This is a genomic window from Vagococcus vulneris, assembly GCF_003950515.1.
Lineage (GTDB): Bacteria > Bacillota > Bacilli > Lactobacillales > Vagococcaceae > Vagococcus > Vagococcus vulneris.
In genome coordinates this window covers 1-57,671 of record NZ_NGJS01000002.1, presented here as the reverse complement: position 1 = coordinate 57,671, position 57,671 = coordinate 1, and the positions used below count along the sequence as shown (strand labels likewise).

Annotated in this window: 61 protein-coding genes, 4 pseudogenes and 1 other annotated feature (1 of these 66 running past the window's edge); of the genes and pseudogenes, 50 read left to right on the top strand and 15 right to left on the bottom strand. The window is 33.9% G+C overall.

What is annotated here, in order from left to right:
- Both CBF37_RS01840 and ccpA read left to right on the top strand, forming a co-directional pair.
- Window positions 1-325, top strand: partial view of a YtxH domain-containing protein gene (locus tag CBF37_RS01840; RefSeq protein WP_125983020.1) — the 3' portion only. 104 nt of this gene lie to the left of the window's left edge; 325 of the gene's 429 nt are visible here — the last part of the coding sequence; its start codon lies off the left edge, out of view; its stop codon occupies window positions 323-325.
- A gap of 231 nt (window positions 326-556) precedes the next feature.
- Window positions 557-1,558, top strand: a complete 1,002-nt coding sequence (gene ccpA / locus CBF37_RS01835; RefSeq protein ID WP_125983019.1) for a catabolite control protein A — start codon at window positions 557-559, stop codon at window positions 1,556-1,558.
- Window positions 1,559-1,614: 56 nt separating this feature from the next.
- Here the strand turns inward: ccpA and CBF37_RS01830 are convergent, their stop codons facing one another.
- On the bottom strand, window positions 1,615-1,992 hold the full coding sequence (locus CBF37_RS01830) for a PH domain-containing protein (RefSeq protein WP_125983018.1): 378 nt from the start codon (window positions 1,990-1,992) through the stop codon (window positions 1,615-1,617).
- A 231-nt stretch (window positions 1,993-2,223) separates the two neighbouring features.
- Here CBF37_RS01830 and CBF37_RS01825 point away from each other — a divergent pair, with 231 nt between their 5' ends.
- The 8 genes from CBF37_RS01825 to CBF37_RS01795 all read left to right on the top strand — a co-directional run bounded on the left by CBF37_RS01825 (window position 2,224) and on the right by CBF37_RS01795 (window position 9,013).
- Window positions 2,224-4,389 (top strand): amidase family protein, encoded by a 2,166-nt coding sequence (locus CBF37_RS01825; RefSeq protein WP_125983017.1) that lies wholly within the window; start codon window positions 2,224-2,226, stop codon window positions 4,387-4,389.
- A 72-nt stretch (window positions 4,390-4,461) separates the two neighbouring features.
- Window positions 4,462-5,232, top strand: coding sequence for a hypothetical protein (locus CBF37_RS01820; protein WP_125983016.1), 771 nt, complete (start codon window positions 4,462-4,464; stop codon window positions 5,230-5,232).
- Between the two features lie 73 nt (window positions 5,233-5,305).
- A complete protein-coding gene (locus CBF37_RS01815; protein ID WP_125983015.1) occupies window positions 5,306-5,938 on the top strand; it encodes a YfbR-like 5'-deoxynucleotidase in 633 nt (210 codons plus the stop codon).
- 102 nt (window positions 5,939-6,040) lie between these two features.
- Entirely contained in the window at window positions 6,041-6,217 is a 177-nt protein-coding gene (locus tag CBF37_RS11575) for a hypothetical protein (protein ID WP_165866601.1), read from the top strand.
- Window positions 6,218-6,265: 48 nt separating this feature from the next.
- Window positions 6,266-6,487 carry a DUF2829 domain-containing protein gene (locus CBF37_RS01810; RefSeq protein ID WP_125983014.1) on the top strand — a complete coding sequence of 74 codons (222 nt, stop codon included), beginning with the start codon at window positions 6,266-6,268 and terminating at the stop codon, window positions 6,485-6,487.
- Window positions 6,487-7,254: a 3-oxoacyl-ACP reductase gene (locus CBF37_RS01805; RefSeq protein WP_125983013.1), complete on the top strand. Its 768-nt coding sequence runs from the start codon at window positions 6,487-6,489 to the stop codon at window positions 7,252-7,254. Before CBF37_RS01810 ends, CBF37_RS01805 begins: the two co-directional genes overlap by 1 nt.
- Before the next feature lie 137 nt (window positions 7,255-7,391).
- Window positions 7,392-7,904 carry a QueT transporter family protein gene (locus CBF37_RS01800; RefSeq protein ID WP_125983012.1) on the top strand — a complete coding sequence of 171 codons (513 nt, stop codon included), beginning with the start codon at window positions 7,392-7,394 and terminating at the stop codon, window positions 7,902-7,904.
- Between the two features lie 137 nt (window positions 7,905-8,041).
- On the top strand, window positions 8,042-9,013 hold the full coding sequence (locus tag CBF37_RS01795; protein WP_125983011.1) for a LacI family DNA-binding transcriptional regulator: 972 nt from the start codon (window positions 8,042-8,044) through the stop codon (window positions 9,011-9,013).
- A gap of 19 nt (window positions 9,014-9,032) precedes the next feature.
- Here the strand turns inward: CBF37_RS01795 and CBF37_RS01790 are convergent, their stop codons facing one another.
- On the bottom strand, window positions 9,033-9,794 hold the full coding sequence (locus CBF37_RS01790) for a MerR family transcriptional regulator (protein ID WP_165866600.1): 762 nt from the start codon (window positions 9,792-9,794) through the stop codon (window positions 9,033-9,035).
- Window positions 9,795-9,987: 193 nt separating this feature from the next.
- On the opposite strand from CBF37_RS01790, the gene CBF37_RS01785 reads away from it, so the two are divergent.
- From CBF37_RS01785 to CBF37_RS01740, 10 genes are all read left to right on the top strand, one after another.
- Complete coding sequence (locus CBF37_RS01785; protein ID WP_165866599.1) at window positions 9,988-11,655, top strand: alpha-glucosidase; 1,668 nt, start codon at window positions 9,988-9,990, stop codon at window positions 11,653-11,655.
- Between the two features lie 23 nt (window positions 11,656-11,678).
- Window positions 11,679-13,466: a glycoside hydrolase family 13 protein gene (locus CBF37_RS01780; protein ID WP_125983008.1), complete on the top strand. Its 1,788-nt coding sequence runs from the start codon at window positions 11,679-11,681 to the stop codon at window positions 13,464-13,466.
- A 75-nt stretch (window positions 13,467-13,541) separates the two neighbouring features.
- Window positions 13,542-14,804: an extracellular solute-binding protein gene (locus CBF37_RS01775; RefSeq protein ID WP_125983007.1), complete on the top strand. Its 1,263-nt coding sequence runs from the start codon at window positions 13,542-13,544 to the stop codon at window positions 14,802-14,804.
- A 68-nt stretch (window positions 14,805-14,872) separates the two neighbouring features.
- On the top strand, window positions 14,873-16,174 hold the full coding sequence (locus CBF37_RS01770; protein ID WP_125983006.1) for a sugar ABC transporter permease: 1,302 nt from the start codon (window positions 14,873-14,875) through the stop codon (window positions 16,172-16,174).
- 1 nt (window position 16,175) lies between these two features.
- Entirely contained in the window at window positions 16,176-17,024 is an 849-nt protein-coding gene (locus tag CBF37_RS01765; RefSeq protein ID WP_125983005.1) for a sugar ABC transporter permease, read from the top strand.
- A gap of 11 nt (window positions 17,025-17,035) precedes the next feature.
- Window positions 17,036-17,869, top strand: a complete 834-nt coding sequence (locus tag CBF37_RS01760; RefSeq protein WP_125983004.1) for a hypothetical protein — start codon at window positions 17,036-17,038, stop codon at window positions 17,867-17,869.
- An 86-nt stretch (window positions 17,870-17,955) separates the two neighbouring features.
- Window positions 17,956-18,174: a hypothetical protein gene (locus CBF37_RS01755; protein WP_125983003.1), complete on the top strand. Its 219-nt coding sequence runs from the start codon at window positions 17,956-17,958 to the stop codon at window positions 18,172-18,174.
- A 183-nt stretch (window positions 18,175-18,357) separates the two neighbouring features.
- A complete protein-coding gene (rpsN, locus tag CBF37_RS01750) occupies window positions 18,358-18,627 on the top strand; it encodes a 30S ribosomal protein S14 (RefSeq protein WP_125983002.1) in 270 nt (89 codons plus the stop codon).
- Between the two features lie 17 nt (window positions 18,628-18,644).
- Window positions 18,645-18,758 carry a putative metal homeostasis protein gene (locus tag CBF37_RS01745; protein WP_125983001.1) on the top strand — a complete coding sequence of 38 codons (114 nt, stop codon included), beginning with the start codon at window positions 18,645-18,647 and terminating at the stop codon, window positions 18,756-18,758.
- A gap of 18 nt (window positions 18,759-18,776) precedes the next feature.
- On the top strand, window positions 18,777-20,372 hold the full coding sequence (locus tag CBF37_RS01740; RefSeq protein ID WP_125983000.1) for a metal ABC transporter solute-binding protein, Zn/Mn family: 1,596 nt from the start codon (window positions 18,777-18,779) through the stop codon (window positions 20,370-20,372).
- Window positions 20,373-20,461: 89 nt separating this feature from the next.
- Here CBF37_RS01740 and CBF37_RS12020 read toward each other — a convergent pair whose 3' ends face one another.
- The 3 genes from CBF37_RS12020 to CBF37_RS01725 all read right to left on the bottom strand — a co-directional run bounded on the left by CBF37_RS12020 (window position 20,462) and on the right by CBF37_RS01725 (window position 21,622).
- Window positions 20,462-20,566: a DUF2196 domain-containing protein gene (locus CBF37_RS12020; RefSeq protein ID WP_338067338.1), complete on the bottom strand. Its 105-nt coding sequence runs from the start codon at window positions 20,564-20,566 to the stop codon at window positions 20,462-20,464.
- Window positions 20,567-20,750: 184 nt separating this feature from the next.
- Window positions 20,751-20,969 (bottom strand): hypothetical protein, encoded by a 219-nt coding sequence (locus CBF37_RS01730; protein ID WP_125982999.1) that lies wholly within the window; start codon window positions 20,967-20,969, stop codon window positions 20,751-20,753.
- A gap of 116 nt (window positions 20,970-21,085) precedes the next feature.
- Window positions 21,086-21,622, bottom strand: coding sequence for a DUF2179 domain-containing protein (locus CBF37_RS01725; protein ID WP_125982998.1), 537 nt, complete (start codon window positions 21,620-21,622; stop codon window positions 21,086-21,088).
- Window positions 21,623-21,775: 153 nt separating this feature from the next.
- Here CBF37_RS01725 and CBF37_RS01720 point away from each other — a divergent pair, with 153 nt between their 5' ends.
- Window positions 21,776-23,431, top strand: coding sequence for a glycerol-3-phosphate dehydrogenase/oxidase (locus CBF37_RS01720; protein WP_125982997.1), 1,656 nt, complete (start codon window positions 21,776-21,778; stop codon window positions 23,429-23,431).
- A 58-nt stretch (window positions 23,432-23,489) separates the two neighbouring features.
- Here the strand turns inward: CBF37_RS01720 and CBF37_RS01715 are convergent, their stop codons facing one another.
- The 3 genes from CBF37_RS01715 to deoC all read right to left on the bottom strand — a co-directional run bounded on the left by CBF37_RS01715 (window position 23,490) and on the right by deoC (window position 25,805).
- Window positions 23,490-24,188, bottom strand: a complete 699-nt coding sequence (locus tag CBF37_RS01715; RefSeq protein ID WP_125982996.1) for an alpha/beta fold hydrolase — start codon at window positions 24,186-24,188, stop codon at window positions 23,490-23,492.
- A gap of 12 nt (window positions 24,189-24,200) precedes the next feature.
- Window positions 24,201-25,019: an NUDIX hydrolase gene (locus CBF37_RS01710; protein ID WP_125982995.1), complete on the bottom strand. Its 819-nt coding sequence runs from the start codon at window positions 25,017-25,019 to the stop codon at window positions 24,201-24,203.
- A 132-nt stretch (window positions 25,020-25,151) separates the two neighbouring features.
- Window positions 25,152-25,805 carry a deoxyribose-phosphate aldolase gene (gene deoC, locus CBF37_RS01705; RefSeq protein ID WP_125982994.1) on the bottom strand — a complete coding sequence of 218 codons (654 nt, stop codon included), beginning with the start codon at window positions 25,803-25,805 and terminating at the stop codon, window positions 25,152-25,154.
- A 178-nt stretch (window positions 25,806-25,983) separates the two neighbouring features.
- Window positions 25,984-26,242 (top strand) — a binding site (T-box leader).
- A gap of 76 nt (window positions 26,243-26,318) precedes the next feature.
- Here deoC and CBF37_RS01700 point away from each other — a divergent pair.
- The 7 genes and pseudogenes from CBF37_RS01700 (at window position 26,319) to CBF37_RS01675 (ending at window position 30,698) form a co-directional block, all read left to right on the top strand.
- A complete protein-coding gene (locus tag CBF37_RS01700) occupies window positions 26,319-27,356 on the top strand; it encodes a methionine ABC transporter ATP-binding protein (RefSeq protein WP_125982993.1) in 1,038 nt (345 codons plus the stop codon).
- Window positions 27,349-28,035, top strand: coding sequence for a methionine ABC transporter permease (locus CBF37_RS01695; protein ID WP_125982992.1), 687 nt, complete (start codon window positions 27,349-27,351; stop codon window positions 28,033-28,035). Before CBF37_RS01700 ends, CBF37_RS01695 begins: the two co-directional genes overlap by 8 nt.
- A 20-nt stretch (window positions 28,036-28,055) precedes the next feature.
- Entirely contained in the window at window positions 28,056-28,901 is an 846-nt protein-coding gene (locus tag CBF37_RS01690; protein WP_125982991.1) for a MetQ/NlpA family ABC transporter substrate-binding protein, read from the top strand.
- Window positions 28,902-29,156: 255 nt separating this feature from the next.
- A pseudogene (locus CBF37_RS11930) lies at window positions 29,157-29,210 on the top strand (hypothetical protein); the annotation flags it as partial.
- A 78-nt stretch (window positions 29,211-29,288) separates the two neighbouring features.
- The gene (locus tag CBF37_RS11900) at window positions 29,289-29,573 is read left to right on the top strand and encodes a hypothetical protein (RefSeq protein WP_338067335.1); all 285 of its coding nucleotides are present in this window, start codon (window positions 29,289-29,291) and stop codon (window positions 29,571-29,573) included.
- A 232-nt stretch (window positions 29,574-29,805) separates the two neighbouring features.
- Entirely contained in the window at window positions 29,806-30,069 is a 264-nt protein-coding gene (locus CBF37_RS01680) for a hypothetical protein (RefSeq protein ID WP_125982990.1), read from the top strand.
- A gap of 26 nt (window positions 30,070-30,095) precedes the next feature.
- Entirely contained in the window at window positions 30,096-30,698 is a 603-nt protein-coding gene (locus CBF37_RS01675) for an NUDIX hydrolase (protein WP_125982989.1), read from the top strand.
- Window positions 30,699-30,773: 75 nt separating this feature from the next.
- On the opposite strand, the gene lrgB is transcribed toward CBF37_RS01675, so the two are convergent.
- The 4 genes from lrgB to CBF37_RS01655 all read right to left on the bottom strand — a co-directional run bounded on the left by lrgB (window position 30,774) and on the right by CBF37_RS01655 (window position 34,630).
- Window positions 30,774-31,460 carry an antiholin-like protein LrgB gene (gene lrgB, locus CBF37_RS01670; protein ID WP_125982988.1) on the bottom strand — a complete coding sequence of 229 codons (687 nt, stop codon included), beginning with the start codon at window positions 31,458-31,460 and terminating at the stop codon, window positions 30,774-30,776.
- A gap of 19 nt (window positions 31,461-31,479) precedes the next feature.
- Window positions 31,480-31,950 (bottom strand): antiholin-like murein hydrolase modulator LrgA, encoded by a 471-nt coding sequence (gene lrgA, locus CBF37_RS01665; RefSeq protein WP_125982987.1) that lies wholly within the window; start codon window positions 31,948-31,950, stop codon window positions 31,480-31,482.
- Between the two features lie 165 nt (window positions 31,951-32,115).
- Window positions 32,116-32,853 carry a LytR/AlgR family response regulator transcription factor gene (locus CBF37_RS01660; protein ID WP_125982986.1) on the bottom strand — a complete coding sequence of 246 codons (738 nt, stop codon included), beginning with the start codon at window positions 32,851-32,853 and terminating at the stop codon, window positions 32,116-32,118.
- A 22-nt stretch (window positions 32,854-32,875) separates the two neighbouring features.
- Window positions 32,876-34,630, bottom strand: coding sequence for a sensor histidine kinase (locus tag CBF37_RS01655; RefSeq protein WP_125982985.1), 1,755 nt, complete (start codon window positions 34,628-34,630; stop codon window positions 32,876-32,878).
- A gap of 233 nt (window positions 34,631-34,863) precedes the next feature.
- Between CBF37_RS01655 and sufC the strand changes: the two genes are divergently transcribed.
- The 19 genes and pseudogenes from sufC (at window position 34,864) to CBF37_RS01555 (ending at window position 53,867) form a co-directional block, all read left to right on the top strand.
- Complete coding sequence (gene sufC, locus CBF37_RS01650) at window positions 34,864-35,637, top strand: Fe-S cluster assembly ATPase SufC (protein ID WP_125982984.1); 774 nt, start codon at window positions 34,864-34,866, stop codon at window positions 35,635-35,637.
- A 20-nt stretch (window positions 35,638-35,657) separates the two neighbouring features.
- On the top strand, window positions 35,658-36,947 hold the full coding sequence (gene sufD / locus CBF37_RS01645; RefSeq protein ID WP_125982983.1) for a Fe-S cluster assembly protein SufD: 1,290 nt from the start codon (window positions 35,658-35,660) through the stop codon (window positions 36,945-36,947).
- On the top strand, window positions 36,948-38,180 hold the full coding sequence (locus CBF37_RS01640; protein WP_125982982.1) for a cysteine desulfurase: 1,233 nt from the start codon (window positions 36,948-36,950) through the stop codon (window positions 38,178-38,180). It abuts the gene before it with no gap.
- On the top strand, window positions 38,167-38,643 hold the full coding sequence (gene sufU, locus CBF37_RS01635) for a Fe-S cluster assembly sulfur transfer protein SufU (RefSeq protein WP_125982981.1): 477 nt from the start codon (window positions 38,167-38,169) through the stop codon (window positions 38,641-38,643). The genes CBF37_RS01640 and sufU overlap by 14 nt, the downstream gene beginning before the upstream one ends.
- A 13-nt stretch (window positions 38,644-38,656) precedes the next feature.
- A complete protein-coding gene (gene sufB, locus CBF37_RS01630; RefSeq protein WP_125982980.1) occupies window positions 38,657-40,051 on the top strand; it encodes a Fe-S cluster assembly protein SufB in 1,395 nt (464 codons plus the stop codon).
- Between the two features lie 376 nt (window positions 40,052-40,427).
- Entirely contained in the window at window positions 40,428-41,540 is a 1,113-nt protein-coding gene (locus CBF37_RS11830; RefSeq protein ID WP_125982979.1) for a DNA/RNA helicase domain-containing protein, read from the top strand.
- The gene (locus CBF37_RS11825) at window positions 41,525-41,908 is read left to right on the top strand and encodes a DNA/RNA helicase domain-containing protein (protein ID WP_125982978.1); all 384 of its coding nucleotides are present in this window, start codon (window positions 41,525-41,527) and stop codon (window positions 41,906-41,908) included. Before CBF37_RS11830 ends, CBF37_RS11825 begins: the two co-directional genes overlap by 16 nt.
- A gap of 343 nt (window positions 41,909-42,251) precedes the next feature.
- Entirely contained in the window at window positions 42,252-42,491 is a 240-nt protein-coding gene (locus tag CBF37_RS01610; RefSeq protein ID WP_125982976.1) for a type II toxin-antitoxin system HicB family antitoxin, read from the top strand.
- Between the two features lie 280 nt (window positions 42,492-42,771).
- Window positions 42,772-44,766 carry a BglG family transcription antiterminator gene (locus CBF37_RS01605; RefSeq protein ID WP_125982975.1) on the top strand — a complete coding sequence of 665 codons (1,995 nt, stop codon included), beginning with the start codon at window positions 42,772-42,774 and terminating at the stop codon, window positions 44,764-44,766.
- Between the two features lie 8 nt (window positions 44,767-44,774).
- Window positions 44,775-45,098, top strand: coding sequence for a PTS lactose/cellobiose transporter subunit IIA (locus CBF37_RS01600; protein ID WP_125982974.1), 324 nt, complete (start codon window positions 44,775-44,777; stop codon window positions 45,096-45,098).
- A gap of 1 nt (window position 45,099) precedes the next feature.
- On the top strand, window positions 45,100-45,447 hold the full coding sequence (locus CBF37_RS01595; RefSeq protein ID WP_125982973.1) for a PTS sugar transporter subunit IIB: 348 nt from the start codon (window positions 45,100-45,102) through the stop codon (window positions 45,445-45,447).
- Between the two features lie 5 nt (window positions 45,448-45,452).
- The gene (locus tag CBF37_RS01590) at window positions 45,453-46,751 is read left to right on the top strand and encodes a PTS sugar transporter subunit IIC (protein WP_125982972.1); all 1,299 of its coding nucleotides are present in this window, start codon (window positions 45,453-45,455) and stop codon (window positions 46,749-46,751) included.
- A 21-nt stretch (window positions 46,752-46,772) separates the two neighbouring features.
- Window positions 46,773-47,492 carry a 6-phosphogluconolactonase gene (locus CBF37_RS01585; protein WP_125982971.1) on the top strand — a complete coding sequence of 240 codons (720 nt, stop codon included), beginning with the start codon at window positions 46,773-46,775 and terminating at the stop codon, window positions 47,490-47,492.
- Between the two features lie 15 nt (window positions 47,493-47,507).
- Entirely contained in the window at window positions 47,508-48,449 is a 942-nt protein-coding gene (locus CBF37_RS01580; RefSeq protein WP_165866597.1) for an aldo/keto reductase, read from the top strand.
- Window positions 48,450-48,461: 12 nt separating this feature from the next.
- Entirely contained in the window at window positions 48,462-49,232 is a 771-nt protein-coding gene (locus CBF37_RS01575) for a sugar phosphate isomerase/epimerase family protein (RefSeq protein ID WP_125982970.1), read from the top strand.
- 24 nt (window positions 49,233-49,256) lie between these two features.
- Window positions 49,257-49,735: pseudogene (locus CBF37_RS01570) on the top strand (aldehyde dehydrogenase family protein); the annotation flags it as partial.
- 598 nt (window positions 49,736-50,333) lie between these two features.
- Window positions 50,334-50,591: a hypothetical protein gene (locus CBF37_RS01565; protein ID WP_125982969.1), complete on the top strand. Its 258-nt coding sequence runs from the start codon at window positions 50,334-50,336 to the stop codon at window positions 50,589-50,591.
- Complete coding sequence (locus CBF37_RS01560; RefSeq protein ID WP_125982968.1) at window positions 50,566-52,539, top strand: AAA family ATPase; 1,974 nt, start codon at window positions 50,566-50,568, stop codon at window positions 52,537-52,539. Before CBF37_RS01565 ends, CBF37_RS01560 begins: the two co-directional genes overlap by 26 nt.
- 14 nt (window positions 52,540-52,553) lie before the next feature.
- The gene (locus CBF37_RS01555; RefSeq protein WP_125982967.1) at window positions 52,554-53,867 is read left to right on the top strand and encodes an McrC family protein; all 1,314 of its coding nucleotides are present in this window, start codon (window positions 52,554-52,556) and stop codon (window positions 53,865-53,867) included.
- A gap of 336 nt (window positions 53,868-54,203) precedes the next feature.
- Here CBF37_RS01555 and CBF37_RS01550 read toward each other — a convergent pair.
- Window positions 54,204-54,387: pseudogene (locus tag CBF37_RS01550) on the bottom strand (transposase); the annotation flags it as partial.
- A 152-nt stretch (window positions 54,388-54,539) separates the two neighbouring features.
- Between CBF37_RS01550 and tnpA the strand changes: the two are divergent.
- Window positions 54,540-55,013 (top strand): annotated as a pseudogene (tnpA, locus tag CBF37_RS01545) (IS200/IS605 family transposase).
- A gap of 388 nt (window positions 55,014-55,401) precedes the next feature.
- Here tnpA and CBF37_RS01540 read toward each other — a convergent pair.
- Both CBF37_RS01540 and CBF37_RS01535 read right to left on the bottom strand, forming a co-directional pair.
- The gene (locus tag CBF37_RS01540; RefSeq protein ID WP_125982966.1) at window positions 55,402-55,722 is read right to left on the bottom strand and encodes a hypothetical protein; all 321 of its coding nucleotides are present in this window, start codon (window positions 55,720-55,722) and stop codon (window positions 55,402-55,404) included.
- A 165-nt stretch (window positions 55,723-55,887) separates the two neighbouring features.
- Window positions 55,888-56,091, bottom strand: a complete 204-nt coding sequence (locus tag CBF37_RS01535; protein ID WP_125982965.1) for a hypothetical protein — start codon at window positions 56,089-56,091, stop codon at window positions 55,888-55,890.
- Window positions 56,092-56,359: 268 nt separating this feature from the next.
- Between CBF37_RS01535 and CBF37_RS01530 the strand changes: the two genes are divergently transcribed.
- Window positions 56,360-57,244, top strand: a complete 885-nt coding sequence (locus tag CBF37_RS01530) for a hypothetical protein (RefSeq protein WP_125982964.1) — start codon at window positions 56,360-56,362, stop codon at window positions 57,242-57,244.
- Window positions 57,245-57,249: 5 nt separating this feature from the next.
- The gene (locus CBF37_RS01525) at window positions 57,250-57,435 is read left to right on the top strand and encodes a hypothetical protein (RefSeq protein WP_125982963.1); all 186 of its coding nucleotides are present in this window, start codon (window positions 57,250-57,252) and stop codon (window positions 57,433-57,435) included.
- The last annotated feature ends 236 nt before the right edge of the window (window positions 57,436-57,671 follow it).

Here is a 57,671-nt window from a genome sequence, read left to right as displayed (position 1 = left end):
AAAAGATATGATAATACAACTGGATGACATATCTGATGGTCGAGCAACAGAATATTTAGATATCGCTAAAAATATGGCTGGCGAATACTCATGGTTAGGTGAAACGATTAGCCAGCGTGTCGATCAAGCAAAATTAACATCTAAGGAAGCGTTTAACCAGTTTAAGGAAACGGCAGATAATGATGAGATGACTTTTGCTGCGATGGAAATTCAAGATGACGAAGACTATTTTGAAGTGACTCCAATATCTGAAACAGAAGAAGTTATTCTACTACGTACAGATGATGTGTCTGATGAATTGTCAGACATTGTTGTAACAAAATAATCAATAAATAAAGTAGCTGAGAACAAAGTCTCAGCTTTTTTTATGTTGATTATTATTTTCATTAAATAATCGTTATTATAAAAATAGTTGAAAACGAATAAAAATTTTCATGAAAATCAATTAAAACGCTTGCATTAGGATAAAACATTTGCTATTATCAAGGCAGTATCAGGCATCTTGAATAAGTATTTGTTATTCTTGTGAATTATGATAATTAGAAGGAGAAACATCATGGAAAAACAAACAATTACGATTTATGATGTTGCCCGTGAAGCAGCCGTATCGATGGCGACTGTTTCTCGCGTTGTGAATGGCAACCCTAACGTAAAACCAGCGACACGAAAAAAAGTATTAGAGGTTATTGATCGTTTGGATTATCGGCCAAATGCGGTAGCTAGAGGCTTAGCAAGCAAGCGAACTACAACAGTCGGTGTAATTATACCTGACGTATCAAATGCATATTTTGCTTCATTAGCAAGAGGGATTGACGATGTCGCAACAATGTACAAATACAACATTATTTTAGCTAACTCTGACGGTGATGACAAAAAAGAAATTAATGTACTGAATACATTATTAGCTAAACAAGTTGATGGTGTTATTTTTATGGGACATCATTTGACAGAAGAAGTACGTGGCGAATTTTCGCGTTCTAAAACACCAGTTGTTTTAGCGGGGTCTATTGATCCAGACAATCAAGTAGGTTCAGTAAATATTGATTATCGTGAAGCAATGAAAGATGCAACCAATGCACTGATTGCTTCTGGAAACAAAAAAGTAGCATTCATTTCAGGCTCATTGTTGGATCCAATTAATGGAGTAAGCCGGTTGAACGGTTACAAAGAGGCGCTAACTGAAAATAACATTACTTTTACTGAAGGTTTAGTGTTTGAATCAGATTACAGCTATAAGGCTGGTTTGGCTTTAAAAGATCGAGTTTTAAATAGCGGTGCAACAGCTGCTGTTGCGGCTGATGATGAATTGTCAGTAGGTTTATTAAATAGTTTAACTGATTCTGGGGTTAAAGTTCCCGATAATTTTGAAATTATTACAAGCAATAATTCGTTATACACTGATATGGCTAGACCGAGTGTCACAAGTATTACACAACCATTATATGATATTGGTGCTGTATCAATGCGTCTGTTGACTAAGTTGATGAATAAAGAAGATATTGAAGAAAAATCAATAATCTTACCTTATGGTTTGGTAAAACGTGGTTCAACAAAATAAAAAGTAAGAAGAACTATGATTGATTAAATTCAAGCACAGTTCTTTTTATTTTGATTTTATAAAATTGCAATCGCTAAAGCTTGTTGAATATCAGTGATACTTTTATCTTTTTTGAATTGCAATGTTTCCGTGGGAATTTCAGCACTTGAGATAAAAATATGAAGTTCAGCATCTAAATCAAAATGTCCCGCAGTTTCTACACTGAAGCGTGAAATACTTTTAAAAGGAATTGTCTTGTAAGATACCTTTTTTCCTGAAAGACTTTGTTTATCCACAATAATCAAGCGTTTATCTGTAAACACAATTAAATCACGTACTAGTTTGTACGCTAAATCAATAGGTTCGTTTGGTAATAAGACACCATTTAGTGTCTTTTTTACTTCATCGTGATTAATTTCAGTCCCATTTCCTAACAATCCATCAAATAATCCCATAAGAGACCTCCATTCGTAATATATAGTCAGTATATCTTAATTTTTATTGAAAGACATCTTTAATGTAAACGATTTTGTTTTTTTTATTTTGTGACTTAATAGACAAAGCTATAATAACGGGATGTTCAAAAATTGATTGATATATTTTTTAGAATAAATTAGCGATTCCCCACTCCTTAATCATTTTCTATCATATGATATAGCCGGTATAAAAATAAAGGAGCTAATTATATGAAGAAACAACGTTTTAGAACAACAATCTATCTATTTCTGACTTTGATAACGGGTTTAGGGATAACGGGACCGGTCGTTGCATCGGATTCGACGATATCTTCATCCGAAACACAAATGACACTTTCGTCAGAAATATCTGATACTGGTGAATTAAGTGATAGGGGTACAGCAGTACAGCATTTATCTTTAAGCGACTATAGTAAATTAAGTGCAAATGATTTAGCCGAAAAAGTTCGTTCAAAGGAAGTAACAAGTGAAGAATTGGTTAGATTAGCCTTTTTACAGATTAAACAGGAAAATCCGAAATTGAATGCTGTTATTTCTACTAGGAAAGAACAGGCTTTGAAAGAAGCAAAGGAACTGCAAGATTCGGGTCAACCATTTTTAGGTGTACCGATTTTAATGAAAGGGTTGGGACATACTGTTGCGGGAATGTCTAATTCTAACGGTTTCAAATTTGCGCAGCATGAAATGGCTAGAAGTGATGGAAGTGTGACGCGGGTACTAAAAGAACTTGGTTTCATCGTCATTGGTCAAACAAATTATCCAGAGTTAGGCTTTAAAAATATAACTGATTCAAAATTATACGGTAATACCGGAAGCCCTTGGAATCCAGCCTTTCAAGCAGGTGGTTCATCCGGAGGTTCAGGTGCAGCTGTTGCTTCTGGAATGACCCCTGTCGCTTCCGGCAGTGATGCGGGTGGTTCAATCAGAATACCAGCATCGTGGAACGGCATCGTTGGATTAAAACCATCACGTGGTATGATAAAAGGCTCGGGAACATCAGCAAAAAATCAAGTTGTTCACTTTCCTTTAACTAAAAATATGTTAGATACTTCGAAACTTTTTGAAGCTTTAAAAAATCCAAATGCAGTCGAACTATCTGACGATACTGCGGGTAAAAAAATCGGGTATACACTTGAGTCTCCTGTCGGTACACCAGTTAGTGCTGATGCAAAAACTGCAGTTTTGGAAGCTGTTGAGTTTTTAAAAGAGCAAGGATTTGAAGTATCAGAAGTAAAAATGCCGGTTGATGGTAAGAAATTGATGGAAAGTTATTATACAATTGGAGCGGGATCAGCAGGAATGGCTGCTTATCAATTAAGTCGTCTTGAAAAACGCCCGCTTGAAATTGATGATGTCGATATTCTAACATGGGCACTGTACCATACAAGTAAATTGATACCTAAAGAAGATGTAGCAAAGGCTTGGGAATTTAGTGCTGATGCAGCTAAAAAGATGGCTGAATTACATCAAACATATCCACTGATCTTATCACCAACAACAGCTGCGACTGCACCAGTTGTAGATGATGATTTGTTGACACCAGAGCTGCGGTCACAGATGGCTGAAATTGAGAACTTGCCAACAAAAGAAGAGCGCCTGAAATTAATCTATGATCAATGGCTACCAGCCTTAACGTTGACACCATTTACACAACTCGCCAATTTAACAGGCGAACCAGCAATAAGTTTGCCAACATATGTATCTGATAGAGGGTTGCCTTTAGGTATTCAAATAAACGGCGCTGTCGGATCGGATTCACTATTAATTAAAATGGGATCATTATTTGAAGAACATGGAAAATTTAAGCAATTAACAGTCGATGAAACAGAGACAACAAAACCAACCGATACGACTATTTCTTCAATTACTCGACCGTCGATTACGACAACTGATATAACTAATGCCGAAATATCAGAATCAAGCTTGTCTACACAGATACCTGAAACATCTGATAAAATGAACACGAAATCAACTGGCACAACGACAGAGTCAAATGATTCGGCAAATAATTCTGAGTCGCCCGTTGTATCGTCAATGGATGGTAAAATAAACTCGGATGCAAATTTAGGAACTACTAAAACAATCAACGAGGAAACAAGTACGTCTGCACATCATCAGATTAGCACAGATGATGATGAAAAGTCTGAAAAATATGATCGAAATGCAGCAAATCAAAGTATAAACTCATCATCCTCTGAAAAAGAAGAGACAACAAATACAAAGATGAGAAATACTTCAGAAAAATCATCACCTAATGTAAAATCAGACAACCGCATTCTGCCTAAAACAAACGAAAAACTTCCAGTTATTAGTTATTTATTTGTTGGGTTGCCATTAGTTGGTGCTGCAATTTATGGGATAAAACGAAAATTTTAAGTTGCCGACATGAAATCTCTTTAATATTTGGGTATAATTATCTTATACATCAACTATTAAGGAGGTTTTTTATTGAAAAAAATAGCGGTATTATATACTAGTATGATTCTTTTGTTAAGCGGATGCAGCACAAAAGAAGTAAAAGAAACAGGTCATTCTGAAAATTATCAAAATCAATCGTCAAGTGTTGTAACAACCTCAACGTCTCTTAAAAAAGTAAATCAGCTAACAACTGAGACTGTTAATTCAGAGACTAATAAGACAGCATCATTAAATACGAAATTAGATAATCAAGCGAAAGTCAGTCTATCATTACCCAAAACTCAGTATACACTGAGTATTCGTCAAGACATTTCAGATGCATTTTATCAATGGGCCGGCGGCAGAGCAAAAATAGGAGGCATGGCTGTATCGAAAGAGTTTTTCGACCATGGTGCGGCCGGAGTGGGAGATTGGTTTGCTGTAACACCAGATGGTCTCGCAATGGCGCAAACATTTGATCATCCAGGATATGATGGTTTTCCGTTACATATTGTGGGAGGTGTAACGTTTTATTATTCAAAAGATGGTGTGTTGGGTATGACTGATGAAATAAAAGGTAGTTCATTTGCTGAAGGTTTCAGTGGTGTTGCACGAACAGACAAACCAATTATTAAGTATATTTTAGTTGATAATGGCAATATATATGAACTGGACAGCGATTCGTCATTAACCACTGGTTTTTACGAAGCTGATGAAGATGGCACAATCAAGCGTAGTCAAATAAATGAAGTGGCGTTCAAGCAATCTGAGGACAAAGATGCGATTGAGGAATATCAGCGATTATTAGGTCGATTGAACTAATTGTTTTATCTGTTAGTGTTGCGTTTTTAAGGTTTCATGGTAAGATAGTAAAAAAACATAGGAGGATGATGTTATGGGATTAAACGAATTTATTTTAGGATTAAGCAGTTTAGAAAAAATTACACGAGCACCAGGATTTTTTAAATTTACGGAACATACTGTTGCAGCTCACTCTTATCGCGTAGCATCAATTGCTCAAGTTTTAGGAGACATTGAGGAGTATAATGATGTCGAAATTAATTGGAAAGTTTTGTATGAAAAATCTTTAAACCATGACTATACAGAACGTTTTATTGGTGATATTAAAACACCTGTAAAGTATGCAAACCGTGAATTAAGGGGCATGCTTCAAACGGTTGAAGAAAAAATGACAGATCAATTTATCCGTGAAGAAATACCGGAAGAGTTTCAAAAAATATACCGTCGTCGTCTTGATGAGGGGAAGGATTTATCAATTGAAGGAAAAATTCTAGCAGTTGCAGACAAAGTTGACTTGTTATATGAATCTTTCGAGGAAATCGTAAAGAATAATCCAGAACCAGTATATAAAGATATGTTTATCGAGTCGGTAAAAACAATTAAATCTTTTGATGACTTATATTGCGTACCATATTTCTTTAATAACATCTATCCTGAGTTAGTTAATCGAGATTTTTATGGACGTGAAGCGTTTATTAAGCAAGTGATGCATGTCATCGGTGAATAAAAATATGGTTATTTTCATTTGCTAAGCTATCCGTGGCTTTTATTCGGTTAAATTCTTCAGTCACTCATTAAGTTAAAGAAAATAACTATTAAGGAGGAAAAGATGTTTAGACAGATGGAATATTTTTTACTGTTAATTTTCTTATTCTTTGCTATCGGCTATAATATCGCAAAAATAGATAGTCTAACATTAAGTATCACATTTTTTATTATTTTGACGTGCTTAATGCTGATTCACATTTATTTCATGGATAAGAAGAATCGTAAAAAAAGTGGCTAAGTACTATTTTTAATTAAGTTTGATAATTTTTGGGAACGAGGTAATAAAATGACATTTGAAGCAATTTTACCAGAATTGAAAAAAGGGAAAAAGATTATCCGTAAAGGGTGGGGCGGTTTCGAACTGTATGTGACACTGGTAACAGGTGAACAGTATGATGGTTGTCCGGTGACTGATTATCTCTTAATAAAGACGAGCGATGAAGGTTTCTCTAGCTTTGCTCCTACTGTATGTGATATTTTAGCGAATGATTGGGAGCTCGTCGACTAATGAGAGACACGATTAGATATTCAGAGTATCACGGTAAGACAGTACTCGTCTCTGGAGCAGCTTCTGGTATCGGTAAAGCACAAGCCGAAGCCTTTTTAAAACAAGGAGCATTTGTTTTCGGGATTGATCGACAATCCCGGGGATTAAAGGAATTAAAAGATAACTTTCCTGATTTATTTACTTTTTTTATCGGCGATGTTACCGAACAAAAAGATTTAGAAAAGTGGGTAGCAGACAGTTTGAAAGTATCGCCAAGAATTGATATTCTTTTGAATACGGCTGGGATTTTAGATAGCTATCGACCATTAATGGAAACGGATGAATCGCTTTGGGATAAAGTATATGAAACAAATTTAAAAAGTTACTATCGTCTTATTCGATTAATTTTACCTGAAATGTTAAAAGAAAAAGACGGTACAATTATCAACATGACATCAATTGCTGGATTAGCAGCCGGTGGCGGCGGGGTTGCTTATACAATGGCTAAACATGGTGTCGTAGGTCTAACAAAACAGTTGGCTTTAGACTATGCTGCAAATGGTATTCACGTTGTCGGAATTGCACCGGGTGCAATTAAAACACCTATGAATGCTGCTGATTTTACTGGCGATGCTGAAATGGCAAAATGGGTAGCTGACGAAACACCTTGTAAACGGTGGGCGGAACCCGAAGAGGTTGCTGATTTGACCATGTTTTTAGCGAGTCAAAAAGCTAAATATTTACAAGGAAATATTGTACCCATAGATGGCGGCTGGTTGCTGAAATAGATTTGAAATTACATAGAATAATGTGTATGATATATAACAATGGGTTAACGCACTATGACACTTCAGTTGGAAAATTTTCCCATCCTTTGGTCATAGTTATAGAGCAGATTAAAAAGAATCTGTAAAGGAGAAGATAAATGGAATATAAAAAAAGAAAACAAGGAAAAGTTTCTTGGACTACTGCAGATACAACTAAAGTTGCACTTGTTGCAGGGGTGTACGTCGCAATAACAGTTTGCTTATCAGTTATCAGCTTTGGGGCTGTACAGGTTAGATTATCAGAAATGTTTAATTATCTATCGCTATACAATAAAAAATATATTTTTGCAGTAACTTTAGGTGTTGCCATGGCTAATGTTTTTTCACCGTTAGGTATTATAGATGTTGTCATCGGCAGTATGTGTACACTGATAGTTTTGACTGTTAATTATTACATAACAAAAAATATTAAAAACTTAAAACTAAAAATGGTTGTTACAGCTTTACTTTTTTCATTTTCAATGTTTACGGTTGCTGGGCAGCTGACATTTTTTTATAAAGTTCCTTTTTTTGTCAATTGGTTAATTATAGCCGTTGGCGAGTTGATCTCAATGACAATTGGCGGAATTATTATTTATTGGATTGGGAAAAAAATTGACTTAACAAAATAAATAGAAAGCAGTGAAATTATCAATATTTCACTGCTTTTTTCTGGTCTCTAATAAAAAGTCAAAGGTAGAAAAAAAATAGAAATAATGTATAATAACAATTAGTAAATTAGATGAAAATGTATAATTGGGGGAGCGCTATGCCAACTTTATCAGATGTTGCAAGAAAAGCAAATGTGTCAAAAATGACTGTGTCGCGTGTCATAAATCATCCTGAAAAAGTAACTGATGAATTGAAAAACCTAGTATTTCAGGCTATGAAAGATTTGAATTATAAGCCGAATGTTGCAGCAAAGGCACTAGCAAATAATAAAACACAAATTATTAAATTTTTTATTTTAGAAGAGATAGATACAACAGAACCATATTATATGAATCTGTTAATGGGAATTTCGAAAGAATTGGATAAGCACCAATATTCGCTCCAGCTAGTCATGGAAAATAGTTTTGATTTAGGTCAGAGCGATGGATATATTATTACTGGTATGCGTGAATCGGACTACGAATGGATTGAACGCTTAGAAAAGCCGTATGTCTTGTTCGGTGAGAATCGCTATGGTTATGATTATATTGATACCGATAATTCTAAAGGAACAGAGATTGCAACAGAGCATGCCATTAATTCAGGATACAATCGGATTGTTTACATTGGTATCGACGTTAAAGAACCTTTTGAATATTCCCGTGAGGCCGGTTATATAAATACAGTGCAGAAATATAAAAAAGTACCTGAAATTTATCGCTTTAAAAATCGTTCAAGTTTTAGTTATCAATTTATTAAAGACGAGATTGGCCGCTTTTCGAAGAATACGGCATTTGTCTGCAGCTCTGATCGGTTGGCTATTGGCATTGAACGGGGACTGCAAAAAAAAAATATGGTACTTCCTAATGATTATGGAGTCATTGGTTTTGATGGTGTCTTTTTGGATCAAATAGCTTATCCAAAATTGACGACTATTAAACAACCTGTTATTGATATGGGTGCTGCATGTGCCGATATGCTGCTTAATAAAATAAAACAACACGGTGCTCCGCAAGGAAATCAATTATTCGTTCCCGAATTAGTTGTTCGCGGCAGTACTCGTAATAATGAAAAAGTTGGTCAAGGATAAAATACCTTAACCAACTTTTTTATTTTGTATAAAACAGGATAATTTCTTGTAGAATTTCTGCTGATTCGTCAATTGTTTTTTCATTATAATAGTTGGCGAAGCGTTCATCTGCTACATACAAATCAGCTAAATACCGATGATACTCAATAGAATAGTAAGGTGCAGTTATCTGAAGCCAAGCTTTATGTGCATTAAATATTTTTTCTGCCTGTAAATTTGGTAAATTGATTTGTTTACTTTCTAAAATAAAATTTAAACCCGTGATAATCTCTTTTTCATAGCTAATCATGGCGTTGTAATCGTCTTGATTCAAATTCTGCCATTTCGCATTTGAGTTTGAAATTGTCTGCTCGTCATATAATTCACGAATTTCGAACCCATAGCGTTCTTCGTTCTCTTTAATCTTTTCATTAATTAAATGTTCAAATTTCTCACTAGTTGTCATAGTTATTTCTCCTTTATAGTTTTTGATACTTTTGTCTAGTAAATGTGTTAAATCAGTTAATTCTGCCAGTTCCTGAGTCAGCAATTGGTGCTGGTGTGTCAATTCTACAATAATCTGCTGTTCGTCCAGTGTCATAAGCTTTTTAATGTGTTTGAGACTAAAATCAAATGTTTTAAAAAATAAAATCTGCTGCAGTCGATTGATGTCTTTATCAGTATAAAGACGATAACCTTTTTCGCTCAGTTTAGTCGGTTTAAGTAAGTTAATTTGATCATAATATCTCAATGTTCGCGGTGAGACACCGGTTAAATCTGCAAGTTGACTAATTGAATACAATTGATTTCCTCCTTCCACTAATCAATTTAAAGTATAACGTAAGGTTAAGGTCAATAGCATTATACAAAATTATTTTTATAGAAGCGATACTGCTTGATTTTTACTTTTGTTATCGCTAACAATCATTTAGTAGTTGTGAAATCGTGTAACATTTTTTAAACTATGAATGAACATAAAAGGAGGGAACGTTTGCATGGCGTCGTATTGGTGGAAAGATGCAATTATCTATCAGATTTATCCAAAAAGTTTTAAAGATACCAATCATGATGGGGTTGGCGATCTTCGAGGAATTATCGAGTCATTAAATTATATTAAAGAATTAGGTGTGAATACACTTTGGTTAAATCCTATTTTTATTTCACCGCAAATTGATAACGGTTACGATGTGTCAAATTATTATGCTGTTGATGAAATATTCGGCACGTTAGAAGACGTCGAAGAATTGATTGAAAAGGCACACGCACTCGATTTGCGTATTATTTTTGATTTAGTATTAAACCATACTTCCAATCAGCACCCATGGTTTCAAGAGGCCTTAAAGGGAAAAGATAATATTTATCGAGATTATTATTTATGGGAAGATGCAGCCCAAGATGGTTCTGCACCAAATAATTGGGAATCATTTTTTGGCGGCTCTGTTTGGGAATATGACACACATAGTCGTCAATACTATTTTCATTTATTTGCTAAAGAAATGCCTGATTTAAATTGGAAGAATCCTGAGGTACAAAAGTCGATGGTTGATATTGCAAAATTTTGGCTATCTAAAGGAATTGACGGGTTTAGATTAGATGCTTTTATTCATATGGTAAAAGATGATTTTTCATTGAACGTTCCTAACATCGCGAGTGGAGAAATAGCATTAGCTGAACAATATTATGCTAATCTACCAGAAGTTAGAGTCTATCTTGAGGAGTTTATTAGTGAATTACGAAAGGTTAAACCGGATATTTTTATTGTTGGAGAGGCGGCTTCAGCCACACCTAAATTAGCTTTAGATTATATTGGCGAAAATTTATGCAGTACGGTTATCTCATTTGATCATATCCAAGATCGAGAAATCATTGAAAATCCGCTGATTCCGAAAGGACTTGGTCCAAAAACACTGAACGTTTCTGATTTTAAAAAGCGTATGATATCATGGCAGACGGATTTAAAAGCAGGTCAGCAGCCAACATTGTATTGGAATAATCATGATATGCCGAGATTAGTCTCAAGGTTTGGCAATGATGAAGCTTATCGTGTTAAAAGCAGTCAATCTTTAGCTGCTGCTATGTATTTGCTTAGCGGAATTCCAGTTTTATTATATGGTGAAGAGATCGGTATGAAAAATCTTAAGATTTCTGATATTAGTGCTTTTCAGCAACCGACTGCTAAAGAACAATATAATCAGCTGCTTGCTAACGACTTTTCTAAAGAAGAGGCATTAAAAATGATTGCCAGCATTAATAAAGAGGCTAGTCGAGGTGGTATGCAATGGACAGCTGATAAATATTCAGGATTTTCAGATTATGGCTGCTGGTCAGGAGTGAATATAGAAACAGCATTTAATGTTCAAGCAGAAAAAGACGATCCTAACAGTATTCTGACTTTTTATCAAGAATTACTAAGGTTAAAAAAAGATGATATCTTTCAAAAAGGAAAAACAGAGTTTATTCAAACAAGTGACAATTTGATTGCATATAAGCGCATATTGGCTGATGAGGAGGCTATTGTTGTGTGTCACGTAACTGAAGAACCGACAGACGTACCAGATTGGTTATCATCTTTAGAAGATAATTATCAAGTTGTCATGTCGTCATTTGATTATAAAATGGCAGATATGATGCAGCCGTATGATTACATCATTGTATCAAAATAATATTGTGTAAATGAGGGATTTTAATGGAAAGAGCAGCACTGTATCATAGACCAGAAAGCGAATATGCTTATTTGTATGAAACTGACTTAATGCATATCCGTTTAAGAGCAAAGCGAGGAGACATTAAAGAAGCTAGATTGATTAATGGGGATCCTTATTTAATAAATGAAGAACAATGGTACAAGGAATCTCTGCCGATGACATTACTGGCACAAACGGAAGATTATGACTATTGGTTCATAGAAGCAAGTGCGGAGTTTAGACGATTGCAATATGCTTTTGATTTAACCGGTCAAGATGGCGATCGTGTTTTTTATGGCGATCGTGGGATATTTACTCTGTCCGATTGGGTCATTGCAAAACCAGAAAATTACTTCCGTCTGCCTTATTTTCATGAAGCAGATCAATTTAAATCACCTGAATGGGTGAAAGAAACAGTTTGGTATCAGATTTTTCCAGAGCGTTTTGCAAACGGTGATTCATCCAATGACCCAGAGGGTACATTGCCTTGGGGCAGTAAAGATCCGAGCAGAACAGATTTTTTTGGCGGCGATTTACAGGGTGTTTTAGATCATCTTGATCATTTAGTTGACTTAGGAATCAATGGCATTTACTTCTGTCCAATTTTCAAAGCATCATCAAATCATAAATATGATACGATTGATTATTTTGATATCGACCCAGATTTCGGTGATAAGGAATTGTTTAAAAAGCTTGTTGATGAAGCACACCGCCGCGGCATACGAATCATGCTTGATGCTGTTTTCAATCATGTGGGATATTATTCTAAAGAGTGGTTAGATGTTGTTGAACACGGACAGCATTCAAGATATAAAGATTGGTTTCATATTCACAGTTATCCAGTAGAATTCGGCACAAATGGCAATTTTGAAGGTGCTAAAACTGTTTCATATGATACATTCGCGTTCACACCGCGTATGCCTAAATTAAATACTGCCAATCCTGAAGTTCAGGCGTATCTATTAGATATTGCGACTTACTGGATTCGTGAGTTTAATATTGATGCTTGGCGTTTAGATGTTGCCAATGAAGTTGACCATCGTTTTTGGCGTAAATTTCACGATGCAGCAACAGCTTTAAAATCAGATTTTTATATTCTAGGGGAAATTTGGCACTCTTCTCAGAGTTGGCTGAATGGCGATGAATTTCATGCGGTGATGAACTATGCTTATACAGAAACGATAACCAACTTTTTCGTTAAGCGTGATATTTCAGCAACTAAGTTGGCAAGCGGCCTGTATGAACAATTAATGCTGTATCGTGAACAAACAAATCAAGTGATGTTTAACTGTCTAGATTCGCATGATACTCCAAGGCTTTTGACGGTCTGCGATAATAATAAAGCTTTAGCACAAATGACCTTGGCCTTTACCTTTATTCAACAAGGGTCACCGTGTATTTACTATGGAACAGAATATGGAATGAACGGCGGCGGTGATCCAGATTGTCGTAAATGTATGGTCTGGGATCCAAATCAGCAAGATCAGCAGTTTTATGAATTTATGCAGCAGTTGATACAGTTGCGAAAAGATGAGCAGCAAATACTCTCGTATGGTTCTTTAAAATTTGATGTATTGGATAATGAAAATCGTCTAGTCATTTGCACACGCCAATTAGAGGATCAACAGATTATCGGAATTTTTAATAACGGTGAAAAAGACCAAACTGTTTCTATTACAGGAGAAGTATTAATGTATCAGGGTACTGAAATCAGCGATTCACAAGTGATTGTTGAACCAAACAGTTTTATTTTGTTAAAAAAGAGAAACATGTTAACGGTAACAATATAAAAGCGCTTGCAATGAAATGCGTAACAGAATAATCTAAAAGTGTAATCAATAACAACAACTAGGAGGCTCACGCAAATGAAAAAAGGGTTTAAACGATTTGGACTTGGTTTGTTAACTGCAGGTGTTGCTTTAACTTTAGTAGCATGTGGAAGCAGTAAGGGAGATGAGAAAGCGGATTCTAAAAAAAGCGATACGCTGACTGTCTCAGTTGATAAAGGCTACATTAAGTATTTAGAAAAAGTTAAAGGTGAATTTGAAAAGGAAAATAAAATTAAAATTGAGCTTGTCGAAAAAGATATGTTTGATCAATTAGATTCACTGGCTTTAGACGGACCAGCAGGAAAAGCACCTGATGTTATGATGTCTGCATATGATCGTTTAGGACCTTTGGGACAACAAGGACATATTGCTGAGGTGAAACTGTCAGGTGATAGCCATTATGGTGAAAAAGATAAACACCAAGTAACTGTTAATAAAAAATTCTACGGTGCTCCAGCTGTTATTGAGACGTTAATTATGTACTATAACAAGGATTTAATTCAAAAAGCACCGACAACATTTAAAGAATTAGAAGATTTATCTAAAGATGAAAAATATGCATTTGAAGGTGAAAAAGGTAAAAATGTTGCATTCTTAGCAAAATGGACTGACTTTTATAATGCATATGGACTATTAGCCGGTTATGGAGGGTATGTATTCGGTAAAGATGGTACAGATCCTAAAGATGTCGGATTAGCGAGTCCAGGTGCTATTGAAGGAATTGAGTACGCGACAAAATGGTATAAAGAAGTCTGGCCTAAAGGAATGCTGGATATCAAGAGTTCTGGTGATTTTATCGACAACCAATTTATTGATGGTAAAACAGCAGCAATTATAAATGGACCATGGGCTGCAAACGGCTATAAAGAAGCTAAAGTTAATTTTGGTGCTGCTAAAATTCCAACACTTCCAAATGGTAAAAACTATGAACCATTCGGTGGAGGAAAAGCATGGGTTGTCAGCAATTATTCAACAAATAAAGAATTAAGTCAAAAATTTATTGATTTCTTAACAAATGATAAGAACCAAAAAGAATTATATACAATGACAAATGAAGTACCAGCCAATAATACTGCACGAGAAGAAGCTAAAAAAGGTGATAATGAAATTACCAAAGCTGTGGTTGAGCAGTATGAAAATGCAAGTCCAATGCCTAATATTCCAGAAATGGCAGAAGTTTGGGCTGGCGGCGAAAACTTAATGTTTGATGCAGCTGCTGGAAAACAAACACCAAAACAAGCTGCTGATGCTGCAGTAAAAGTAATTAATGAAAATATTTCTCAAAAATACGGTGAATAATAGTATTTTAGACAGCAGGAGGATAACGCTCTGCTGTCTTCTTTATAAAAAGAATAGGAGAAAATAACATGAATACAAATGAAATAAAAAGAGATGTGAAAAAAGCTGCACGACTTTCCTTGATACCGGGTTTGGGTCAGCTTTATAATAAGCAGAAGTTTAAGGGGCTTATCTTTTTAGCAATTTTTGCCTTATTTATTTTCGAATTACTCACGTTTGGTATTGGAGCAATTGAAGGATTTGTCACGTTAGGAACAGTGCCTGTGGAAGATCACTCATTATTTTTATTAATTGAGGGTACCATGCAGTTAATCATAACTGTCATTTTTTTCATCTTCTATGCTATCAACATTAAAGATGCAAAAGCTGTGGCCAATCTGTGGAATAATGGTGAGAAAGTCAATACAACACCAAAAGAAATTATTAATAATTTATTTGATGAAGGATTTCCGTATCTATTAACATTGCCGGCATATTTGGTAATGACAGTTTCAATCATTTTCCCTGTACTAGTAACGTTATTTATGGCATTTACAAATTATGACTTTAAACATATTCCGCCTGCAGGACTTATTGATTGGGTTGGTTTTAAGAATTTTTTTAGTATCTTTTTCTTAAGTTCGTATCGTTCAACGTTTGGTGCGGTATTTAGTTGGACGCTAATATGGACTATTTGTGCTTCGACTTTGCAAATTGTTTTGGGTGTGATGACTGCTGTAGTGGCAAATCAACAATTTATAAAGGGGAAACGTTTATTCGGCGTTATTTTCTTATTACCTTGGGCAGTTCCGGCGTTTATTACTATCATGAGTTTTTCTAATATCTTTAACGATAGTATTGGTGCAATCAATACTCAAGTTTTACCAATGTTGAACCACTTGCCGTTAATTGATATCGCACCGATAGCATGGAAAACGGATCCATTTTGGACAAAAGTTGCGATTATTATGATTCAAGGTTGGTTAGGCTTCCCATATATTTATGTCATGACCACAGGAATTTTACAATCGATTCCAGAAGAATTATATGAGGCTGCTAAAATTGATGGTGCTAATTCTATGCAACGCTTCAATACGATCACATTACCGATGATTCTTTATGTTGCCGCACCAATATTTGTGACCCAATATACGGGTAACTTTAATAATTTCTCAATGATTTACCTATTTAATAATGGAGGTCCCGGCAGTGTGGGCGGCGGTGCCGGTTCAACGGATATTTTAATTTCATGGATCTATAAATTGACTACAGGTAATGCCCCACAATACTCAGTTGCGGCCGCTGTTACGTTGATAATATCTTTTATTGTTATTGGTGTATCATTGATAGTCTTTAAGAAAACAAAAGCTTTTGATATGGAGGGCATGTAAGATGAAAAAAGCTCATTCCGTTAAACGAGAACGATTTCTCAGTCATTTTTTTACTTATTTATTTCTCATTATTTTGTCCGTCATTGTTGTGTATCCGTTGCTGATTACAGTAAGTACAGCGTTTAAGGCTGGAAATGTGGGTGCATTCAGCTTAGACTTCGGCGGACAATGGACACTGGATAATTTTAAAAGTCTATTCTCAGAAACGATGTACGGTACTTGGTATATAAATACATTAATTATTGCCATTTCAACGATGATTTTTCAAGTATTAATCATTACTTTGGCTGGTTATACGTACAGTCGTTATCGGTTCGTCGGACGTAAGAAGAGCCTGAAATTCTTTTTAATTATTCAAATGGTACCAACGATGGCAGCATTAACCGCCTTTTATGTTATGGCTTTATTATTGAATGCGTTAGATCAGCCATGGTTCTTGACCTTAATTTACATTGGCGGCGGTATTCCGATGAACACTTGGCTGATGAAAGGATATTTTGATACAGTTCCAATTGATTTAGATGAGTCTGCAAAACTTGACGGTGCTGGGCATTTCAGAATTTTCTGGCAGATTGTCTTACCATTAGTTAAGCCGATGATTGCTGTTCAGGCACTTTGGGCATTCATGGGACCATTCGGTGATTTTATGTTAGCGAAATTCTTATTACGCAGTCCAGAAAGTATAACTGTTGCTGTTGGTTTGCAAACATTTATTAATAATGCACATGATCAAAAAATTGCCTTGTTCTCTGCCGGAGCAATTCTTATTGCGTTGCCGATTTCAGTGTTGTTTTTCTTCCTGCAAAAGAACTTTGTCTCAGGTCTTTTATCTGGAGGAACAAAAGGATAGGAGTGTAGTAAATGAAGTCAATCCATTTTCCAATATCTTATGTTGCGAGCTGTTTTAGCCCTAAAAAAATGTTTACAGGACGAAAACGGTTGTCTGTTGGTCAAATGTTTGTTGTGATTATCTTCTTAATTTTTTTACTGATGAATCCTGTGGCTCTGAATGCCAGAAATCTACCTTTTCTTAATCTAGCAGATGTCACACCGCATTTGATGGCTGATTTAGCGACCAATAAGGCTAATGCAGCAGCAGTTCAACAATTAAATATTGAAAATAATCAATTAGAAAAAGCACCGGTTGGTCAGTTAGGTCCGCAGATTTATGCGGAATTATCTGATAAAGATGCAGATAAAGTGGCAACAGGTATTATCTTTAATCGTGATAATTTCGTGATTAAAGATCAAAATGGGATAACATTTTCACTAGCCTATACACAGAATATGTCATTTTCTCGAATCGAAAATTCAAAGGAATTGATAGATACCATTAATACGTCATGGAATGAACAAACGACCGGCTATCGAATTATCAGTACCACACTTTTAATCGGCGGTTTGTTAATCGTCAGTACGTTAATTTTAGTTTTTGGTGCAAGCTTTTTCATTTGGTTAACAAGAAAAAATCAATTTTCGACGATTTCAACGTATCAGGAATCCCTAAACTTGATATTAAATGCCCTATTTATCCCAACACTAATAGCACTTGTGTCAGGCCTATTTATGTATGATCTCTCATTAATGCTGACTATTCAATCCTTGGGACTAGCTGTGGTGATTATGCTTGTGTTTGTAAAAACGAAATTTAATGACGGTCTAGCAAAAAATGAACAACTGATAATTAGTCAGTAGAAAAAGATCCCAGTAAGGGGTCTTTTTTATAAGGATTGATTAATAAACAGAAATATGTTAAATTGTTAGTATAAGGAGGGATTTTCATGGCAGAAAGAAAATTATTGAAGTCAGAAAAGATTCGTATTAAAAATGATGAACTTCGTGCAAAAGGGAAAGACCCCTTAAAAGGTTCTAACCCGATGATTAATACTGGAATGGTCGGCATCAATAAAGCCAATATCGGTATTAAAGATGAATATAACTCTAATTATATGGATAATAATTCCGGAAATCCCGTCTACAGAAAGAAAAATGATAAATAATTCTTAGATGTTAATTAAAAGAAAAAATTTATACTGAAACTCTCGTAATAAAGGCTCAAACACCTTTAATTAAAAACATGAATATAATTTCATGTTTTTTTTTATTGACAAAAAAAATAGATATGGTATTCTAATTTTTGTAAATCGTAAATATTACGTTTTGTAACGTAAGGAGGACTTTTCATGGCAAAAAAATCAAAAATTGCAAAAGCGAAAAAACAGGAACGCTTAATTGCAGAATATAGAGAAATCAGAGCTGAGTTGAAACAAAAGAAAGATCACGTCGGATTAGCAAAATTACCTATAAATTCTAATCCTAACCGGTTAAAGAATCGTGATCGTACTGATGGGCGTCCAAGAAGTTATATGCGTAAATTTGGTGTATCACGTATCAAGTTTAGAGAGATGGCTTTAGCGGGTGAGATTCCAGGAGTTAAAAAAGCCAGCTGGTAAAAACAAGGGGGATAGATATGGAAAAAACGGATATTTCAAGTGCATATCGACGGTTAAGAAGTCCAAATATAAAGACACGGAAACGTGCCTTAAAAATTATTAAAGAATATAAGCGCAGTAAAATAAAATAGAATGAGAGAGTGGAAATTTTGAAGAAGTTTTTGGGGATAGGCATTGTTTTAATCAGTGCGGGGGTTTTAGCAGCATGCGGCAATCAGAGTCAATCTGCTAAAAAAGTATCAGAAAAACATGACAATCTTAAAGTTGTCACAACTTTTTATCCAATGTATGATTTTACTAAAAATATTGTTGGTGATGAAGGAGATGTGTCGTTGCTGATTCCGGCGGGCACAGAAGCTCACGATTATGAGCCGACAGCAAAAGATATGGCTAAAATCGAAGATGCTGATGTACTGGTTTATCATAATGAGAATATGGAAGGTTGGGTAGAAAAAGCCGCCGAATCATGGAAAAAAGGCCAACCGAACGTTATTAAGGGAACTGAAGGTATGGTTTTATTGGCAGGTGAAGGTCATGATCACGACCATGATGAAGAAACACATGATTCCGATAAAGATCACGACCATGATGAAGAACACAAACATAATGATGATCACGATCATGAAGAACATAATCACTCGCATGCTTTAGATCCGCATACTTGGTTAGCACCGAATAGAGCAATCCAAGAGGTGGAAAGTATGACAAATCAATTGTCTAAACTGTATCCTAAAAAAGAAAAGGCATTTAAAACAAATGCTGAAAAATATATCCAAGAATTGTCTAAACTTGATGAATCATATAAAGAGGCTTTGTCAAATGCTGCTAATAAGCAGTTTGTCACACAGCATGCTGCTTTTGGATATTTAGCACTAGAATACGGTTTAACTCAAGTACCGATAGCGGGATTAACTCCACATGATGAACCGACACCAGCGAAGTTAGCAGAACTTAAAAAGTATATTGATAAAAATCAAATTAAATATATTTATGCTGAGCAGAATACGTCGGATAAAATTGCAAAAACATTAGCAAAAGAGACTGATGTTGAATTAGCTGAGTTGAATACATTAGAGGGCTTATCACAAAAAGATATCGATTCTGGTAAAAATTACGTGTCGGTGATGAATGAGAATCTAATACCGTTGAAAAAGACAGCAGGAACAAAAGGTGCAGCAGATCAATCATCGACAAATGAAACTGAAAAAACAGTCCATAACGGTTATTTTTTAGACAAAGATGTGAAAGATCGCGGCTTATCTGACTATGTTGGGAATTGGCAATCAGTTTATCCGTTATTAGAAAATGGTTCGCTTGACCAAGTGTTTGATATGAAAGCAAAAATCGGAAAAGATAAGACTGCTGCAGAATACAAAAAGTACTATACAATGGGATACAAAACAGATGTTAATCATATTACTATTACAGACAAAACAATGACATTTGAAGCTAATGGTAAAAAACAGACATATCAGTATAAATATGTAGGAAAAGAGATATTGACTTATAAAAAAGGAAATCGTGGAGTCAGGTTTTTATTTGAAACAGAAGATAAAGATGCTGGTCCATATAAGTACGTACAATTTAGTGATCACAATATTGGGCCTGTCAAAACAGAACATTTTCATATTTATTTCGGCGGGGAAAGTCAAAAGAAATTGTTAGAAGAGATGGATAATTGGCCAACCTATTATCCGAGTGATTTATCAGCACACGCAATTGCACAAGAGATGATGGCACACTAAAACTTTATGTGATAGCTAAGGTTTAGGAAGAAAAAATAAACAGCAGATTTTTGGCATAAGCCTGAATCTGCTGTTTATTTGTAGATATACTATTTTTCATTATTTTGAATAATACTTTTGACACGACCTACTTGGTTTTCCTCGTTAAGCATAACTTTTATGCCATGCGGGTGGTTTGCGCTATTTGTTAGAATTTTTTGGACGTGGCCGCGTGTTAATTTTCCTGTGCGTTGATCTTTTTTAAGACTATATCCACTAATTGTCCAATGTAAATGTTCGTACGCGTGTTGCCGTTCATTATTGACCTCATTTCTCTTTATCAGTTACTTTAAAATAAATTTTCAGAAAAAGTGTCAATCTATCTTTTTATAGTCAAATTTAAAATTGTTCAATAAGTTTAAATTGTTTTTGATTACTATATTTTCCTAATTCTTCGCCTTGAATCAGCAGATAGTCCTTAGTTTGTAAATTTTGAATAATAAAGTATTGATAATTAGGGTTAATATTTTTTCCTATTTGTACTTCACGATAAAGTGTATCAATGTCAGTGTCAGATGTGACGACATTTCCTTGATTGAAGAAGATATTATCATCCATTGTAAAAACTCCTTTCAAAATAAATACAGACGACAGTTTATATGATAATTATAACACATTTCTATTTATGACGGATTCTTCCTGAAAATTAAGTTGTATTTTTATTAATTGAGAGGTTACTTGTTTCGAACGCGTTTTGTCCAAAAGCCTCCTGAAATATACTTAGGCTCATAAGAAATAATGAAGGCTTTCTCATCTAAATTTTTAATTAACTTATATAATGTTCGTTCAGTTTTCCGTGCAGATAAAATTTCTAAGACTAACCGTTCACCATCACGTCCATCAGCAATACTTTGAGTGACACCGTAACCTTCTTGACGAATTGTATTTGCTAAACCTTGCGTTGATTCACTGCGGGGGACAATAGCGGTTACCATTATATAACCTAAAGCCAGATGATCTTCAATCCGAATACCCACACTAATACCTACTGCGTAACCTAAAGCGTAGACAAAAATATTTAATGGATTATCCATCTGATTTAAGACGAGTGATAGTCCAACAATGTAAATAGTAATTTCGACCATACTGACGAGTGGTGCTGCAACTCGGTATCCCTTCATTGTTAACATAAATCGGATAGTGTTTAGTGTAATATAGCAAAAATTAATCCCAAAAATCATAATTAGTGTTTTAATATCCAACCCAGACATCCCCTTTCAAAAAAATAATATTTGCCTCATCGTATCACAAATTAACGGTTATTTAAATCATTCTTTTAATGGTATGAATTGTTATATCAAACGGCTTATTTATGTTAAAATAACTGTGTCTTTAAAATTTTGAAATTGGAGGTCTTGGTAGTTATGTTTTCAAATGATATACGATTGAAAAATTTGCAAGAAATGTCAGAGAAACAATTAGATGTATTAGTTATTGGTGGGGGGATTACTGGTGCTGGCATTATTTTGGATGCGGTTACACGAGGTTTGTCTGTTGGCTTAGTTGAGATGCGTGATTTTGCTTCAGGAACCTCTAGTCGGTCAACCAAACTTGTACATGGTGGATTACGGTATTTGGCACAGTTTGATGTTAAAACAGTCGCCGAAGTCGGACAAGAGCGTGCAATAGTTTATGAAAATGCTCCTCATGTAACAACACCTTTAAAAATGATGCTTCCTTTTTATAGTGGGGGAACTTTTGGTGCCTTTACAACAAGTATTGGATTAGATGTTTATGATCGCCTGGCACGTGTTAAAAAAGAAGAACGTAAATACATGTTAAGTCCCGAGGATTCGATTGTTAGAGAATCATATTTGAAAAAAGATGGTCTTAAAGGAACGGGTGTTTATGTTGAATATCGTACTGACGACGCACGATTGACCTTAGAAACGATAAAAAAAGCATCTGAATTAGGAGCTTATGCCGCAAATTACACAAAAGTAACTAAATTATTATACAGTCATGAAACTGGTCAAATCATCGGTGTACGTGTTTTGGATACAATAAATCATGTGGAATATCCTATCTATGCTAAACGAATTATTAATGCTTCTGGTCCTTGGGTGGATAATCTTCGTGAGTTGGACCGTTCAAAAACAGGTAAATTTCTGCATTTAACAAAAGGTGTTCACGTTGTTGTAGATAAATCCAAATTTCCAATTTCGAATGCGCTTTATTTTGATACACCTTACGAGGACAATCGAATGATGTTTGCTATCCCACGTGAAGGAAAAGTTTATATTGGAACAACGGATACTTTTTATGAAAAAAATCCAGCTGAACCAACGATAACATTAGATGATGTTACTTACATTATTGAAGGAACCAACCGTATGTTTGATATTGAGCCGCTAAAAGTTGAAGATGTTGAGTCCGCATGGGCAGGCGTCCGTCCTTTGATACATGAAGCTGGGAAAGACCCATCTGAGATTTCTCGACGAGATGAAATTTTTCATTCAGAAAGTGGTTTGTATTCAATCGCTGGTGGTAAGTTAACAGGTTACCGTAAAATGGCTGAGCAAATAGTTGATGCTGTAATGAAGGATTTAGCTAAGAATGAGGGATTTACATTTGTTGCCTGTGATACTGAAAATCTGCCTCTTTCTGGCGGTGAAGTCGGCGGTAGTCTTGGCTTTGAACATTTTGTGGAATTAATGGTTAAGCGCGGTGTAAACAATTTTAATTTAAATGAAGCAGATGCCGAAAAATTAGTTCATCGTTATGGTGCAAATGTTGATAAAGTCTATGAATATTTGATGGAAGAAAATTCAACCGAACTATCAGATTGTCAATATGCGATGCTGCAATACGGACTGGCACAAGAAATGGTTTTGCATCCAATTGACTTCTTACTTAGAAGAACAGGGAGTATGCTGTTTAATATCGAGGAGTGTCATGATATGGCCAAAGCAGTATGCGATGTGATGGCTGACTACTATCAATGGTCAGATAAAACATATGAGAAAGTCCAAAAAGATGTCTCAGAAGAATTTGAAAGACACACTATTTATAGATATTAAAAAAAGACTGATCTGACAAGTGCTATCTTTAAAGGTAAGCACAGGTCAGATTGGCCTTTTATTTTTCCAAAAAATCAAACGCTAAGCGATTAAAGGTGTTTGGTCGTAACATGGGGATTGAGTGTAGAGAATTCTTTATAATCTTAAGAGCCATGTTATTGATCGGTTCAACGTAGGCAATCATACTTGCAGTCGTAGTGATGTCATTGTCAGCAATGATGACTAATGTTGGAATCTCCCATTCTTCACGCTGTTTTTGAGTGATAGGAACATCTAACATCGTTAAATATATGACTCGTGCGCGCTTTTTCATGTGCAGTAAATATTTGGTTAGTGCATAAGCACCTTCAATAAACCATTGTTGTGTTCGCTTTAATTGGTTGTAAGTCATATTTGGTGATACTAAAATTAATTTATTGCAGCGCTCGGGAAACTGGGCACCAAATGCGAGACCGATATTCGCACCATCGCTGAAACCAATAACAGATAGTTGGTCAAAGGCTTCATTGTCCATAATTGCAACAATATCTTGCATGATATCATTATAATTTAAATCAGATGCATTATTGGACGAATGTCCGTGATCGCGTGTGTCCATTAAAATTAATTGATACTTCTTTTTGAAAAATTTAAGTTGTCTGTAAAAATATTTATGACTGTTACTGTTTCCGTGAATAAACAGCAACGGTTCTCCTTCACCAATGATTTTATAGTAAATATGTGTACCATCATAAGATGAAACTAATTTTTCAGACATAGTATAATCTCCTTAATTTACTGCTTTTAATTTGTATATCTTAGAAGGACGCCCAACACCAATTACTTTTTGTCCAACTTCTGTTAAAAAAGGCAATAATGATTTTTTAAAATTTGAATGATCGATATTCCGGTAATCTTCTCCCTGAAACTTGGCATAAAGTTTACGTGCTTGAGTAATAGTAAATGTATCACCCAACACTCTCAAGACTTGCGGTTCATGATACATCTTATTATACACGCGATTAAAGGCTTTTGTCACAATTACTGCATGGTCAAAAGCTAATGAATCTTTACCAAGTGATTCACCATTAATTAAATTTAGTTTAATTTGTGCTTTATTAGGATTGCTAAGTGTTAGTAAGTTTGCTGTACGCTTTACCGAAAACCATGAGGCGTCGGATGTTTTTTTTCCTGCAGTCAGTGGTTCTTCACCAATAAAGGCGAGATAGCTAATTGTGATGACCCATCCACGAGGGTCACGTCCTGGTGTACTAAAAGTATGTAGTTGCTCAATATTATTTCGCGTAATGTTTACACCTGTTTCTGCATATGTTTGGCGAATACAGCTTTCTGCTGTGGACATATTTTGTTGAACAAAACCACCAGGTAAGGCCCATGAATTTTGAAATGGATGTGTGTCTCTTTTAATCAAGAGAATTTTTAAATCATCTTCATCACGATTATAACAGAATAAGACAATATCAACCGTGACAGACGGAACGTCATGTGTAGGGAAATGCTGCTTCTTGTACCATGCTAAAAATTCGTTCTCTGGTACTTGAGTTTCATAATAGTGCTTTTCTTCTGAGGGATTGTTAAATGACGACATTGAAAACGCCCTTTCTTAAACAAATTATCATACTTAAGAGTATCATTTTCATAAAAAAAAATCACCTGTTTATCGGTAAATTTAGGTAAAAAAAACAAAAAAACAGCCGAAGCTGTTTTTTGTTTTAAAAAACTATCTAACAATTTTTGATCCTGAGCTAGTTCCTAAACGTGTTGCTCCAAGTTCTAGCATTTTTAAAGCATCTTCTTTAGTGCGAACCCCACCAGAAGCTTTGACTTCTGCTAAATCTTTAACAACGTTCTTCATTAATTTCACATCAGCAACAGTTGCTCCGCCGCTTGAAAAACCAGTTGAAGTTTTAACAAATTTTGCACCAGCATCCACTGCAAGTTGAGAAGCTTTAACTTTTTGTTCATCTGTTAATAGACATGTTTCAATGATGACTTTAACAATTGCTTTTTTGCCACAAGCTTTAACAACAGCAGCAATGTCATCTTTGACAACATCCTCTTTTCCAGCTTTTAATTCGCCAATATTGATAACCATGTCAATCTCAACAGCACCGTTTTTAATGGCGTCTTTTGCTTCAAAAACTTTAGTCGCAGTTGTATTTGCACCTAATGGGAAACCGACTACTGTACACACATTTACCCCTGAATCATTTAATAACTCGTGACATAATGGTACCCAATATGGATTAACACATACTGAAGCAACACCAAGTTCTTTAGCTTCTTTACATAATAATTTGATTTGTTCTTCTGATGTTTCAGGTAAAAGCATTGTATGATCTATAAATTTAGCAATATTGTCAAACTTTGTCATATTTCAATCTCCTCCGAAAATAAAAATTTTTCTACTATTTGTTCAATTATTATTTTATCATTTTATCTTTTAGTTGTCATAAGATTAGTGTTTAGAATAAATTAAAATGAGGAAATGCTAATAAAAGTGTTGACAATGATATATGATTTTGCGATAATTAATCCAATCTTAATAAAAAAACATAATGTTGATAAGAAGAGTACCTGTATCAAACTTTTTAATTAGAGACCTCGGTTGGTGAAAACGAGGATTAGTTTATATAGAGAAGATGGTCTTTGAGTTAAGAAAAATGAACTGTTTCCAGTAAATTTTTCTCGGGAGTTCCCGTTAGCGGACAGCAGTATTGAAAGAGTTTCTCTTGCGTACTGAGTGAGGTTATTATTGTGAAATAATAACGAATTAAGGTGGTTACACGAAACAATGCTTTCGTCCTTTGTTTACTTTTTTAGAATAAAAAGTAGATAAAGGACGGAGGCTTTTTTTGTAAATAGAAATTAGTAGGAGGGTAATATTATGGGGATTATTAATTTAAATCATGTAACTAAAAGATTTAAAACTAAGTCGGCGGATGTAACAGCAGTTAATAATGTCGACTTAACAATTGATACAGGTGAAATTTTTGGTATTATTGGATATTCCGGTGCGGGGAAGAGTACATTAATTCGACTTTTTAATAATTTAGAAACACCATCATCTGGTGAAGTTATTGTTAACGGACAGAATGTCAGCAAATTAAAAGGGCGCGGTCTCAGAGATTTTAGAAAAAAAGTCGGCATGATATTTCAACATTTTAATTTATTGTGGTCACGGACAGTAAAAGAGAATATCATACTGCCGATGGAATTAAGTAAAATACCAAAACAACAGCGTGAAACGAAGGCTCTAGAATTAATTAAATTGGTTGGTTTAGAAGGCAGAGAAGATGCATACCCAAGTCAACTGTCGGGGGGACAAAAACAGAGAGTGGGTATCGCACGTGCTTTAGCAAATGATCCGGAGATTTTACTCTGTGATGAGGCAACGAGTGCGCTAGATCCGCAGACTACAGATGAAGTATTAGATTTATTACTGGATATCAATAAAAAGTTAAATTTAACGATTGTTTTAATCACACATGAGATGCATGTTATTCGTAAAATCTGTCATCAAGTTGCGGTAATGGAACATGGTAAAATTGTTGAAATCGGTCAAGTTATCGATGTCTTTAAAAATCCGCAATCAATCGTAACTGCTAATTTTGTCAAACAGGATTCTGTTAATGATGAAGAAGAGAGCGGGGAAATTCTTAAGGAATTGATTCATACATATCCTGACGGAATGCTAGCACGTTTGATTTTTGAGGGAGAAAAAGCAACAGAAACGGTGATTAGTCAGGCAATTAGAGAATACCCGATTAATATAAATATTTTACAAGCAAATATTAGGCAAACTAATCACAGTTCATTTGGGACAATGTTGGTGCAAATTACTGGTCCTTCTGAGTTGTTAAGTGAAAGTTTAGTTTTCTTTGAGAAAAATGGTGTGGGAGTTGAGGTGATTCAATATGGATAAAAGTTTTACAGAAATGTATTTTAATTGGTCAGAAATCCAACCGGATGCATTTATAACAGCAACTAAAGAGACATTGTATATGACGATTGTCTCTACAATATTTGTTGCCATACTGGGATTGTTAATCGGGTTGATGCTATTTTATTTTAGTCAAAATCGTAAACCAATCAATCGCGTGTTGTACCTAGTTGTTTCGATTATTAGTAATACATTTAGATCAATTCCCTTTATCATATTAATTATTTTGTTATTTCCATTAACTAAAGCATTAATCGGTACGATGTTGGGACCGACAGCAGCATTGCCGGCATTGATTATTTCAGCGGCTCCTTTTTATGCACGGTTAGTTGATATTGCTTTTCGTGAAGTCGATTCAGGGGTTTTAGAAGCTAGTGAAGCAATGGGTGCTACAAAAGCACAGGTTATTTTTAAAGTACTGATTCCAGAGAGTTTGCCAGCACTAGTATCGGGAATTACGGTAACGACAATTACGATGATTGGATTTACCGCAATGGCAGGTGCTATTGGGTCAGGTGGACTAGGTTCTCTAGCATACCAAGGTGGCTTTATGGGAAATAAGTATACAATTATTATGTTAGCAACAGTTTTGATTTTGATTTTAGTTTTTATTATTCAATGGATTGGTGATACCATTGTAAAAAAAATAGATAAGCGATAATAAATTAGGAGGATTTCCGTATGAAAAAGAAATTATTGACATTAGGGTTACTAAGTTTAGTGACGATTGGACTTGTAGCTTGCGGCAGCAGTAAAGAAGGAGATAAAAAAGCTGATAGCGGGAAAAAATCAGATAATAAAACGATAGTGGTGGGTGCTTCGCCAACACCACATGCAGAAATCTTAGAGCAGGCTAAGCCGTTATTAAAAGAAAAAGGGTACGATTTGGATATTAAGGTATTTAATGACTACATCTTACCTAATAAGGCATTAGCAGAAAAAGAATTGGATGCAAATTATTTTCAACATATTCCGTATTTTAACCAAGAAGTAAAAGAAAAAGGATATGACTTTACTAATGCAGGTGCCGTTCATTTAGAAAAAATGGCATTTTATTCACAGAAAATAAAAGATATCAAAGAACTACCTGAAGGTGCAACAATTATTACGAGTAACTCAAATACCGACTGGGGTCGAATTATTACAATACTTCAAGATGCTGATTTAGTAAAGGTTAAAAAAGGTACTGATTTGACAACAGCCACTTTTGATGATATTGAAGAAAATCCTAAAAAGCTAAAATTCAAGCATGATATTGATCCTGCAATTTTAGCTACAGCCTATCAAAATAAAGAAGGCGATATGGTCGCAATTAATGCAAACTTTGCCGAAGGAATTGGCTTGAACCCAGAAAAAGATGGACTATTAGTTGAAAAAGATAATTCACCTTATGCAAATATTATTGTTGTTCGTACAGAAGATAAAGACAGTGCAAAAACAAAAGCATTAGTAGAAGCTTTGCATGATGAAAAAATCAAAAAATTTGTCGATGAAAAATGGAAAGGTACCATTAAAATTGTCGACTAATAGCTTGATTAGCAGTTGGAAAATATTTCTGACTGCTTTTTTATTTGTTGTGAGTATGCCTAAGATAGTGCATATTATAAGTATGTAAACAAGCGTATACATCAGATTATAGGCGATGTACATTTTAATAATCAGACAAAAGAAGTTTGATGTTCTATCCTAAAACTACCAGGAGGTAATAAAGTGAATCTAAGTAAACAATTAAAAAATTATCGGGAATTGAGTGGATTATCTCAGGAATAACTTGCTGAAAAAATTTATGTAACTAGACAAACTGTCTCTAAATGGGAAAATGATAAAACCTATCCTGATATTCATAATTTAATTGCACTGAGTATTCTTTTTGATATCTCTTTAGATGAATTAGTGAAGGGAGATATAGAAAAAATGAAAAACGATGTAGCAAACAAAGAAATGAATGCAGACACAAAAGGCATTTTGATTTTTTTAGTATTAACGTTACTTATCGGCGTGCCAAGTATTATTATTTTTGGATGGAAAGGGGTAATACCGTTCTTACTTTTATGGGCAATCAGTATGTTTTTTGCATACCGTGTAGAGAAAACTAAGAAGAAGTATAATCTAAAAACTTATCAAGAAATTATCGCTTTTTCTGAAGGATCAAAAGATTTAGAAGTATTAATCAAACAGCGTGATGAGAAAAACACTTAAAACAAAAAGCCGTTATTGTTATCATCTTCAGTTTAATTAGTGCTGTTTTAGCTTTAATTATTACAGGTATTACTCTTTTCTTGATGAACTAAGACTATCAAACGCATGCCGATAAAGGGGATGTGTTTTTTTACGATCTCATGACGATCTTAGTGTATAAAGATTAGTGGAGTGTATCAAATCAAATGAAAAATAGGTATAATATAGGCTAAAGAATATAAGGGGTGATCTGATGCTCGATAGATTAAAGTACTTACCAAAAAACCAGCATCGTTTATTTACTATAGTTAATATTATCTATGTGTTAGTTCTTGCAGCAAGTATCTGGTTTGCAAATGCGGAAGTAATGTTTATCTTACTCATTGTACTTGGTATAGTAATTGATAGTTACTTCATACCTAAAGCTGAGACAGGTAAGAAAAAATGGATTATTTGGGATGTTATATTTTATGGGTTGGCTGTCTTTGCTGTTGTATATCTGTATAATAGGTATTAATAAACTTTTATTTAGGAGGAGTTACAATGTCTGGTTCACTTGAGGATTTAAGACGTCTGCTCGCATTAGCTGATGCCGGATTAATGTATGGACGTGATGTGTTTGACAAAGAGCGTTATCAAGAAATGAAAAGCATATTAACTAAAATGATTGGTGAGTACACAAGCTTAGATGACGGAAAAATAAAATGTGTGCTCGACAAAGAAGAAGGATATCCTACTCCAAAGGTAGATGTACGTGCTTTTATTGAAGATAACGACGGTAAAATACTATTAGTTCAAGATATTAAAAGTCGCGAATGGTCATTACCTGGGGGGTATGCGGATATCGGTTATTCGGCGGCAGAAAATGTGATAAAAGAGGTCTTTGAGGAAACTGGTTATCATGTTGCTGTTGATAAATTAGCAGGAATTTTTGATACAGATAAACGAAAAGATATTCCACAATTATTTCAATATTATAAATTATTTTTCAACTGCACAGTGTTGGATGGCACATTTATGTCAAATAATGAAACGGCCGCATGTGATTTTTTTGATATAAAGAATCTGCCAAAATTATCTGAAAAGCGAACAACATATGAACAACTGTGCACCTTAAAAAATAGGAAAGATATGTATTTAGAATAAAAAAAAGTTGCCGGTATTTTATAAAGCCGACAACTTTTTATTTTTATTTATATGTGTTAAAAGATAAACAACTATTTAAATAATACCTAGCAATGTCGCAGATAGAGGGACAACGATAACTGTGATAACTCCGATGATTACCACGGAAATACTAGCCATAGCTGTTTCTGTTTCTCCGATTTCCATCGCTACTGCCACACCGAGTGCATGTCCGGCTGCGCCTAATGCTAAACCTTTTGCGATTGGATCTTTGACACGGAATAATTTTAAAGCCGCTTGTCCGAGTGCATAAACGATTACCGCGTTAAAGATAACTGAGAAGGCTGTGATTGAAGCAATACCACCGACAGACTCTGCAACTGGAATTGCAATCGCTGTTGTTGCTGCTTGTGGAAGCAATGATGCCATCATTTGCGGATTCATTTGAATCAGTTTTCCAACACCGACAATACTGATGACTGAAATCAGTGAACCAATGGTAATTGCTGCTGTAATTTCAAGCCAATATTTTTTCAACACATCGCGTTTCTTATAAAGTGGAATAGCAAAAGCAATTGTCGCTGGTTCTAAGAAGAAGCTGATCATCTTACCGCCTTCGCTATATTCTTCATAGCTGATTCCAGTTACTTTAAGAATGACAACACCTAAAATCATAGCAACGAATAAAGGTGTGAATAAGAAAAATTTATTTGTTTTTTTAAATAAGAATGTTCCAATTCCGAAAACTACAAATGAGATAATAATACCGACATATGGATTCATAATGAGTCAACCTCTTTCTTTATTGTTTAACTGCTTCAACAGCTGCAGTAACTTTGACTTTTTTAGATTTTTTAGCATTATGGGCACGGCGAACTTTTAATAAGTAATCAGCACTCCAACCGATTAGTGCAAGTAGGACAAACGTTGCAACGAAAATAATCAGCAAGATTTGAATACCATTTGTTCGCATAATATCGATTGAGTTGATCAATGAAATACCAGAAGGAACAAATAAGAATGAAATGATTGTTGATAGATTATTACTCAAGCCTTCAACCTGTTCTAATTTAACAACTTTGGTACAAAGGGCAACAAATAATAGAATAAGACCGATAACTGAAGCAGGCATTGGAATCGGCAAAATTGCTGAAATTCCGTAAGAGATTAAGATGATTAATGAAAAAATAAATGCTTGTTCTAAAAATGTTGCAGCTTTCTTAACTTCCACTGTTTTTGTTTCAGTGTTTACTTTTCGTTGTGTATTTTCCATGATTGATTCGCTCCTTTTCTCTTTTGACACTCTTAGTATATAAGAAAGCCCTTTAATTGAGCGGGAAAATACGTCAATTGACATGTGTAGAACGTAACTTACAAAAAAAAGCCCCTGAAATACATTGATTCAGAGGCAGAGTTATTTAATAAATTTTTCAGGCGGCTAATTTAACCCAAAACGTTCTTTTAATCGTTTCACATAGGATCGGCTAACAGGAACTTTCAGACCATTATCTAAAGTAACTTGTAACGTATTATTAAACCATGGTTGAATTTCTTGGACCTTGGTAGTATTAAGTATGTAACTGCGATGCGTCTTAAAGAAAGTATCATCCGGTAATTTTTGTTCGATTCCACTGAGGGTACCGGTTGTCTGATAGATGTCGTGTAGCGTATGGACGCTTAATTCGCGGTCTTCCACTGATACAAGGTAGATTTCTTTTGGATGAATTAAGTAGATACGGTCCTCACCTTGAATAGGGATAGTGTCTAAGGCACCAGTTTGAGCAGCCTCATTAACTGCTGTATTTGGTTGTTTTTCCCCACAATTAGTGATGGCTTTATCTAAAGCATTATGAATAACTTTCTCTTCAAAGGGCTTCAAAACATAGTCGTTAGCGTTTACTTGAAACGCTTTTAACGCATAATCATCATAGGCCGTTGCGAAGATTAAATAGGGCGGTTTTTTTAATTTTAATAATTTATCGGCTAAGTCAAAACCGCTCTCGTCAGTCAAGTGTATATCCAAAAATATGATATCAGGTTTTTTATCCATCATGGCATTCATCGCATCTTCAACAGAGTCAGCTTCGGCAATGCTATCAATACCATCATATAAAGACACGAGATAATGTAGTTCCTCTCGTGCTAATGGTTCATCATCGACTAATAAAACATGCATAACTATCAAATCCTCTCAAATATTATGATTCATCTGTATGGCAAGGGAAGATTAAGGTGAATACAGTACCTCCCTCATGGCGATTTTCAACAATAAATTGACTATCAGTACCGAATAAATTCTCTAAACGTTTTGCCAAATTTTCTAGAGCTGTTCCCGTTCCCTTAGCCGAACTAACCGGCTGCTTTCCAATCAACTTGATATGATCTTCAGGAATACCAACACCGTTATCAGTTACCGAAACATGTAGCAATTGATTTTTTAAGTAAATAGCAACTGTCGCATGGTTATTACTTTTTCGTCCATTAAAGGCATGCTTAATCGCATTTTCCACTAATATTTGGACGGCGTAAGGCGGTACTAATACATCATCTAATTGATCTTCGATATCAAAAGTAATATCAAAGCGATTGGGGAATCGAGCTTGTTCCAAGGATAAGTAGGCATCAACTTGGGTTAATTCCTGTTTAAGTGAGATTAGTGTATGTCTCGCACCTTGCAAATTACCTCGGAAATAAGTACTTAACTGCAACAGCAATTCTCGTGCTCTATCACTGTCTCGCCTCATTAAAGCAGATATGGTATTGATGGCATTAAAGAAAAAATGTGGATTGACTTGAGCCTGTAGTGACTTGATTTCAGCTTCCTTCAGGAGTTTCGATTGAACCTCAGCCTCGCCAAGTTCGATTTGAGATGAAAAGATTGTTCCCAAGCCCTCAGCCAACTGTTCTTCTACGTGAGTTAATTGACTCGCATCAGTAAAATACATTTTTAAAGTTCCAACAATTCTTTTTTGGACAATTAAAGGAATGACAATGGCTGCTTCCAATGGGCAATTAGGATGGGAACATCCGATATCATGTTTATGGTGAACAATCGACATTTTACCCGTCCGCAAGACGTTTCTTGATAACTCTGTGATAACCTCTAATTCTGGTATGTGATGATCGCTTCCGGCACCGACATGTGCGAGAATTTGATGACTGTCGGTAATGCTAATGGCACTTACTTTGGTATAATGTTTAATTATTTTTGCCGCCTCTTGGCTCGAATGTTCATGCAGACCTTCACGGAAATATGGTAGTGTTTGTGCAGCTAAATCAAGAACATCATGGGTCTGTACAGCTTTTGCTTGTTCTTCTTGTTTTAGAGTGATAGTTAAAATAGATAGAAAGATAAAATTGCCGATACTATTTAAAACAATCATCGGCAGTCCGATTAATTTTACTAATTGGATCCCATGATCAAGATTACTGCTGGTAAAAAACATAACGAAAAGCATTTGAATCGATTCCATAAATGCACCGATTATAGCCCCTTTCGTTGGTGAAGGAAATTGCCCTGAGCGCGCAAACTTTTTACCCAGCCAACCAGCTAAAACTCCGACTAATATAGAAGATGGAATGTAGAAAAAGCTGTTGGTACTGCCTTGGAGCATGCGGTGCGTGCCGGCGAAAAGTCCGACTCCAGCGCCTACGAATGGTCCGCTTACGATACCCGATACCCCAATAGCCAGTGTCCGAGTATTCGCAATGGATGTATCCGGTGCTATATTTGTAAGAATATTACTCGGAATGATTTTATTATTTGTGATTTCGATTCCTGTCAGATTGGCGATATAGGTAAATAGTGAAAAAACGATAATTAACTGTAATTTTGATGATAGTTTTTCACGGCTGAGCAGTACTTTTTTGAAGTATGGGACATTAACGAGTAAAAAAGCTAATAGAATAATCAGTCCGACGCGTTCCATCATGAGTATAAATAGTTCAAACATCATTTAGCCTCCGTTACTTGTATGAACCTGTTATTTTATGTCCTTTATAGTGTATAGCGAAATAGCATGAATGTATAGAGAAACATCTTATTTAAATTAATTATTAATAAGAAAGATTACTATATTAGTAGCTTTTGCATGTTTTATCCGATTTGGTTAAACTTAGTGTTTGAAATAGGTTCTCAATTAGGCTAAAATTATAATGTAGTTTATAAATAGTTGGAGGGATATCAATGTCCGTTTTAGAGATAAAAGACTTACACGTGTCGATTGAAGACAAAAAGATTTTAAAAGGCGTTAACTTAACCATGAAAACTGGTGAAATTCACGCAATCATGGGACCAAATGGAACTGGTAAATCAACGTTATCAGCAGCAATAATGGGTAACCCTAATTATGAAGTTACGCAAGGGGAAATTCTTTTAGACGGGGAAAATGTCCTAGATATGGAAGTTGATGAGCGTGCTCGTGCGGGACTATTTTTAGCCGTACAATACCCAAGTGAAATTCCAGGAATCACGAATGCTGAATTCATGCGTGCTGCGATTAACTCAAAACGTCCAGAAGATGATAAAATGTCAGTTATGGACTTTTTAGATAAATTAGATGAAAAAATGGATTTATTAGATATGCCGGAAGAAATGGCAGAACGCTATTTAAATGAAGGTTTTTCCGGTGGTGAAAAGAAACGAAATGAAATTCTACAATTATTAATGTTAGAACCGACTTTTGCGATTTTAGATGAAATCGACTCAGGCTTGGACATTGATGCTTTACAAGTTGTATCAAAAGGTGTCAACGAAATGCGTGGTGATAATTTCGGAGCTTTAATTATTACGCACTATCAACGTCTGTTAAACTATATCGTACCAGATGTAGTTCATATTATGATGGAAGGCCGTGTTGTTAAAACTGGCGGACCTGAATTAGCTAAACGTCTGGAAGCTGAAGGATATAAAGGTATCAGCGAAGAGTTAGGTATCGAACTTAAAGAAGATCAACACTAAAAAGAGGAGGACAAGATAAAATGGAACGTTTAGAATTAAAAAACTATCTTGACGAAATCACTCTTTTCTCAGCCAGTCAGGAAGAACCAAGCTGGATGTTAGATATTCGTAAAAAAGCGCTAGCTCTAGCTGAAGAATTACCATTACCAGTGATTGAACGTGTGAAATTTCACCGTTGGCCATTAATGAAAGTACGAGAACTAAATGAAGAAGAATTAGGTGAACCTGTTATGCCGGCATTTGATGAGTTGGGTGATAACCCGATGATTATTCAAGGCCGCACAACTACACATTACGAACAAATGCCGACTGAATTATCAGAAAAAGGCGTTATCTTTACGGATATTTTTACAGCAATCAGAGAGTATCCCGAATTAATAAAAGAATATTACATGACCAAAGCTGTTGAAATCGGTGAAGACCGATTAACTGCTTTCCATGCTGCCTTTATGAATGGCGGTGTATTCTTATATGTGCCGAAAAATGTCGTAGTAAAAGATGTTTTTGAAGCTATTTTCCATCACAATAATTTAGACAGCAGTATTTATGCTAAACATGTCTTGATTGTTGCGGAAGAAAACAGCGAAATTAGCTACTTAGAACGTATTCAGTCATTCGGCAATACAAAAGAAAAATTATCAGCCAATATCGTGGTTGAAGTTATTGCTAAACCAGGCGCTAAAGTTAAGTTTGCTGCGATTGACCGTCTTGGTGAAACAGTCAGCACTTATATGAACCGTCGCGGCTATATTTTGCGCGATGCTAGTATTGATTGGGCATTAGGTATTTTAAATGACGGAGATGTTATCGCTGATTTTGATTCTGATTTAATCGGTAAAGGCTCCCATTCAGAAGTGAAGGTTGTTGCTATCAGTTCTGGACGTCAACGTCAAGGAATTGATACGCGCGTAACCAACAAAGCATCACACTCAATCGGTCACATCTTGCAGCATGGTGTTGTTCGCGAACGCGGAGCACTGACATTTAACGGAATCGGTCACATTATCAAAGGGGCAAAAGGCGCTGACGCGCAACAAGAAAGCCGTGTCTTAATGCTTTCTGATAAAGCTCGCGGTGATGCCAATCCAATTCTGCTAATTGATGAATTTGAAGTAACTGCCGGACACGCAGCTAGTGCGGGTCGCTTAGATCCAGATGATTTGTATTATTTAATGAGTCGTGGATTACCGCAAAAAGAGGCAGAACGCTTAGTAACACGTGGCTTTCTCGGTTCAGTTATTACAGCAATTCCAGTTAAACGTGTCCGTGACGAGCTTGTTAACGTGATTGATAGAAAGCTGGTTGACTAAATGATTCGACATGACATTCGGAAAGATTTTCCGATTTTATTTCAGGAAGTGAATGATGAACGTCTCGTCTATTTAGATAATGCGGCCACAACACAAAAGCCGCGTCAAGTTTTAAATGCTCTATTAAAATACTACGAGTTGGATAATGCCAATGTTCATCGCGGTGTGCATACTTTAGCCGAACGGGCAACAAGCGAATATGAAGCATCTCGTGAAAAAGTTCGTCGTTTTATAAACGCCAAAGAAACGGCAGAAGTTATTTTTACAAGAGGTACGACAACTAGTCTGAATTGGGCGGCACAGAGCCTTGGCGATGTAGTGATTGAAAAAGGCGATAAAATTGTCATATCACAAATGGAACATCATTCAAATGTTGTTCCGTGGCAAGAATTGGCTAAACGTAAAGAAGCTGAATTGATTTACATCAATTTAACAGCGGATGGTGAATTAGATATGGATGACGCGACAACCAAAATACAACCGGGTGTTAAAATTGTCTCAATTACTCATGCCTCAAATGTTTTAGGTGTAATCAATCCAATCAAAGAATTAGCTGATTTAGCCCATGATGCCGGAGCGGTGATGGTCGTTGACGGTGCACAGAGTACACCACATATGCTAGTTGATGTCCAAACGTTGGACTGTGACCTTTATGCTTTCAGCGGGCATAAATTGTGTGCGCCAACAGGTATCGGTGTTTTGTATGGCAAACGTGCTTGGTTGGAAAAAATGGAGCCTGTAGAATTCGGCGGTGAGATGATTGATTTTGTCTATCATGATCACAGTACCTGGGCAGAGCTGCCTTATAAATTTGAAGCCGGCACGCCTAATATAGCCGGAGCAATTGGTTTAGGTGCAGCAATTGATTACTTAAATGAACTTGGCATGGATAATATCCATCATTATGAGCAAGAGTTAGTTAAGTATGTTTTACCAAAAATGCAAGCAATCGATGGTCTGACTATTTACGGGCCGAAAGACGCAGCAAAACATACTGGTGTGATTGCATTTAATATCGATGGTCTGCATCCACATGATGTTTCGACAGCCTTAGATATGGAAGGTGTCGCAGTCAGAGCCGGCCATCATTGTGCACAACCATTATTAAGTTACTTAGACGTGCAATCAACAGCACGTGCTAGTTTTTATTTTTACAATACTAAAGAAGATGCTGATCGCTTAGTTGAAGCGATTTTGGCAACAAAGGAGTTCTTTTCAAATGGCCTTATCTAGATTAGATAATTTATACCGACAAGTCATCCTTGATCATACCACTAATCCGCATAATAAAGGCGTTATCGAACACGCAACCAGTACTGTTGAGTTGAATAATCCAACATGCGGCGACGTGATTCAGCTACAAATGACTGTTGACGGCGGCGTCATTACTGACGTTAAATTTGATGGACATGGCTGTTCAATCAGTATGGCTAGTGCCAGTATGATGACTGAGGCGGTTAAAGGCAAGACTGAAAAAGAAGCCATGGAAATTATTGGCAGTTTCTTAGAACTAGTTCAGGGAGAAGAATTAGATAAAGCACACAAGAAACAATTAGGTGATGCCCAAATGTTATCAGGTGTCGCTAAGTTTCCAGCACGTATTAAATGTGCCACTTTATCTTGGAAAGCACTTGAACGAGGTATTATTCAAGAAACTGAGACAATAACTGCTGAACAAGAACATACTGAAGAGTAGAGGAGTGTAACAAATGAGTGATGTACCACAACTAGAAGAATATAAATTTGGATTTCACGATGATGTCAAACCTGTCTTCAGTACCGGAGAAGGGTTAACTGAAGAAATCGTGCGCGAAATCTCGGCTCGCAAACAAGAACCAGAATGGATGTTAGACTTCCGTTTAAAATCACTAGAAACATTTAACAAAATGTCGATGCAAACTTGGGGACCTGATTTATCTGATTTAGACTTCAGTAAAATCAAATATTATCAAAAAGCTAGTGATAAACCTGCACGCGACTGGGAAGATGTCCCAGATAAAATTAAAGAAACATTTGAACGAATTGGTATCCCAGAAGCGGAACGAAAATACTTGGCCGGAGCAAGTGCACAGTATGAATCAGAAGTGGTTTATCACAATATGAAGGAAGAATTTCAAAAATTAGGGATTGTTTTTACTGATACTGACACTGCTCTTAAGGAGTACCCGGACTTATTTAAAGAATATTTCTCTAAACTCGTGCCACCGACCGATAATAAATTAGCTGCGTTAAACTCAGCGGTGTGGTCAGGCGGAACTTTCATCTATGTACCAAAGGGTGTCAAAGTCGATGTGCCATTACAAACTTACTTCCGAATTAATGCTGAAAACACTGGACAATTTGAACGGACATTGATTATTGTTGATGAAGGTGCGAGCGTGCATTACGTAGAAGGATGTACTGCACCGACTTATTCAAGCAACAGTCTACATGCGGCAATCGTCGAAATTTTCACCTTAAAAGATGCTTATTGTCGTTATACAACTATCCAAAACTGGTCAGATAATGTGTATAATTTGGTAACTAAACGGGCACGTGCTGATGCCGGTGCAACAGTTGAATGGATTGACGGTAACCTAGGTGCTAAAGCAACGATGAAATACCCAAGTGTTTTCTTAGAAGGGGAAGGTGCACGTGGGACGATGTTATCTGTTGCGTTTGCCGGAGCTAATCAAGTCCAAGATACTGGTGCTAAAATGATTCACAATGCACCAAACACATCTAGTTCGATTGTTTCTAAATCAATCGCTAAAGACGGCGGTGAAGTGAATTATCGCGGACAAGTGACGTTTTCGAAAAATAGTGCAGGCTCAATTTCACATATTGAGTGCGACACAATTATTATGGACGCTTTATCAAAAAGTGATACGATACCATTTAATGAAATTCATAACAGCCATGTTGCATTGGAACATGAAGCGAAGGTATCAAAAATTTCTGAAGAACAATTGTACTATCTAATGAGCCGTGGCTTATCAGAAGAACAAGCAACAGAGATGATTGTTATGGGATTTGTGGAACCATTTACTAAAGAACTTCCGATGGAATATGCGGTCGAGTTGAATCGATTGATTAGTTACGAGATGGAAGGGTCAGTGGGATAGTCTGATAATATATGCTAGGAACGTTGATAAAACAACATTCCTAGCTTTTTTATTTTGTCTAAATGTGTGTGGGTCTGTGAAAAGGTCTGTGCATTAAGAAAAATTAATAACGATATTATTGAATAGATCGATAGCCTCTTTTATTTGATTAGTAAATTGATAAGAATTAACATATTTTACTTTTCTTTTTGCTATCCTCAAACTTTTATTTTCGTCTGGTTTATTTTTTTTGTGATTTTTAGGTATTTTTTGAGGAGTTTTCTTTCTATCAAAATCGTTACTATTCTCTATGATGTAACCTCTTATTTTTTCCAAGTTATCAAATAAATTTAATTCATTGGTAATTTGGGTAGGCTTATATTGATAACGATATTCAATGATAAATTCTAAGGAAATAAATTTAAATTTAATGCTTATTTTTGAATATCTTCTACCACTTGAAGGTGGTAGGAGACCAGATGTGATAATACTTACATCAAGGAAAGTTATTATTTTAGAATTTAAACGTAAAGGTAAAATTTATTTAGAAGATCAAAAGCAAGCAATTCAATATAAGCAAGATATTTCAAATTATCATGCTGCAACATCTGATCTTGATTTAACAGTATCCTCATACTTAGTATTTACATTAGACGCTCTACAAACTGGAAATGAACTAATATCTATCTTAACTAAAGAAACTTTTGATACTTTTATTGAAGATGAAATAAAAGAAGAAAAAGAAATGAAGCAACTTCTTGTCGATAAGTGGTTGCAGTCTCAATATACTCCATTACCAAGTATTATTTCTGCAAGTAAATTATTGTTTGAAACAGGAGAGTTACCTCAAATAAAAAGAATTAAAGACGGTGATATAAGTGAAACATTATCTGCCATTGAACAAGTAATAAATTCGAAAACGTTAGAAAAAACACTTGTTTTTGTAAATGGAGTACCTGGATCTGGAAAAACCCTAGTTGGGTTAAAAAGTGTTTATGATAATATTTGTAAAGATATAAATCCAATTTTTTTATCTGGAAATGGTCCTTTAGTTAATGTATTACAAGGGCTTCTATCAGAAAATAATAATCAAGGTCGTGCTCTCATTCGAGACATGCATGCTTTTAAACGAGAATATCAAAAACTAGATAAAGTTTCAAATAATCAGTTTATAGTTTTTGACGAGGCACAAAGAGCTTGGGATGTGGAGAAAACTCGCAGCAAGAGTGAACCAGAAATACTTTTAACAATTGGCGATGGAATAGCTAAGCAACATAAAAAAGTTACAATTTTATGTTTAGTTGGAGACGGTCAGGCTATTCATACAGGTGAAGAAAAAGGGAGGTCGTTATGGTTTGATGCCATAAATAAACACAATGATTGGAATGTAGTGAGTTCGTCTCCGATAAATGAAATAAATTTCAAACATTATATACAAAGCAAATTATATTTATCAACCTCGATAAGACATAATTTTATTAACGTAAGTCCTTTATTGAATCTATTCTAACAGCTAATTTAGAGTTAGCTAGAAAACTATATAAGGAAATAAATCAGCAAGGTTACTTTATTTATGTTGTAAGAGAATTTAAAAAGTTACCTCCATTTGTCAAAGGATTGAAAGAAAAGAGACCATCTGAACACACTGGATTCTTTGTTTCTTCTAAGATTACTACTAATCAGCTCCTTAAAATTTCGAATAACCAAGTTAAAGGTAGTTTTATAAAAGCAAACGAGGCTTATAAGTGGTATATGAAAGATGCTATTAAATTAGAATCAGCAGCATCAGAATTTTTATGTCAGGGCCTAGAATTAGAGTGGCCAATTGTTTGTTTTGGAGGAGATTATTTTTTAAAGGACGGTTTTTGGCAAATTTAAGATAGTGTTTTTATTAAAAATGATAAGAACTTTGAAAATTTTGGATTGATTATGGAAAATATTTACAGAATACTTTTAACGAGAAGTAGGGAAGGTATGGTGGTTTATATACCTAAATTACTTGAGCTTGACGAATTATATCATTTTTTTAAAGAAATAATAGGCTGATAATAAAGTGGAATCTGATAATATTTATAAAATTGTTGAGCGGGCAATAAAGTTATATGGTAGTGTATGACCTTTACAAACAGAACGTATATTCGTATAATTAGTTAATATAATTAGAGAGAGGTAGTTTTTCCAATTATCTTTTTCATTTCAATAGAAAGGGATTGGTAAATGAATGGTTGTCGAGTATGTTGCTCTATTTAAAAAGAAAGAGGATCAATATATTGTTTCGTTTCCAGATATCCCAGACCCAACAACTGAGGGAGAGAGTTTAGAATCTGCGAAACTCAATGCTATTGAATGCTTGAAATTTTCTTTGAGTAGTGAAAAAAAATTACCTAAATCAAGTGAAATGGATACTTTGGAAGGAAAATATCATCAGTATATTTTATCTTTAATTCAGGTAGAATTATAAGTATTTTTTAACCTTATAAATTAAACTTATCAATATTTTTCAAATATCGTCATTTTAACTATGTGATAAAAACCATTTTTTAAAGATGGTTTTTTTGTTTGAAAAGGTCTAAAGATAATAGATTATTTCAAAAAGCAAAGCTGTAATCGATTATTAAAAAGATAAATATTAGAATGTAAGATACTTTTGTAATATGCTATTACAAAAAAAGTTATACTAAATATAGAAAACGCTTCATCACAAAGTTAAACTCTATTTAAGAGTTGAGGGGGAAAACAACGTGAAACTAACTAGCCAAGAAGTAAAATTACTAAAGTATCTTCTTAACTCCAGAGATTATTTATCAATTAAAGAAATATCTCTAAACCAGCATATTAATGAAAGGAGTGTAAGGTACAGTTTAGAAAAAATAGATTTATTTTTAGTAGAAAATCAACTGCCAATATTGACTAGGGTTAAGAGAAGAGGGGTTCTTTTACCAAAAAGTGAGAAATTGGAAGAGTTGATTCTATCAATACAGACAAAAGTTGATTCAAGTAAGTTTCAATATACACATGATGAGATTTTTTCATTTATTTTACTTAGTTTGCTAATTTCAAATGAATCATTACCATCAAGTTATTTTGAGGATATTTTGTTTATATCAAGAACTAGTGTCATTAATAAAATTTCTGAATTAGACGGTATTTTATTTTTAGAAGATTTGGAATTAGTACACAAAAAACGAGAAGGATTTGCTTTAACAGGCTCTATTCAAGATAAAAGTCGTGTAGCTTCCGAATTTCTGATGAAGAAAGTATCTTATAAAGAAATGGATTTATTTATAGAAACAGGAGAAACCAAAACTAAAATCAGTGAACTTTTGCTAAATACTATTTTTAATATTGATGAGCTGCAGTTGATTAAAGAAACATTGCACACTTTTGAAAGTCGAATCAACTGTCAAATTGATGTTGATCTTTATAGTTATTATCTTATCTTAAGTTATAAATTGCTAACTAATAGTGAGCTTAAAAAGAATTATGATTTAGATTATGTCAAAGATCGGTTGATGAATCGCTTAATGACAAATTTCAATAACAGTGAATTTGAGATTAATAAGAAAAATATCGAACGAGCTGTCTTTTTAATGATTGATTCGCTAGAAGGCGTGTTCGGAATGAGAATATCTCAATCAGAAGATTTTTTAAATCCACTATACAAACATTTGGAGTTAATGATTATTAGGCGATTAAATAATATAAACGTTATTAATCCTATTCATGATCAAATACTTGAAAAATACGAATGGATTTATGAAGTGATCGCTTCTTGTCAAACGAAATTGGAAGCGTTATTAAATGTTAAGATAACAGCTCATGACTTATCCTTTTTAGTTGTTTATTTTGTAGGGGAAATTAATGCGAAGATGGATAAAGAAAATAGCACCAAAGTATTAATCGTTTATGAAACAAGAAAATCAATTACTAATTTAATTAGTAAACAAATTAAAGAGACCTTTTATTTTGAATCAGTTGACAAAGTATCTGTCAGAGACTTAGATGACCTAGATTTAAATGGTTATGCTTTATTCATTAGTGCAACACAAGTTGATAATGTCCCTAAGGAAAAATTTTTAAAAGTAAATTCTTACTTAACCAAGCAGGATTTATTAAAAATTAGTCAAAGGTTAAAATTATCATTTGTCGAAAAATCATACGGTGGAATTAATCATTTCAGTAATGTCATTAAAATTATTAAAAAGAATACCATTATTCAAGATTTGAGTGGCTTAGAATTAGAGCTCATCAATGAACTAAAAAGAGTTGAAATCAATGAAGTAAAAGAACAGCCTCTGATGATTGAACCGGATTTGGTTAAAGTTTTTTCTCATGAAATTCATTGGGAAAAGGCAATTAAAGAGAGTACGACTTTACTTTATCAAAAAGGATATATTGAAAAGAGATATGAAGATCGAATTATCGAAAATATTCGTAGAATCGGTCCATATATGATTATTTCACCAGGTATTATGTTAGCGCATGCAGGACCTCAAGATGGTGTCTTAAAAGATGGATTATCTATCACGTATTTTAAAAAGGGTATTTTCTTTAATGCTAGACAAGAAGTTGGAGTGAATCTAATTTTTACAGTGGCACTAATTGAAGAAAAGAATCGATTTTTAATTGAAAAAATTGCCAAATTAGCAACTAATAATAACTTGATTGAACAAGTTAAATTAACGAACTCCACAGAAGATTTACACAAATTTTTAAGTGGATTATTGGAAGGATAAGAAAAGTTATGTCAATAGAAGAAATTTCATTTAATTTAATCTCTTTAGGAGGAGAATCTTTTTCAGTTATGATGGAAGCGCTTGATTATTCTGAAAAAGGTGACATTAAAAAGCAACAAGAATTGATGAATGAAGCAGAAAAATTAATGAATAAAGCGCACAATTTTCAAACAAAATTATTAACAAATGAAGCGCAAGGTAATAAAAATGAAATCAATGTGCTATTAATTCATGCTCAAGATACATTGATGAATACAATATTAGCCGCTACATTGATTAAAAAAATGTGTCGTATGAATGAAAGATTATTGAAACTAGAAGGGGAAGAATAAGATGAACTTAGATCGTTTGAATATTTTATTGGTTTGTAATTTAGGGTACTCAACAGGCATTATGGTAGCAAAAATGAAAGAAGTTGCGGCTTCTAGTAAAAAACTACAAGATGTACCAATGGATATTATCGCTTATCCAGCAGGAGAGTTAAGAGAACATATTGAAAATTATGATGTTATTCTTGTTGGACCTCAAATAAAACATCAATTCGCAGAATTAAAAAAATTAGCTGATGAACACAATAAACCAATTGAAGTTATTGATTCAAAAGATTACGGAACAGTAAATGGAGCAAATATTTTAAAATCTGCTATTTTATTAAAAGTAAATCACGAGAAAGGTAACTAAAAACTATGGAAAAATTGATGAATTTTATGCAGACGCATTTTGAACCAATCGCTGCCAAAGTGGAGAAAAATAAATTTGTTTCATCTATTAAAAATGGAATGGTTGCCTTAATTTCAGTTTTAATTATTGGTTCATTCACATTAATTATTTCTTCATTAGGAAACATGTTTCCAGAAGGAACGGTTATAAAAGAATTCTTTGTGGCTAATGCAGACATGTTGAACTTACCTTTTAATTATACGTTTGGTTTACTTGCCGTGTATTGTGCTATTACGATTTCATATAATCATGCCAAACAAATTAAAGTGCCAGTTCTACATAGTATTGTTGCCGCAATTATGGTGACTTTAATTTTAAATACTAAATTTGTTGAAGGAAATTTAGTAACAGAATTTTTAGATTCAAGAGGTTTATTTATTGCTATTATGGGTTCTCTTTTAGCCGTTGAAACACTTGGTTTATTTATTAGAAAAAATATTACGATTCGAATTAAAGGCTTACCTGAAATGGTAGCAGCAACTTTTGAGTCGGTTATTCCAATGGTTACTATTCTTTGTGGTTCAGTTTTATTAAGTATTTTTGTTCAAAATATGACAGGTGGACTGATCATTCCTGAAGCCTTAACACAAATGTTAGCACCTGCTATTAATAGTGTTGATACACCTTATGCTATTTTTATTATCAGCTTTTTAGAAATGCTATTTTGGTTCATCGGTCTTAATGGCTATGCCATTTTAATTGGTGTGGTTTTACCATTTACTACTCAGTATCTAGGCGCTAATGCAGCAGCTTTTGCAAATGGAGAAGCAATTCCTCATGTTTTTGCCCCAAACTTTTGGGATTACTTTATGGGATTTACAGGCTCAGGAATTACAGGAGCTTTAGTCATCCTTGCTATTATGAGTAAATCTAAAGAAATTAAAGCCGTTGGAAAAGCATCATTTGTTCCAATGATTTTCACTATCTCTGAACCAGTTGTATTTGGTTTACCTATTTGTTTCAATCCTTATCTCTTTATACCTTTTGTTTTTGGGACACCAATCTTAGCAACCATTCAATGGTTTGTTTTCCACGTGGGATTAGTCAGACCACCGATTGTTAATGTGGGAGGAACACCGATTTTCTTAGCTAATTATTTATCAACCATGGATTGGCGAGCAGTTATTTTAGCAGCTTGTGTGTTATTTGCAGCTATTGCGATGTATTATCCATTCTTTAAAATGTACGAAAAGAGTGTTCTAAAAGAAGAAGCGGAAGTCTCTGAAAGAGATCAAGCATTTGCAGAATTAGATTTAGATTTCTAAGAAATAAGGGGAAATGAAAAGATGAAAATTGAACAATTTAAAGAAGTAAATTTGATTGGCAATCAAGTAGTTGAGGATTTAAAAAAAGTACTTGAAACAAATCCAACGCCACTTGTTTGTATTGCTGGTGGTGACACAACTATTCCGATTATGGAAGCTATTGTACAAGCGAGCCAAACAGGAGAATTAGATACCTCAGCAATGAAGTTTATCAGTCTGGACGAATGGGGTTCTCTTGGTCGAAGTGTTAAAGGAAGTTGTGCGCAAACACTATATGATCATTTATACACACCATCAAACACTCCAGAAGAAAACATCTTCTTCTTTAATGGAGAAAATGATTTAAAAGAAGAGGCTCAAAAAGGAAATGACTTTATTAAGCATAATGAAGGAATTGATTATATCTTGTTAGGTGTTGGAATGAATGGACATATTGGTTTTAACGAACCTGGTATCAAACAAGAAGAAGACACCATTATTGTGGATTTAGATGATGTAACGAAAAAAGTAATGAAAAAATACTTTACTGAAGATTATCCATTAGAACAAGGCATCACGTTAAGTTTAAATCAAATTTTAAAGGCTAACCAAATAGTTGTCATGATGACAGGAGAACACAAACAAGAAGTCTTTAAGAAGACAGTTAATTTAGTGGAAGACCCGATGTTCCCAGTCTCTATGTTAAAAAAACAAAGTGAAAAGTTATCTCTTTATGTAGATGATAAAGCTTATGCAAAATAGAAAAGGTGAAGACAAATGAAAAAAATCTCTTTTAAGACAGCTAGTAATGAAGAAATCTTAGTTTCGAATATTTTAATGGGATCTGGTGATTTTTTACGCATCGAAAATATGGATGCAGCAGAAAAAGTATTAGACCGTTATATTGAACTAGGTGGAAACACTTTTGATACAGCAAGACATTATCGCCATTCAGAAAAAGCATTAGGTGCTTGGATGGAGAAAAAAGGAAACCGTAATTCAGTTAATATTCAAACAAAATGCGGACATCCAGTAAGAGAAGCGTCTGATGTTCCTAGAGTAACCCCAGAAGCAATTTATGAAGATTTACAAACAAGTTTAGAATTTTTAAAAACAGACCATGTAGAGTTTTTAGGATTACATCGTGACAATGAATTAATTCCTGTTGGACCAATTATGGAAGCTATGCATAAAGAAGTTATTTCTGGTCGTGTAAAAGCAGTTGGTGTTTCTAATTGGGAGTTACCAAGAATTATTGAAGCACAAAATTACTGCCTAGAAAATGGCATAACACCACTTTCTTTTAACAGTCCGAATTTAAGCTTAGCAACAATCAATAAACCGAGATGGGAAAATTGTGTGACAGCTAATAATGAGATGAAAGAATGGCATGAAAAGATGCAATTACCTTTAATTGCTTGGTCATCTCAAGCAGAAGGATTCTTTGCAAATCGATTTAGCCAAGATGATTTATCAAATGAAGAAATTGTAGATGTTTACTATAACGAATCAAATTGGGAGAAATTAAAACGAGTGAATCAGCTAGCTGAAGAAAAAAAATGCCAACCTATTCAAATCTCCCTAGCTTACGTTTTAAGTCAACCATTTCCAATTTGTGCTGTGATTGGTTCAGAGACAATAGAGCAGTTAGAGTCATCTGTTGCAGCTAGCAAAATTGTCTTAACAGCAAAAGAAATGGATTGGTTAAACTTAAAGTAAAGGATGATTAAATTGGATTCAAAAAAAATAGCAGCTCAAATGTATTCACTAAGAAAAGAATTTGAACAAGATCCTGATCATACATTAAAAACATTAAAAGAAATTGGCTTTCAAGCCATTCAATTAGATGGTATGAGAGGTCACAATCCTTTTTATATTAAAGAATTAGTGGATAGGTATGGTTTTGAAATTGCAGGAATGCACATTAAACATGACCGCTTTATGGACGATTTAGATAGTATTATCGAAGAGTGTTACTTGTTTAATTGTAAAACTATTTATAACAAATACATTGATGAAGAATATCAGACAACAAAGGGATACCAACAGACTAAGGAAAGTATGTTAAAAGCGGTGGAGAAACTTAATCGTTTAGGCTTTAGATTAGGTATTCATTGTCCTGAGTATGATTACACTGAGGAAGTAAATGGTTATCAGATTTTAGATTACTTCACACAACCAGAAGATGGTTTAACACTTTATGCAGAACCAGATACATATTGGATTCATATGTCAGGGCTAGATGTTTATAAAGAATTCAAAAAATTCAGAAAAATCAGCCCGATTGTTCATTTAAAAAACTGTATTGCTGAAACGAAAGACAAAGATGAAGCTTATAATATGACAGAACTTGATACCGGTGTGATTGATATTAAATCAATTGTGAAGTTAGGAATCGAAAATAATGTTGAGTATTTCTGTGTTGAACAGGACCATTCAAAAATTGGCATGTTTGATAGTATGAAACAAGGATTTGATTATTTAGTTAGCTTGGATGTTTAGATAAAGTAAAAACGGAGGAAGATTATGTCAGCTATTAGAAAATTAAAAAATTATATAAATGGTGAATGGGTTGAAAGTACAACACTAGAATTTGAAACAGTTGTTAATCCAGCCACTAAAGAACCAATATGTCAGGTGCCGCTATCAACCTTTGATGACGTTAATAAAGCAGCAGAAGTAGCGCAAGAAACATTTGAGGAATGGAAAAATGTAGCTGTTCCAAGAAGAGCTCGTATTCTTTATAAGTTTCATCAATTATTGATTGAATCTAAAGATGAGCTAGCTAGATTAATAACAATTGAAAATGGAAAAGCTCTTTCAGAAAGTTACGGGAAAGTTCAACGTGGAATCGAAAATGTTGAATTTGCAGCAAGTGCTCCTATGTTAATGATGTGGGAGATAATCTAGGTTCTATTGCGACAGATGTTGAAGCATCAGTTTATAAGTACCCAATTGGAGTTGTTGGTGGAATCACACCTTTTAATTTTCCAATGATGGTTCCATAAAACAAGAAGTTAGCACTTTATTTGATATCAAAGTACTTCCAAAAACAATGACTGATGGTTATGGTGGTTGGTGGAATGTAGGAATTCCAGAAGTATCAAATTCTCTAAATGTTCTTGACGCAACTAGAGAGAAGTAGGAAATATTAACAAAAGCATGGCAATACTAATATAAATAGAAATTTATAATTACAAAACCTCCAAATAATTGCCTATTATTTGGAGGTTTTGTATTGAAACAAACTTTAAAAGGATATAGGTAATATGATTAATACTAAATTTTAGATGATGATACATGTTTAAGATTCAATCAAGTATCAGATATTCAAGACTAGAAGATAATCAGCTGTAATAGAAAAAAATAAGGAAATACCAAGTATTGATATTCCATCCAATTTCATTATGAATAATTGATTTCATAAACTCATTTCGTATAAGAGTTAAGTCAATTAAAAAATTCCAGATTGTAGATTAAATTGAAAATTATCATTTGTAATCATATAATTAATTAGTATTGGTTATTTTATAGAATGAGAAAAAAGTAGAATAAACACAGATATCAGGGAATGTTAATAATATAATTTAGGAGGATGTGGACTTGAGAAGTAACGAGATAAATATAGAAACTATTGTAAAGTATTTAGAAGCTTATTCTGGAGAAAAATATATAGATCCTGAAAAAGCAGGACCTGAAAAAGCTAAAATGGAGAAATTTAGAGATTTAGGAAAAGAAGCAAGACAAGAATTTATTAAACTAGGAAATTTAATTGAAAATTCTTTACCAGACTTTGAAGCTGGAAGATGTACAAACTGGATAAATCAAGGACAAAATGGATATTCATATTTTTTGGATTGAGTTTAAAAGAAAAGATGCTTTGAATCTACCACATAGTTTATCACTGTCCATAAATGTACATCCAGAACACGATCAAGCGGGGCCTGTGACTCTATCGTTCAGGGTTGAATTAAAAGATACTGAGGCGGAAGATGAAGATTATGAAATTCATAACAAAATCGTAGAAATACCCCTTAGTGAAAGTTCAGGAATATTCTACCAAGCATATATGAAAACTAATAATGAATCACGTAGTTTTTCTGATGACAAAGACAATGTAAAGAAAGAAATAGCAAATAATTCAATTAAGAAATTAAAAACAGTTAAAAATATAAAAGGGCCGTATGTAAATTCAAGAATGAGTAATATTCTTGAAGATTCTATTGAATCAGCGAAATTACTGATCCCGTTTTATGAGCATATTTTAAATTTAAAAGGAATAAAAATAAATTCAAAAGAGGAAGAAAATATGACTGAAAATAATATTGGTTTAAATACTATTTTATATGGTCCTCCAGGGACAGGGAAAACATACAATACTGCAATATATGCTGTTTCAATATGTGATGGAAAAACACTTGAGGAAGTCAAAGAAGATAATTATGAAAAGATTATGAGTAGATATAAAGAACTTATGGAAAATGGTAGAATTGCTTTCACAACTTTTCATCAGTCTTATGGATATGAAGAATTTATTGAAGGAATAAAACCAGTAGTTGATACGAATAATAATGATATCGGATATAAAATTGAACCGGGTTTATTTAAAACATTTTGTAATGAAGCTTCAAATAAAAAAATTAAAGATGATGGCAATGATATTACTGATACTGCTAAAAATAAAGTATGGTGTGTTTTACTTGATGGCACAGGAATTTCAGATTTAAAGAAAGAGTGTTTTGAACAGGGAACTGTACGCATTGGATGGAAAGATTATCCTGAAGTTATTGATTTTGAAACTGAGAGATTAACTGAAAATTCAAGAAGAATTCTTTTAAATTTTCAAGATGAGATGGGAATTGGAGATATTGTAGTTACTCAAAAGAGTAATACTATTATAGACGGAATAGGAATTATTAGTGGTGATTATGAGTATGATTCTAGTAACGAAAATTGGCCCAGATATAGAAAAGTCAAGTGGTTATTGAAAGATGGAAATATAAATGTTACTGATTTAAATGATGGAGTAAAACTAGATAGAAATACAGTTTATCCATTAAAACGAATATCGGTTGATAATATATTATCGTTGATTGAGGATAAATCTAATATTTCTGTTGAGGAAAACAAGGCCCCATATGTATTTGTAATAGATGAAATTAATAGAGGAAATATATCTAAAATATTTGGTGAGTTAATAACCTTAATTGAGGATACAAGAAGAATGAATATGGTTGAAGAAACATCAGCTATATTACCTTATTCAGGTACGCATTTTAGTATACCATCAAATGTCTATATTCTAGGAACAATGAATACTGCTGATAGATCAATTTCTTTAATGGACACAGCCCTTCGTAGAAGATTTAGATTCGTTGAAATGATGCCTGATGCTGAAGTACTTCGTCAAATTGGAGCAGATAAAGTAGACACACTAGATGTTGCATTAATGCTTGAAAAGATTAATGAAAGAATAGCGTATTTATATGATCGTGAGCATACTATTGGCCATGCTTTTTTTACTAAATTAAAGACTAATCCTAATTTAGAAACATTAGAATCAATCTTTAGAGAATCAGTAATACCATTATTACAGGAATATTTTTATGAAGACTACGAAAAAATTCAGTTAGTACTTGGTGATAATGGGAAAACTGAGACTAAATATAAGTTTGTTATTGAAGAGGCTTTGAAAATTAAAGAAGTTTTTAAAGGTGATGCAATTGATATGATAGATCTTCCTGAAAAAAAATATCAAATCAACGATGAGGCTTTCTCTAATATTGAAAGCTACAAAGAAATAATTTAAGTGAGTAATTGACTATGAATAGACTTTTAGAAGTTAGAGAATTTGACGTTATTACTTGCAATCGTGAATATAAGAGTGATGTAAAGCATAAGTATCTGAATGAAAAGATTTTTGATGAGCTTATTGAATTTATACATGAGTTTGCTGGAGATGATGAAAATTCTGATGCACTTAATTTTATGTGCATTTCTTTTAAGAGAAATGTTGGAAATATTGTAGTGATAAAAAACTATGTAGGTGTTATTCAGTTAAGTAGCGGGTTTCAGATTCAGGTATTACCAAAGATCAGTTTTGATGGTGAAGAAGATGTTTCGAATAAAGAAACCAAAGAAATATTTCTGAAAATGTTAAAAAGCATGAAAGATTTTCCAATCAAAGTTTTTAACACTGCAGATTTAAATATAGATAAAATGAATCTGTATGAAATTTTTATTAATATGTATATTCAAGAAGTTCAATTGCTAGTAAAAAGAGGTATAAAATCTGAGTATGTGGGACAAGAAGATAATTTAAGATTCTTTAAAGGTAAACTTTTAACAAATCAACATTTGAAGAAAAACTTATGTCATAAAGAAAGATTCTTTATTTCATATGAGGATTATAACCCAAATAGAGTTGAGAATAGGTTGATTAAATCCACTTTAATAAAATTACAGAAAATCACAAGAAGTGCCCAAAATACAAGAGCTATAAATCATTTGTTAACACATTTTGAGATAGTGAAACCCTCTATGAATTATATTTCAGATATATCTAAAATAAAAAATGATAGAAATATGCGTGATTACGAAATCATATTGCAATGGTCAAAAGTGTTTTTATTAGATAAATCTTTTACCACATTTTCAGGAAAAAGTTCTTCGAGAGCGTTACTTTTTCCTATGGAAAGAATATATGAAAGTTATGTTGCAAAGCATATGATAAAAGAATTTAGTCCGGATGGATGGGAAATACTTCTTCAAGGAAAGAGTAGGCATCTTTTTGTAGAACCGAGTAAGAAATTTACTTTGAAACCAGATATTATTTGTACATCAGGAGAACATTGCATCGTTATGGATACCAAATGGAAAAGACTTATTAATAATGAGAACAATAATTATGGAATATCTCAAAGTGACATGTACCAAATGTACTCTTACTCAAAAAAATATAAAGCCCGTGAAATATGGCTTTTATATCCGAAGAGTGATGATGTAAAAGATATTAAAAAAATTGAATTTGATTCTGGAGATGGAACAAAAGTTAATATACACTTTGTAGATGTAGCTAATATGGAGATGAGTTTAGCTGAGTTAAAAAGAAAAGTTATTGCACAGAAATTATTTTGAATATAGAGATAGATAAAAGCTAGTCAGTCGTTTATAGACTAGTTTTTTTGTGAATTAAGTTAGAAATATAAAAAATAATGATAAATTATTAATAAATTTATTTATTTCTGAAATAGCTCCTCAAAAAGTTAATGCCAAACTAAATAAATGCCATTAAGTTTAATTTAGTTGAATACTATTCATTCTGATTAATAAAAATAAAATGAATAAGTATTGATTTAAAGCCTATTACTATCCATTGATTACTAAAAAATCTAATGGAAGGATCGGTGGATAGTCTAATAATAAAAGCTAGGAACGTTGATAAAACAGTATTCCTGAAAGATGATAAACATCTTCAGATACAGTGATTATTTTTTGAGATAGCTGAATAATAGTTGTTTCAAGAGTATCGTTGCTTCTTTTGTAGACAGGTCAAGTCTGTTGAGAAAACTTGACCATTTCTATTTTTAGGAATATCCCAGTTTAATTTTCCATACTTCGTTTTGAATGACCGTGAATAATTCTTATTTTGAGAATTATTCACGGTCATATTTTTTTATATGTTTTGAAAACCACCTGCTATGCGGGTGGTTCAGAAGAGCTTTCAGCGTTGTGTAAAAAAGGTCCCTAAAAAGATACAATATATTTGGTTTCCCGACTACAAAATACCAATCATTTAGGATGCTCCTTATGAAAAAGAACAATCAAAGTTTTTCACACACAACGTGAAAATTTAAGTATCATCTAGTTTGCGCACCTAAACATAGACGACAAATTATTTATGGAAAATACAAGCAAAGTATTGGAGAAATTTTAAGGTTATTATGTGAAAGAAAAGGAGTAGAAATAATTGAAGCCAATGCTTGTAAAGAACATGTTCATATTTTATAACATCCTGCCGAAATTAAGTGTTTCAGGATTTATAGGCTACTTAAAAGAAAAAAGTAGTCTCATGATTTTTGACAGACATGCCAATTTAAAATATAGATATGGGAATAGAAAATTTTGGTGTCGAAGCTATTACGTTGATACAGTTGAATGAAATAGGAAACAAATTGAAGTATACATAAGAAAAATCAAGTTCAAGAAGATTATGTAGTAGATCAACTGACATTATTTGAAGAACAAGATCCGTTTATAGGAGAGAAAAATAAAAAGAAATAATAGATTCTTTTAGGATCAGCGAGTGAATGTGGTGCATAAGGGAGACTTTTTCAGTGAGCCTTTTAGGCTCAGGCCGGCAATAGAGGCTTTCAGCCGAAGAACAAACCTTCAGTTTACACTGGAGATTTTGATTCATAATCAAGAGAGGCTGCTAATTCTAACTGACGATGAAATAACTCACCTTTATTGATCAGTGTTTCCATAATTTCTATAGTAAAACTGGTCATGAGAAAGTCCTCTTATAAAATTTCTGTATGGTGACTTTAATTTTACAGAAATGGATTTTTTTTACCCAAATCTCTATTTACATAAAATTTCTTACGCTATCAAGAAAGAGTCATTAAAATTAAGTTAAGATTATTACTAATACGCTCTTAGGTGGTTAAAGTTATTTTTTATGTTTTTTATACCATTCAATTTCGACTATTACATTTAAAAAGATTACTACAAATAATACAAAAAAGAATGTTCTGGTAACTACTGTTTCATTATTAGAATACTTAAAAATAAATGAAGATAAAAATAAGATCAAAAATAATATTCCTGAAATTAAAGAAAAAGTCCCTCGAAGTTTATTAGCAAAATTATTATATTCTTTCTTATTTTTTCTAAAAAAAATTGTGATATCATAACCTGGTGTATCAGGTTTAAATTTAGGGATACTTCCTAATAAAAAAATAACTGCTAAAATACCGAAAAGCCCTCTCATTTTAATTTCTCCTTTTTCTTATTTCTTATTTTTAATGTCTAACTAAAAAATCAAGGTTATGAAAAAATCTCGGCTGAACCCTTATAAAGCAAGCAGTGGTTTAACCGAGATTATTATTTTTTGTTGCTAGTAAAATTAGTTATCAAATAACAGGCGATGCCCAGTTTAGACAATGCTCATTGTATCGGGTAGATAGGAGATACAGGCAGTTCTTAAAATTTTAGTTTGTCCTTCATCGTCAATATTTGTTACACTGACTGAAATATTTTGAGCGCTGACATTTTGTTCACTTAAAAAGTTGTTTATTTCCTTTTCTAATTCAGATAAATTACCATAAGTTTCCATCATTTTTACTTGTGTAGAAGCCATTTTGCATTCCTCCGTTTTAAATTTATTTAGAAAATTGTGTCCAGCTTTTTAATACTTCTCATTTCATTATTTCGTAATTGCACGAGTAAGTCAACTTTAACTGAATAATTTTAACTTAATCTGTTTAAAAAGATGAAAGGAAGTTTGAATAAACGGAAAAGACCTTCTTTTTATATGTCGTTGAGGGTGAAAGGTAAGTGTTTAACATAGAAATATTGACATGTTAAGCTAGGTATATAATTAATGTAAAAAGGAGAGTTGGTAGGGTATGAAAAAAATTATTCTTATATTATTAGTATTTATTTTATCTGGATGCAGTACAAAGAATCCTCAAAATAATCAGTCGAATGATAAAGAAAATCAAACATCTGCAATTCAGTCTTCTTCATATGTGGAAAAAGAAAAAGAGTCGACCAATTTTGATGCTCTTCCTGAAGCAGTACGTGTTGTTTTAATACATTCAGCCGCACAAGGAATAAAAAGCGGTACGAAGTTAGACTTAGACGAAGATACATTGGATTTAGAATACTATTTTGATGGAGATTCATTAATTATTCGTGATATTCCAGCGAGGACATCGATGGCTGCAACTTATTACAAAATTAAATTAGACAAGGAATCTATAATTTTACAACAGTCTGTATCAAGAAATTCGACATCGCTGCCTAAAGACCTAATCATAAAAAAAGAAAGTCTTAATAACGAAAAAGTGTCAAAGATTGACTTATATGCAACATATTTAGCCAATAAAAAGACATTTGATTTTGGTATAAAAAATGTAGTAAGCAGTATTGGTGCTGCTAACGGGTATCAAGGCCTTTTAAAAGCAGAAAAAAATAATACTAAAGCGAAAGACATGCAGGAAAATCACGGAGTGGATATCTCTAAATTGTTGAATCAGGCTACAAAAAATAGTATTAATTCACAAATAAAAAGTGGCATAACATTTTATAGTAATGGTGTTAATACGCCTGTTCAGATAACACTTGGAAACACAACTGACGGTTCACTTGGTTTAAGCGTAGATGTTAGCCACAATGGTGATGCTGTACCAGGAGCTTTATATCATGTGACGGTTGTCGAAATACCGACAAAAGAGATTCTTGTTTTTAGCGGTCCCAGAGTTAAACAAAAAAACGTAAGGTTAAGGTGAATACGATGTTACAACTCGAACTTCAAGAAAATTATCATACGTCTGCTTTTCCTTTCTCAGAGGATTATACAGCGGATGAGATGTACTTATTTTATAATAATCAAGGAACGGTGTCGTTGGTAACACGAAATTATGGCGGAAATGTGGGCGTTGAGGATCAAGACACGATGATGGAATATGTAGAGCAATAAAATAATTAGTTAAATGATAAGAAGTATCGAGTACTAACTAGCTTAGTTAGTACTTTTTATTATATGTTTTGAAAACCACCTGCTATGCGGGTGGTTCAGAAGAGCTTTCAGCGTGGTATAAAAAAAGTCTCCTAAAATGATAAGATATATTTGGTTTCCCGACCACGAAATATCAATCATTTAGGAGGTCCCTTATGAAAAAGGACAATCAAAGTTTATCACACACAACATGGAAA

What these genes read in the sequence shown, in the direction of transcription:
- CBF37_RS01530 (WP_125982964.1), top strand. Translation starts at nt 56,360, where the DNA reads ATGAAAAAAATTATTCTTATATTATTAGTATTTATTTTATCTGGATGC.
- CBF37_RS01720 (WP_125982997.1), top strand. Translation starts at nt 21,776, where the DNA reads ATGTTTTCAAATGATATACGATTGAAAAATTTGCAAGAAATGTCAGAG.
- CBF37_RS01655 (WP_125982985.1), bottom strand. Translation starts at nt 34,630, where the DNA reads ATGTTTGAACTATTTATACTCATGATGGAACGCGTCGGACTGATTATT.
- CBF37_RS01595 (WP_125982973.1), top strand. Translation starts at nt 45,100, where the DNA reads ATGAACTTAGATCGTTTGAATATTTTATTGGTTTGTAATTTAGGGTAC.
- CBF37_RS01610 (WP_125982976.1), top strand. Translation starts at nt 42,252, where the DNA reads ATGGTTGTCGAGTATGTTGCTCTATTTAAAAAGAAAGAGGATCAATAT.
- CBF37_RS01700 (WP_125982993.1), top strand. Translation starts at nt 26,319, where the DNA reads ATGGGGATTATTAATTTAAATCATGTAACTAAAAGATTTAAAACTAAG.
- CBF37_RS01660 (WP_125982986.1), bottom strand. Translation starts at nt 32,853, where the DNA reads ATGCATGTTTTATTAGTCGATGATGAACCATTAGCACGAGAGGAACTA.
- CBF37_RS01760 (WP_125983004.1), top strand. Translation starts at nt 17,036, where the DNA reads ATGAAGTCAATCCATTTTCCAATATCTTATGTTGCGAGCTGTTTTAGC.
- sufB (WP_125982980.1), top strand. Translation starts at nt 38,657, where the DNA reads ATGAGTGATGTACCACAACTAGAAGAATATAAATTTGGATTTCACGAT.
- CBF37_RS01780 (WP_125983008.1), top strand. Translation starts at nt 11,679, where the DNA reads ATGGAAAGAGCAGCACTGTATCATAGACCAGAAAGCGAATATGCTTAT.
- CBF37_RS01810 (WP_125983014.1), top strand. Translation starts at nt 6,266, where the DNA reads ATGACATTTGAAGCAATTTTACCAGAATTGAAAAAAGGGAAAAAGATT.
- lrgB (WP_125982988.1), bottom strand. Translation starts at nt 31,460, where the DNA reads ATGAATCCATATGTCGGTATTATTATCTCATTTGTAGTTTTCGGAATT.
- deoC (WP_125982994.1), bottom strand. Translation starts at nt 25,805, where the DNA reads ATGACAAAGTTTGACAATATTGCTAAATTTATAGATCATACAATGCTT.
- CBF37_RS01730 (WP_125982999.1), bottom strand. Translation starts at nt 20,969, where the DNA reads ATGGATGATAATATCTTCTTCAATCAAGGAAATGTCGTCACATCTGAC.
- CBF37_RS01825 (WP_125983017.1), top strand. Translation starts at nt 2,224, where the DNA reads ATGAAGAAACAACGTTTTAGAACAACAATCTATCTATTTCTGACTTTG.
- CBF37_RS11830 (WP_125982979.1), top strand. Translation starts at nt 40,428, where the DNA reads ATGATAAATTCTAAGGAAATAAATTTAAATTTAATGCTTATTTTTGAA.
- sufU (WP_125982981.1), top strand. Translation starts at nt 38,167, where the DNA reads ATGGCCTTATCTAGATTAGATAATTTATACCGACAAGTCATCCTTGAT.
- CBF37_RS01690 (WP_125982991.1), top strand. Translation starts at nt 28,056, where the DNA reads ATGAAAAAGAAATTATTGACATTAGGGTTACTAAGTTTAGTGACGATT.
- CBF37_RS11900 (WP_338067335.1), top strand. Translation starts at nt 29,289, where the DNA reads ATGAAAAACGATGTAGCAAACAAAGAAATGAATGCAGACACAAAAGGC.
- rpsN (WP_125983002.1), top strand. Translation starts at nt 18,358, where the DNA reads ATGGCAAAAAAATCAAAAATTGCAAAAGCGAAAAAACAGGAACGCTTA.
- CBF37_RS01755 (WP_125983003.1), top strand. Translation starts at nt 17,956, where the DNA reads ATGGCAGAAAGAAAATTATTGAAGTCAGAAAAGATTCGTATTAAAAAT.
- CBF37_RS01555 (WP_125982967.1), top strand. Translation starts at nt 52,554, where the DNA reads ATGAATAGACTTTTAGAAGTTAGAGAATTTGACGTTATTACTTGCAAT.
- CBF37_RS01785 (WP_165866599.1), top strand. Translation starts at nt 9,988, where the DNA reads ATGGCGTCGTATTGGTGGAAAGATGCAATTATCTATCAGATTTATCCA.
- sufC (WP_125982984.1), top strand. Translation starts at nt 34,864, where the DNA reads ATGTCCGTTTTAGAGATAAAAGACTTACACGTGTCGATTGAAGACAAA.
- CBF37_RS01765 (WP_125983005.1), top strand. Translation starts at nt 16,176, where the DNA reads ATGAAAAAAGCTCATTCCGTTAAACGAGAACGATTTCTCAGTCATTTT.
- CBF37_RS01560 (WP_125982968.1), top strand. Translation starts at nt 50,566, where the DNA reads ATGGATATTCATATTTTTTGGATTGAGTTTAAAAGAAAAGATGCTTTG.
- CBF37_RS01745 (WP_125983001.1), top strand. Translation starts at nt 18,645, where the DNA reads ATGGAAAAAACGGATATTTCAAGTGCATATCGACGGTTAAGAAGTCCA.
- sufD (WP_125982983.1), top strand. Translation starts at nt 35,658, where the DNA reads ATGGAACGTTTAGAATTAAAAAACTATCTTGACGAAATCACTCTTTTC.
- CBF37_RS01540 (WP_125982966.1), bottom strand. Translation starts at nt 55,722, where the DNA reads ATGAGAGGGCTTTTCGGTATTTTAGCAGTTATTTTTTTATTAGGAAGT.
- ccpA (WP_125983019.1), top strand. Translation starts at nt 557, where the DNA reads ATGGAAAAACAAACAATTACGATTTATGATGTTGCCCGTGAAGCAGCC.
- CBF37_RS01695 (WP_125982992.1), top strand. Translation starts at nt 27,349, where the DNA reads ATGGATAAAAGTTTTACAGAAATGTATTTTAATTGGTCAGAAATCCAA.
- CBF37_RS01830 (WP_125983018.1), bottom strand. Translation starts at nt 1,992, where the DNA reads ATGGGATTATTTGATGGATTGTTAGGAAATGGGACTGAAATTAATCAC.
- CBF37_RS01800 (WP_125983012.1), top strand. Translation starts at nt 7,392, where the DNA reads ATGGAATATAAAAAAAGAAAACAAGGAAAAGTTTCTTGGACTACTGCA.
- CBF37_RS01795 (WP_125983011.1), top strand. Translation starts at nt 8,042, where the DNA reads ATGCCAACTTTATCAGATGTTGCAAGAAAAGCAAATGTGTCAAAAATG.
- CBF37_RS01535 (WP_125982965.1), bottom strand. Translation starts at nt 56,091, where the DNA reads ATGGCTTCTACACAAGTAAAAATGATGGAAACTTATGGTAATTTATCT.
- CBF37_RS01680 (WP_125982990.1), top strand. Translation starts at nt 29,806, where the DNA reads ATGCTCGATAGATTAAAGTACTTACCAAAAAACCAGCATCGTTTATTT.
- CBF37_RS01590 (WP_125982972.1), top strand. Translation starts at nt 45,453, where the DNA reads ATGGAAAAATTGATGAATTTTATGCAGACGCATTTTGAACCAATCGCT.
- CBF37_RS11575 (WP_165866601.1), top strand. Translation starts at nt 6,041, where the DNA reads ATGTTTAGACAGATGGAATATTTTTTACTGTTAATTTTCTTATTCTTT.
- CBF37_RS01525 (WP_125982963.1), top strand. Translation starts at nt 57,250, where the DNA reads ATGTTACAACTCGAACTTCAAGAAAATTATCATACGTCTGCTTTTCCT.
- CBF37_RS01815 (WP_125983015.1), top strand. Translation starts at nt 5,306, where the DNA reads ATGGGATTAAACGAATTTATTTTAGGATTAAGCAGTTTAGAAAAAATT.
- CBF37_RS01640 (WP_125982982.1), top strand. Translation starts at nt 36,948, where the DNA reads ATGATTCGACATGACATTCGGAAAGATTTTCCGATTTTATTTCAGGAA.
- CBF37_RS01725 (WP_125982998.1), bottom strand. Translation starts at nt 21,622, where the DNA reads ATGTCTGGGTTGGATATTAAAACACTAATTATGATTTTTGGGATTAAT.
- CBF37_RS01710 (WP_125982995.1), bottom strand. Translation starts at nt 25,019, where the DNA reads ATGTCGTCATTTAACAATCCCTCAGAAGAAAAGCACTATTATGAAACT.
- CBF37_RS01770 (WP_125983006.1), top strand. Translation starts at nt 14,873, where the DNA reads ATGAATACAAATGAAATAAAAAGAGATGTGAAAAAAGCTGCACGACTT.
- lrgA (WP_125982987.1), bottom strand. Translation starts at nt 31,950, where the DNA reads ATGGAAAATACACAACGAAAAGTAAACACTGAAACAAAAACAGTGGAA.
- CBF37_RS01600 (WP_125982974.1), top strand. Translation starts at nt 44,775, where the DNA reads ATGTCAATAGAAGAAATTTCATTTAATTTAATCTCTTTAGGAGGAGAA.
- CBF37_RS01715 (WP_125982996.1), bottom strand. Translation starts at nt 24,188, where the DNA reads ATGTCTGAAAAATTAGTTTCATCTTATGATGGTACACATATTTACTAT.
- CBF37_RS01805 (WP_125983013.1), top strand. Translation starts at nt 6,487, where the DNA reads ATGAGAGACACGATTAGATATTCAGAGTATCACGGTAAGACAGTACTC.
- CBF37_RS01580 (WP_165866597.1), top strand. Translation starts at nt 47,508, where the DNA reads ATGAAAAAAATCTCTTTTAAGACAGCTAGTAATGAAGAAATCTTAGTT.
- CBF37_RS01675 (WP_125982989.1), top strand. Translation starts at nt 30,096, where the DNA reads ATGTCTGGTTCACTTGAGGATTTAAGACGTCTGCTCGCATTAGCTGAT.
- CBF37_RS01775 (WP_125983007.1), top strand. Translation starts at nt 13,542, where the DNA reads ATGAAAAAAGGGTTTAAACGATTTGGACTTGGTTTGTTAACTGCAGGT.
- CBF37_RS01585 (WP_125982971.1), top strand. Translation starts at nt 46,773, where the DNA reads ATGAAAATTGAACAATTTAAAGAAGTAAATTTGATTGGCAATCAAGTA.